General features: G+C 58.6%; 46 protein-coding genes and 5 tRNA genes. 35 read left to right on the top strand and 16 right to left on the bottom strand.

Annotation, left to right across the window (positions count from 1 at the left end):
* Positions 1–66 precede the first annotated feature (66 nt).
* Positions 67–143: transfer RNA gene (locus JHD62_RS06245), tRNA-Pro, on the top strand.
* 60 nt (positions 144–203) lie between these two features.
* Positions 204–279, top strand: a tRNA-Thr gene (locus JHD62_RS06240).
* Positions 280–573: 294 nt separating this feature from the next.
* Here the strand turns inward: JHD62_RS06240 and JHD62_RS06235 are convergent.
* The 5 genes from JHD62_RS06235 to JHD62_RS06215 all read right to left on the bottom strand — a co-directional run bounded on the left by JHD62_RS06235 (position 574) and on the right by JHD62_RS06215 (position 7,559).
* The gene (locus tag JHD62_RS06235) at positions 574–798 is read right to left on the bottom strand and encodes a hypothetical protein (protein WP_199102195.1); all 225 of its coding nucleotides are present in this window, start codon (positions 796–798) and stop codon (positions 574–576) included.
* Positions 799–1,064: 266 nt separating this feature from the next.
* Positions 1,065–4,130: an efflux RND transporter permease subunit gene (locus tag JHD62_RS06230; protein WP_199102194.1), complete on the bottom strand. Its 3,066-nt coding sequence runs from the start codon at positions 4,128–4,130 to the stop codon at positions 1,065–1,067.
* 9 nt (positions 4,131–4,139) lie between these two features.
* Positions 4,140–5,267: an efflux RND transporter periplasmic adaptor subunit gene (locus tag JHD62_RS06225; RefSeq protein ID WP_199102193.1), complete on the bottom strand. Its 1,128-nt coding sequence runs from the start codon at positions 5,265–5,267 to the stop codon at positions 4,140–4,142.
* Between the two features lie 49 nt (positions 5,268–5,316).
* On the bottom strand, positions 5,317–6,861 hold the full coding sequence (locus JHD62_RS06220) for an efflux transporter outer membrane subunit (RefSeq protein ID WP_199102192.1): 1,545 nt from the start codon (positions 6,859–6,861) through the stop codon (positions 5,317–5,319).
* Positions 6,862–6,920: 59 nt separating this feature from the next.
* Entirely contained in the window at positions 6,921–7,559 is a 639-nt protein-coding gene (locus tag JHD62_RS06215) for a TetR/AcrR family transcriptional regulator (protein WP_199102191.1), read from the bottom strand.
* A gap of 531 nt (positions 7,560–8,090) precedes the next feature.
* Between JHD62_RS06215 and JHD62_RS06210 the strand changes: the two genes are divergently transcribed.
* Positions 8,091–9,560 (top strand): acetyl-CoA hydrolase/transferase family protein, encoded by a 1,470-nt coding sequence (locus JHD62_RS06210; protein WP_199102217.1) that lies wholly within the window; start codon positions 8,091–8,093, stop codon positions 9,558–9,560.
* 222 nt (positions 9,561–9,782) lie between these two features.
* Here the strand turns inward: JHD62_RS06210 and JHD62_RS06205 are convergent, their stop codons facing one another.
* Together JHD62_RS06205 and iolG are read right to left on the bottom strand one after the other, a co-directional pair.
* The gene (locus JHD62_RS06205; RefSeq protein WP_199102190.1) at positions 9,783–10,799 is read right to left on the bottom strand and encodes a Gfo/Idh/MocA family oxidoreductase; all 1,017 of its coding nucleotides are present in this window, start codon (positions 10,797–10,799) and stop codon (positions 9,783–9,785) included.
* A gap of 63 nt (positions 10,800–10,862) precedes the next feature.
* Positions 10,863–11,849, bottom strand: a complete 987-nt coding sequence (iolG, locus tag JHD62_RS06200; protein ID WP_199102189.1) for an inositol 2-dehydrogenase — start codon at positions 11,847–11,849, stop codon at positions 10,863–10,865.
* Between the two features lie 563 nt (positions 11,850–12,412).
* On the opposite strand from iolG, the gene JHD62_RS06195 reads away from it, so the two are divergent.
* Complete coding sequence (locus tag JHD62_RS06195) at positions 12,413–12,583, top strand: hypothetical protein (protein WP_199102188.1); 171 nt, start codon at positions 12,413–12,415, stop codon at positions 12,581–12,583.
* A 398-nt stretch (positions 12,584–12,981) separates the two neighbouring features.
* On the opposite strand, the gene JHD62_RS06190 is transcribed toward JHD62_RS06195, so the two are convergent.
* Genes JHD62_RS06190 through JHD62_RS06180 form a run of 3 tightly spaced genes read right to left on the bottom strand, consistent with a single transcriptional unit; the run spans position 12,982 to position 15,849 of the window.
* Entirely contained in the window at positions 12,982–13,989 is a 1,008-nt protein-coding gene (locus JHD62_RS06190; protein WP_199102187.1) for a Gfo/Idh/MocA family protein, read from the bottom strand.
* Positions 13,990–14,026: 37 nt separating this feature from the next.
* A complete protein-coding gene (locus tag JHD62_RS06185; protein ID WP_199102186.1) occupies positions 14,027–14,851 on the bottom strand; it encodes a TIM barrel protein in 825 nt (274 codons plus the stop codon).
* Between the two features lie 26 nt (positions 14,852–14,877).
* Positions 14,878–15,849 carry a sugar phosphate isomerase/epimerase family protein gene (locus JHD62_RS06180; protein WP_233160683.1) on the bottom strand — a complete coding sequence of 324 codons (972 nt, stop codon included), beginning with the start codon at positions 15,847–15,849 and terminating at the stop codon, positions 14,878–14,880.
* A gap of 148 nt (positions 15,850–15,997) precedes the next feature.
* Between JHD62_RS06180 and JHD62_RS06175 the strand changes: the two genes are divergently transcribed.
* From JHD62_RS06175 to JHD62_RS06145, 7 genes are all read left to right on the top strand, one after another.
* Entirely contained in the window at positions 15,998–17,053 is a 1,056-nt protein-coding gene (locus JHD62_RS06175) for a LacI family DNA-binding transcriptional regulator (protein WP_199102185.1), read from the top strand.
* 170 nt (positions 17,054–17,223) lie between these two features.
* A complete protein-coding gene (gene iolD / locus JHD62_RS06170) occupies positions 17,224–19,080 on the top strand; it encodes a 3D-(3,5/4)-trihydroxycyclohexane-1,2-dione acylhydrolase (decyclizing) (RefSeq protein ID WP_370541038.1) in 1,857 nt (618 codons plus the stop codon).
* A gap of 37 nt (positions 19,081–19,117) precedes the next feature.
* On the top strand, positions 19,118–20,029 hold the full coding sequence (gene iolE, locus JHD62_RS06165; protein WP_199102183.1) for a myo-inosose-2 dehydratase: 912 nt from the start codon (positions 19,118–19,120) through the stop codon (positions 20,027–20,029).
* Positions 20,030–20,395: 366 nt separating this feature from the next.
* Positions 20,396–21,334: a sugar ABC transporter substrate-binding protein gene (locus JHD62_RS06160; RefSeq protein ID WP_199102182.1), complete on the top strand. Its 939-nt coding sequence runs from the start codon at positions 20,396–20,398 to the stop codon at positions 21,332–21,334.
* A 58-nt stretch (positions 21,335–21,392) separates the two neighbouring features.
* Complete coding sequence (locus JHD62_RS06155; RefSeq protein ID WP_199102181.1) at positions 21,393–22,940, top strand: sugar ABC transporter ATP-binding protein; 1,548 nt, start codon at positions 21,393–21,395, stop codon at positions 22,938–22,940.
* Between the two features lie 47 nt (positions 22,941–22,987).
* On the top strand, positions 22,988–24,013 hold the full coding sequence (locus tag JHD62_RS06150; protein ID WP_199102180.1) for an ABC transporter permease: 1,026 nt from the start codon (positions 22,988–22,990) through the stop codon (positions 24,011–24,013).
* Positions 24,014–24,190: 177 nt separating this feature from the next.
* Entirely contained in the window at positions 24,191–25,108 is a 918-nt protein-coding gene (locus JHD62_RS06145) for a DMT family transporter (protein WP_199102179.1), read from the top strand.
* Here the strand turns inward: JHD62_RS06145 and JHD62_RS06140 are convergent.
* Complete coding sequence (locus JHD62_RS06140) at positions 25,038–25,904, bottom strand: MurR/RpiR family transcriptional regulator (RefSeq protein WP_045846020.1); 867 nt, start codon at positions 25,902–25,904, stop codon at positions 25,038–25,040. The genes JHD62_RS06145 and JHD62_RS06140 overlap by 71 nt on opposite strands.
* Positions 25,905–26,139: 235 nt before the next feature.
* On the opposite strand from JHD62_RS06140, the gene iolC reads away from it, so the two are divergent.
* The 4 genes from iolC (at position 26,140) to JHD62_RS06120 (ending at position 31,417) form a co-directional block, all read left to right on the top strand.
* A complete protein-coding gene (gene iolC / locus JHD62_RS06135) occupies positions 26,140–28,077 on the top strand; it encodes a 5-dehydro-2-deoxygluconokinase (protein WP_199102178.1) in 1,938 nt (645 codons plus the stop codon).
* An 18-nt stretch (positions 28,078–28,095) separates the two neighbouring features.
* The gene (iolE, locus tag JHD62_RS06130; RefSeq protein WP_199102177.1) at positions 28,096–29,013 is read left to right on the top strand and encodes a myo-inosose-2 dehydratase; all 918 of its coding nucleotides are present in this window, start codon (positions 28,096–28,098) and stop codon (positions 29,011–29,013) included.
* Complete coding sequence (iolB, locus tag JHD62_RS06125; protein WP_199102176.1) at positions 29,010–29,807, top strand: 5-deoxy-glucuronate isomerase; 798 nt, start codon at positions 29,010–29,012, stop codon at positions 29,805–29,807. Before iolE (JHD62_RS06130) ends, iolB begins: the two co-directional genes overlap by 4 nt.
* A 116-nt stretch (positions 29,808–29,923) precedes the next feature.
* Entirely contained in the window at positions 29,924–31,417 is a 1,494-nt protein-coding gene (locus tag JHD62_RS06120) for a CoA-acylating methylmalonate-semialdehyde dehydrogenase (protein WP_199102175.1), read from the top strand.
* Between the two features lie 161 nt (positions 31,418–31,578).
* On the opposite strand, the gene JHD62_RS06115 is transcribed toward JHD62_RS06120, so the two are convergent.
* A complete protein-coding gene (locus tag JHD62_RS06115) occupies positions 31,579–32,427 on the bottom strand; it encodes an SPOR domain-containing protein (RefSeq protein WP_199102174.1) in 849 nt (282 codons plus the stop codon).
* Between the two features lie 139 nt (positions 32,428–32,566).
* On the opposite strand from JHD62_RS06115, the gene ndk reads away from it, so the two are divergent.
* The 17 genes from ndk to JHD62_RS06030 all read left to right on the top strand — a co-directional run bounded on the left by ndk (position 32,567) and on the right by JHD62_RS06030 (position 49,621).
* Positions 32,567–32,992 (top strand): nucleoside-diphosphate kinase, encoded by a 426-nt coding sequence (ndk, locus tag JHD62_RS06110; protein ID WP_045846015.1) that lies wholly within the window; start codon positions 32,567–32,569, stop codon positions 32,990–32,992.
* A 68-nt stretch (positions 32,993–33,060) separates the two neighbouring features.
* Positions 33,061–34,155: a 23S rRNA (adenine(2503)-C(2))-methyltransferase RlmN gene (rlmN, locus tag JHD62_RS06105; protein WP_131355213.1), complete on the top strand. Its 1,095-nt coding sequence runs from the start codon at positions 33,061–33,063 to the stop codon at positions 34,153–34,155.
* Entirely contained in the window at positions 34,152–34,895 is a 744-nt protein-coding gene (gene pilW, locus JHD62_RS06100; protein ID WP_233160680.1) for a type IV pilus biogenesis/stability protein PilW, read from the top strand. The genes rlmN and pilW overlap by 4 nt, the downstream gene beginning before the upstream one ends.
* A 2-nt stretch (positions 34,896–34,897) precedes the next feature.
* On the top strand, positions 34,898–35,827 hold the full coding sequence (locus JHD62_RS06095) for a RodZ domain-containing protein (RefSeq protein WP_199102173.1): 930 nt from the start codon (positions 34,898–34,900) through the stop codon (positions 35,825–35,827).
* 14 nt (positions 35,828–35,841) lie between these two features.
* A complete protein-coding gene (gene ispG / locus JHD62_RS06090; RefSeq protein WP_199102172.1) occupies positions 35,842–37,125 on the top strand; it encodes a flavodoxin-dependent (E)-4-hydroxy-3-methylbut-2-enyl-diphosphate synthase in 1,284 nt (427 codons plus the stop codon).
* A 53-nt stretch (positions 37,126–37,178) separates the two neighbouring features.
* On the top strand, positions 37,179–38,450 hold the full coding sequence (hisS, locus tag JHD62_RS06085) for a histidine--tRNA ligase (protein WP_199102171.1): 1,272 nt from the start codon (positions 37,179–37,181) through the stop codon (positions 38,448–38,450).
* Positions 38,451–38,467: 17 nt separating this feature from the next.
* The gene (locus tag JHD62_RS06080) at positions 38,468–39,097 is read left to right on the top strand and encodes a tetratricopeptide repeat protein (RefSeq protein ID WP_045844757.1); all 630 of its coding nucleotides are present in this window, start codon (positions 38,468–38,470) and stop codon (positions 39,095–39,097) included.
* Between the two features lie 3 nt (positions 39,098–39,100).
* Positions 39,101–40,240: an outer membrane protein assembly factor BamB gene (gene bamB / locus JHD62_RS06075; RefSeq protein WP_199102170.1), complete on the top strand. Its 1,140-nt coding sequence runs from the start codon at positions 39,101–39,103 to the stop codon at positions 40,238–40,240.
* Positions 40,241–40,248: 8 nt separating this feature from the next.
* A complete protein-coding gene (der, locus tag JHD62_RS06070) occupies positions 40,249–41,661 on the top strand; it encodes a ribosome biogenesis GTPase Der (protein WP_045844759.1) in 1,413 nt (470 codons plus the stop codon).
* Positions 41,662–41,750: 89 nt separating this feature from the next.
* Positions 41,751–42,008, top strand: coding sequence for an RNA chaperone Hfq (gene hfq, locus JHD62_RS06065; protein ID WP_045844760.1), 258 nt, complete (start codon positions 41,751–41,753; stop codon positions 42,006–42,008).
* Positions 42,009–42,147: 139 nt separating this feature from the next.
* Complete coding sequence (gene hflX / locus JHD62_RS06060; RefSeq protein ID WP_045844771.1) at positions 42,148–43,278, top strand: GTPase HflX; 1,131 nt, start codon at positions 42,148–42,150, stop codon at positions 43,276–43,278.
* Positions 43,247–44,473 (top strand): FtsH protease activity modulator HflK, encoded by a 1,227-nt coding sequence (gene hflK / locus JHD62_RS06055; protein WP_233160676.1) that lies wholly within the window; start codon positions 43,247–43,249, stop codon positions 44,471–44,473. The genes hflX and hflK overlap by 32 nt, the downstream gene beginning before the upstream one ends.
* Before the next feature lie 13 nt (positions 44,474–44,486).
* Positions 44,487–45,353 carry a protease modulator HflC gene (gene hflC, locus JHD62_RS06050; RefSeq protein WP_370541037.1) on the top strand — a complete coding sequence of 289 codons (867 nt, stop codon included), beginning with the start codon at positions 44,487–44,489 and terminating at the stop codon, positions 45,351–45,353.
* 111 nt (positions 45,354–45,464) lie between these two features.
* A complete protein-coding gene (locus JHD62_RS06045) occupies positions 45,465–46,616 on the top strand; it encodes an ATP phosphoribosyltransferase regulatory subunit (protein WP_045844763.1) in 1,152 nt (383 codons plus the stop codon).
* A 32-nt stretch (positions 46,617–46,648) separates the two neighbouring features.
* Complete coding sequence (locus JHD62_RS06040) at positions 46,649–47,944, top strand: adenylosuccinate synthase (protein ID WP_199102168.1); 1,296 nt, start codon at positions 46,649–46,651, stop codon at positions 47,942–47,944.
* Between the two features lie 139 nt (positions 47,945–48,083).
* Positions 48,084–49,133 carry an oxidoreductase gene (locus JHD62_RS06035; protein WP_199102167.1) on the top strand — a complete coding sequence of 350 codons (1,050 nt, stop codon included), beginning with the start codon at positions 48,084–48,086 and terminating at the stop codon, positions 49,131–49,133.
* The gene (locus tag JHD62_RS06030; RefSeq protein WP_199102166.1) at positions 49,130–49,621 is read left to right on the top strand and encodes a heme-degrading domain-containing protein; all 492 of its coding nucleotides are present in this window, start codon (positions 49,130–49,132) and stop codon (positions 49,619–49,621) included. The genes JHD62_RS06035 and JHD62_RS06030 overlap by 4 nt, the downstream gene beginning before the upstream one ends.
* A gap of 12 nt (positions 49,622–49,633) precedes the next feature.
* Here the strand turns inward: JHD62_RS06030 and JHD62_RS06025 are convergent, their stop codons facing one another.
* Complete coding sequence (locus tag JHD62_RS06025) at positions 49,634–50,791, bottom strand: cytochrome-c peroxidase (protein WP_370541036.1); 1,158 nt, start codon at positions 50,789–50,791, stop codon at positions 49,634–49,636.
* Between the two features lie 298 nt (positions 50,792–51,089).
* Here JHD62_RS06025 and acpA point away from each other — a divergent pair, with 298 nt between their 5' ends.
* Both acpA and JHD62_RS06015 read left to right on the top strand, forming a co-directional pair.
* Positions 51,090–52,706: an acid phosphatase gene (gene acpA / locus JHD62_RS06020; RefSeq protein ID WP_233160674.1), complete on the top strand. Its 1,617-nt coding sequence runs from the start codon at positions 51,090–51,092 to the stop codon at positions 52,704–52,706.
* A gap of 146 nt (positions 52,707–52,852) precedes the next feature.
* Complete coding sequence (locus tag JHD62_RS06015) at positions 52,853–54,271, top strand: DHA2 family efflux MFS transporter permease subunit (protein WP_233160672.1); 1,419 nt, start codon at positions 52,853–52,855, stop codon at positions 54,269–54,271.
* Positions 54,272–54,326: 55 nt separating this feature from the next.
* Here JHD62_RS06015 and JHD62_RS06010 read toward each other — a convergent pair.
* The 3 genes from JHD62_RS06010 to JHD62_RS06000 all read right to left on the bottom strand — a co-directional run bounded on the left by JHD62_RS06010 (position 54,327) and on the right by JHD62_RS06000 (position 54,691).
* Positions 54,327–54,413: transfer RNA gene (locus JHD62_RS06010), tRNA-Leu, on the bottom strand.
* 53 nt (positions 54,414–54,466) lie between these two features.
* Positions 54,467–54,553, bottom strand: a tRNA-Leu gene (locus JHD62_RS06005).
* 51 nt (positions 54,554–54,604) lie between these two features.
* A tRNA-Leu gene (locus JHD62_RS06000) sits at positions 54,605–54,691 on the bottom strand.
* Positions 54,692–54,767: 76 nt separating this feature from the next.
* On the opposite strand from JHD62_RS06000, the gene rnr reads away from it, so the two are divergent.
* Positions 54,768–57,383, top strand: coding sequence for a ribonuclease R (rnr, locus tag JHD62_RS05995; protein ID WP_199102164.1), 2,616 nt, complete (start codon positions 54,768–54,770; stop codon positions 57,381–57,383).
* The last annotated feature ends 288 nt before the right edge of the window (positions 57,384–57,671 follow it).

Here is a 57,671-nt window from a genome sequence, read left to right as displayed (position 1 = left end):
ATGTTGCAAAAAGGCTGTAAAACAGTTAAATTGCTTCTCTCGCAGAAATAAATGCGGGACACATATCGGAGTGTAGCTTAGCCTGGTAGAGCGCTACGTTCGGGACGTAGAGGCCGGAGGTTCGAATCCTCTCACTCCGACCAGATTCGAAAAAGCCTTGAATTTCTTAACAGAGACTCAAGGCTTTTTTACCAAGTTGGTAAGCCGGTATAGCTCAGTTGGTAGAGCAGCGCATTCGTAATGCGAAGGTCTGGGGTTCGACTCCTCTTACCGGCACCATTCACATCAAGGCCTTACAGTTGAAATGCTGTAAGGCCTTTTTGTTTTTGTCTGACCGGAAATGAAGCCACCAGGGCAAGGTTGTGGGGAGCGGATATTCAATTTGACTGGTTTCTGCCGGAGGCCGATTGTTTCCATCCTTCCGGGAGTGGGGCGAGGGGGAGGGAAATGCAAAGAGCCACCGCTCTCTTGCGAGGTGGGTGGCTCCTGTTTGTCATTTTTTGTGCGTTTGCTTGCAGCTGTATTCCAGTCTGGCCAATGCGATTGGATTGCTGATTGTACAGCGTACCGGGCTTAGCCGATATCCAGTCGGCGAATGACTGTTTCCAGGATCTGCGCTTTGTCGGCCCATTGTGGGTGCAGCAGTTTTTCTGCGCGCTCGATGGCCTGGCAGGCCGGGCAGTCGACCTGGCGATCTTCGGAGCCGTTTTCCGGGCAGTTGGCACGACGGATGTGCGGGGTTTCGCCGGTGGCAACACGTAGCAGGCCTTCCATGGCGGCCTTGATTGCTTTGTCCATTTGGTTATCTCCTGTTGGGGGATGTCTTGCAAAGATGGAGTGACAGCAAGCAGAACCTGATACCCGGTGAGGCATCGTTGGTCGGCGCGCAAGATATGCACTGGACGCCATGTGCAGCATGGCCGGTTCCGTTGCTGCTGATGTCTGGATAATAGTGCATAGTTCCGGACATTCATTTTGCCTAGGTCAATAAAGCTCCACTTTCCGCGATACCGGTATGAAAAAAGCCCGCACATGGCGGGCTTTCTGGCTGTATCGACAGGGTATCAGGCGATGTCCGCTGCCGATGTGGTGGATTGGTCCTTTGCTTCCTTGTTGCCATGTTCTGACGCCAGTGCCATATACATGGCAGGCACCACGAACAAGGTGAACAAGGTGCCGATGGACAGGCCGGTAAAAATTACCAGACCCATTGCATGGCGACCAGCGGCACCGGCACCGGAGGCAATCACCAGCGGGATGACGCCAAATACCATGGCAGCGGTGGTCATCAGGATGGGACGCAGCCGGATTTCTGCCGCACCGACGATGGCGTCCAGCTTGCTGGCACCCTTGCTGCGCAGGTCGTTGGCGACTTCCACAATCAGGATGCCGTGCTTGCTGATCAGGCCCATCAGTGTTACCAGGCCCACCTCGGTGTAGATGTTGATGGAGGAGAAGCCCAGGAAGATGAAGATCATCGCACCAAACAGTGCCAGCGGTACCGAGACCAGAATCACCACCGGGTCGCGGAAGCTTTCAAACAGCGCAGCCAAGGTGAGGAATACGATGATGACAGCAAACAGCATGGTGAGGGCAAAGCCACCGGATTCCTGGCTGAACTGGCGCGAAGGGCCTGCGTAATCCACGGTATAACCGCTGGGCGCAATTTCCTTCAGTGTGTCTTCCAGGTATTTGAGCACTTCGCCTTGTGCCTGGCCGGATACACCGGACAGGGTGGCCGAATTCTGTTGCTGGAAGCGGGTGATGGATTCCGGCACAACGTCGGTTTTCAGTTTGGCGATGGTGGACAGGGCAATCACACCGGAATTGGGCGTGCGCACCTGGTAGTCCAGCAGCTGCGCCGGGTTCAGTCTGTCCTTCTGCAGCAATTGCGGGATGACCTTGTAGGATCGGCCGTCAATGGAGAAGTAGTTGACATAACCGCCGCCCATGGCTGCGCTCATGGCATTGGCGACATCTTGCTGGGTCATGCCCATGGCGGTGGCTTTGTCCCGGTCGATCACCACGGTGGTTTGCGGTGCATCGATTTTCAGGTCCACGTCGGCAAAGTAGAACTTGCCAGAGCTTTGTGCCTTGTTCAGCAGCTGCTGTGCCACTTCATTCAGGTTTTCAAACGGTTCGGTGGTCTTGATGACAAACTGGACCGGCAAGCCGGATGAGCCTGGCAGTGGTGGGAACTGGAAGGCCGCTACCCGTGCACCGGCAATCTTGTTCCAGCGGTTTTGCAGATCCTGCTGGATCTCCTTGGCACTGCGCGTCCGGTCCTCCCACGGCTTGAGCAGAATACCGCCAATACCGGCATTGACAGTCGGCGTGCCGGTAATCTGGAACATCTGCTCGTATTCCGGCGTGGCTTTGCTGATGGTAAACATTTGCTGTGCATAAGTCTGCATCTGGTCTGCCGTGGCGGTGGGCGAGCCAACAATCTGGCCCAGCACGATGCCTTGGTCTTCTTCCGGTGCCAGTTCGGACTGTGACATCTTGGTCATCACGCCCAGCAGCGCCAGCATGATGACGGCCATCACCACCAGTACCTGCCAGGTTTCCAGCAGGCTGTGCAGCAGGCGACGGTAGCCGTTCTGTACCTTTTCGAAGGTGTGGTCGATGGCTTTGACCAGGCGGCCTTCATCCTGCTCGGGCCGGAAGAAGCGCGAGCACATCATGGGTGACAGGGTGAGGGCCACCACGCCGGACACCGTAACGGCAGAGGCCAGGGTAAAGGCGAACTCGGTAAACAGCGCGCCCGTCAGGCCTCCCTGGAAGCCGATGGGCACATACACCGCCACCAGCACCACGGTCATGGCCAGAATGGGGCTGCCCAGCTCGCGTGCCGCGATGATGGACGCTTCAAATGGCGTCTTGCCTTCCTTCATGTGCCGGTCGACGTTTTCCACCACGATGATGGCGTCGTCCACCACCAGGCCAATGGCCAGCACCAGTGCCAGCAGGGTTAGCAGGTTGATGGAATAGCCCAGCAGCAACATCATGAAGAAGGTGCCGATCAGTGACAGCGGCATGGCAATCACCGGCACCAGCACTGCGCGGAAGCTGCCGAGGAACAGGAAGATCACCACGGTCACGATGACCAGGGCTTCGAGCAGGGTCTTCACCACTTCATGAATGGAGGTGTTGATGAAGTCGGTGGAGTCATACACGATTTGGCCGGTGAGGCCGGAGGGCAGTTGCTTCTGGATGGCCGGGAAGGCTTCACGTACGGTCTTGGCAACATCCAGGATGTTGGCTTCCGGTGCCACCTTGATGCCGATGAACACCGAGCGTTCGCCACTGAACGCCACGTTGAAATCGTAGTTTTCCGAGCCCAGGGTAACGGTGGCAATGTCCTCCAGCCGCACAATGGCATCGCCACTTTGCTTGACTGCCAGCTTCTTGAACTCTTCCACGCTGTGCAGATCAGTCGCCGCAGTCAGCGGAATGCTGACCATCTGCCCCTTGCTCTTGCCTACGGCAGCCAGCACGTTGTTACTGGCCAGTGCATTGCTCACGTCGGTGGCAGTCACGCCGTGGGCAGCCATCTTGTTGGCATCCAGCCAGGCTCGCAGGGCGAACTGGCGCGCACCCAGCAATTCGGCTGTCTGTACCCCCGGAATGGCGTCCAGTTTGGGCTTGACCACCCGGTTCAGAAAGTCCGTTACCGAGTTGTTGGCCAGCGTCTTGCTGTAAAAGCCAAGATACATGGCGTCCGTGGTCTGGCCTGTCTGTACGGTGAGAACCGGCTGCTGTGCCTGAGAGGGCAGCTGGTTTTTCACCGAATTGACCTGGGTGTTGATTTCGGTCAGCGCCCGGTTGGCATCGTAGTTCAGCCGCAGGTTGGCGGTGATGGTGGACACCCCGCTATTGCTGGTGGAGGACATGTAGTCAATGCCCTGTGCCTGGGCAATGGCCCCTTCCAGCGGCTGGGTGATGAAGCCGGCAATGGTTTTGGCATCCGCACCGTAATAGGTGGTCGAGATGGTGACTACGGCATTCTGGGTTTGCGGGTACTGATTGACCGGCAGGCCAAACAGCGAGCGCAAGCCCAGCACCACCAGCAGTAAGCTGATGGTGGTGGCCAGCACCGGTCTCCGGATGAAGATATCGGTAAAGTTCATGGCGGGCCCTTACTGTTCCTGCGGAGTCGGATTGGGGTTGTTGGCCGGCTGTACGCTGTTGTTGATGGCCACGGCAATACCGTTTTTCAGCTTGACCTGGCCGGAAGTGACAACCTGATCCCCTTCCTTCACGCCGCTGAGAATGGCCACCTGATCGCCACGGGTCGGGCCGGTCTGTACGAATACCTGCTTGGCCACCAGATTGCCTGCCGCTGCCGATGCATCCTTGCCGGCCGGCACCACCACGAATACGGTGGAGCCGTAGGCGTTATAGGTAATCGCTGTCTGTGGCAGGGTGAGGTAGGGCTGTTGCTTGCCGGTGTCCAGGCTGGCATTGGCAAACATGCCTGGCAGCAGTTTGCGGCCCGGGTTGGCAATCAAGGCTTGTACCTGCACGTTGCGGGTGTTGGGGTCGACCTTGGGGTTGATGGCATTCACGCTGCCGACAAACTGTTTGTCAGCGGTGCCGTCGGTCTGAACCACCACTTTCTGGCCGGTGTGAACGGCAGAAAGCTGGCTTTGCGGCAGGTTGAAGTCGATATGGATAGGGTCGATCTGTTGCAGGGTGACAATCTTGTCACCGGCATTCAGGTACTGGCCCGGATTGACGCTGGTGATGCCCACCCGTCCGGCAAACGGAGCGCGGATGGTTTTCTTGGCCACCACGGCTGCCTGCTGTGCCACTTGCGCCTTTTTGCTTTTCAGGTCGGCAGCATCGTTGTCCACCTGAGACTGGGCGACACCCTGCACGGCCAGTTGCGCCTGGTCCCGCTTCAGCGTGATGGCGGCCAGTTCGGCTGCCGCTTCCAGTGCATGCAACTGGGCCACGTCGGCATCGGCGTTCAGCTGTACCAGCACATCACCGGCCTTGACGTCCTGGCCCGACTGGAACAGTACGCTGCGCACCTGGCCTGCCACTTCGCTGCTGATATCCACACCATGTTGGGCGCTGAGCGTGCCGACGGATTTGAGTTGCGGTTGCCATTGGCTGGTGTGCGCGGTGATGGTGCTGACAACCTGCGGCGTCGGCTTGGGTGCGGCAGCCATCAGGCTGCGGATATGCATGAAGAAGCCCAGCCCCAGCACCACTACCAGCAGCACTATGCCTCCCAGCATGATGAACATTCGCTTGGTCATATTGCTTTCCTTTTATCTCTCTAGATTGCGTGTTGTTTGTGTGCCGGGTTCAGGGACGGGCCTGAGCTGACTGCTCTGCATTGCCATCGTTGCCATTGCGGTTCCACCAGCCGCCGCCAAGTGCCAGGAATAGCGCAGCGGAATCGGCATGCCGGCTGGCGCTGGCGCTGATCAGGCTGATGCGGGCCTGCTGCCAGGTGCGCTGGGCATCCAGCAGTGCCAGCTGGCTGACTGCACCCAGCCGGAAGCGCTTTTCCGTCAGCTGCAGGGTTTCGCGTGCACGGGCTTCGGCTTCGGTCTGGGCTTGCAGGGTGCTGGCATCGGCGCTGACGGCCCGCAGGCTGTCGGCCACGTTCTGGAAGCCCTTGAGCACGGTATCCCGATACTGGGCCTGGGCCTGTTCGAATGCGGCATCTGCAGCACGTTTCTTGGCGCGCAATGAACCACCGTCAAACAGGGACTGGGTGACACCGGCGCCGATGCTCCACAGGCTCAGCCCGGTGGTGGCCGGGCCAACAAACAAGCGCTCGCGGGTAAAGCTGCCGGTCAGGTTGATTTGCGGATACTGGTTGGCCGTGGCCACACCAACTGCCGCGCCTGCCTGTTGCAGCAAGGCCTCGCTGGCACGGATGTCCGGACGCTGGCGTACCAGTTCGGATGGCAGGGAGACGGGTAATTCGGCGGGTAGTTGCAGGCTGTCCAGGGTGAATTCCGGCAGGCCCTGTTCTGACGGGAATTTGCCGACATAGACCGCCAACTGGTGGCGGGTGAGGTCCAGTGCCTTTTCCAGTGGAGAGAGCTGTGCACGGGTTTGTGCCACCAGTGTGGCTTGCGACAGCACGCTGCTGCGGGCCACGCCACCCAGTGCTGCCTGTTTTTCCACAATGCGCAGTTGTTGTTCGCTGGCGGCGAGCATCTCCTGCGTCGCTTGCAGCTGGTCGCGTTGCGAAGCTTCCTGAATGGCGGTGGTCACCACGTTGAAGATCAGGGTCTGGTAAGTGGCTTCCAGCTGGTAGCGCTGATAGTCGGTAGCCGCCATCAGTCCCAGCAATTGCTGGCGATTGGCACCGAACAAGTCCAGCGAATAAGACACGTTCAAACCGGCAGTCAGTACGTTGTAGGTGGATGGCGTGCTGCCTGATAACAACTGGTTTTGCCGGCTGCCACCCAGCTGGCCACTGACCGAGGGATATTGCAGCGAACCAGCTGCCGCATTGTAGTTTTCCTCAGCCTGCTTCAGCGCTGCGCGTGCAGCGCTCAGGCTGGGGTTGTTCTGCAAGGCCTCGCGCACCAGTTTGTCCAGTGCCGGAGAGCGGAACAGCTGCCACCATTCGGCAGGCAGCTGCTGGCCATAGGCCAGGTGCTGGGAAATACCGCTATTGCCGATGCCGGTTGGGCTGGCTGCCGTTTGCTGGTCTGCCAGCTTGCTGCCGTAGTTTTGCATCTGGCTGTCCACCATCTGCGGTGCCCGTGCGGGCGGTGTCAGCGTGCAGCCGGCAAGGCCAATGCCCAGCAACAGGGGCAGCAAGGCGCGTTGCGCGATCAGTGTCCGGCCGGGTGCTTGTCGGCCGGGAGAGGGGGTGGGATGCATCATGATGCTCCTGTTACATTTCATGCCGGTCCCTTGCAAAAGGGTGTTGGCATTGTCCTGCCTTATGGGCGAGTTGATTCCTGGGATTTTTCTGATCTTTGTGTCGGATGTGACGCAAGGACCAGCCGGTCAAAGGCCAGCAAAAAGCGATGCCGGGCTTCGGCATGATCTTCCGGGGTGCAACTGTTCAGGTTGCGTAGCGCGATGCCGGCGATGGTGCTGTGGAACAGCGCCAGCTCATCGGTACTGCAGGTGATGCCGTATTGCTGGAATGCTTCTTTCTTGTTGTTCAACATGCGGCGGTCAAAATCGCTGATCCACTGCTTGAGCCGCGGGTCGGTTTCTGCTGCCACGGTAACCGCCACCATCAGGCGGGCAATGCGGGTGTCACATATGTTGTTGCACATCCGCAGCCGGAAATCCTCCAGGCTGTCCAAGGCGGCAGGTTCGCTGCAGTCCTGAGCATTGATCACCAATTGACAGCCGTGTTCCACCACCACGGTTAACAAATCGTTGCGGGTGGGAAAGTAATAAGTCAGATGGCTTTGCCGCAGCCCGGCCTGGCGCGCAACCTTGCTTTGGCTGAATCCCATGATACCGTCATGAAGCAGGACTTCCAAGGCGGCTTCAATCAGCCGCGTGCGCGGGTCCTTGTCGGTATCGGCGGGGACGGACTTTCTGGATGCTTGGGATGCTGACATGGTATTTGGTTGAATTACCAAAACCAGTAGAAGCTAACAATGTTTAACCCTTAAATCCAGTCTTTGCGGACGAATTAACTGGCCTGGCGGTCAAATATGGATATTTGATGCAAATTTGATACAGAACAAGAAGGATGCGTGTGGGCTGTTGCCGCAATGTTTGCCGGTTTGGCACTACAGGGAGGATGGGGAAGATGAATATTCCAAATAGATTCAATTTGATGAAAATAAATTCATTTGGCATTTTTGTTGGGCGAAAAATCAAAGGCTACCCTATATCAGCTTTGGTCAAACAGGTTTTGATTCATGTCATGTTTTGCCTGATTAGTTCTCCGCAATCCGGTCGAAGCTGCTTAAGTAGCAGGCTTGGCTAGCTGACGTGAACGTAAGACAAAGTTGGCAGCCAGTAACAAGCCGGCACTTCAGAACGGCACGACGCTCGATAAAACACCAGGCCGCAACAGGCCGGAAATTGCAAGGGAACAACAAGTGGAACAACGCATTCACCATGCTGGTCTGGCAGGGAAAATCATGTCGGCTGAGGAGGCCGCCACACACATCCAGCCGGGCATGACCGTGGGCATGAGCGGGTTTACCGGCTCGGGCTACCCCAAGGCAGTGCCGCTGGCGCTGGCTGGCCGTATTGAAGCTGCGCAGGGACGCGGCGAGAAGTTCGCCTTGCGTGTGCTCACCGGGGCCTCCACCGCGCCGGAGCTGGATGGCGCGCTGGCCAAGGCCGGTGGCATTGATTTTCGCCTGCCTTACCAGTCAGACCCGGAGCTGCGCGCGCGCATCAACCGTGGCGAAATCGACTATATGGATGTGCATCTGGGCCAGGTGGCGCAATACACCTGGTTCGGCTTTCTGGGCAAGATCGACCTCGCGGTGGTTGAAGTGGCGGGCATCCTGCCGGATGGCCGGCTGATTCCATCCACCTCCATCGGTAATAACAAGACCTGGCTGGACCTGGCCGACAAGGTGATTCTGGAAGTCAACAGCACCCAGCCGCTGGGGCTGGATGGCATGCATGACATCTATTACGGCACGGCACTGCCGCCCAATCGCCAGCCGATTCCGCTGACCCAGGCGGGCGACCGCATCGGTGACCCTTATTTGCGCGTAGACCCGGCCAAGGTGGTGGCGGTGGTGGAAACCCATGCACCAGACCGGCTGGGTCGTTTCACCCCGCCGGATGAAACCAGCCAGCGCATTGCCGGGCATCTGGTGGAATTCCTCAAGCACGAAATCAGGATGGGCCGTTTGCCGGAAAACCTGCTGCCCTTGCAGTCCGGCGTGGGCAATATCGCCAATGCGGTGTTGGGCGGCCTGCGTGATGGCGGCTTCAGCAATCTGACAGCGTTTACCGAGGTGATTCAGGACGGCATGCTGGATTTGATCCGCACCGACACCATCCGCATGGCTTCGGCCACCGCCTTGTCGCTCAGCCCGGAAGGGGTGCAGGAGTTTGCCCGCAATATCGACCACTACCGTGAACGCATCGTGCTGCGGCCGCAGGAAATCTCCAACCATGCCGAACTGGTTCGCCGCCTGGGCTGTATCGGCATCAATGGCATGGTGGAGGCCGACCTGTACGGCAACGTCAACTCCACCCATGTAGCCGGCACGTCCATCATCAACGGCATTGGCGGCTCGGGTGACTTTGCCCGTAACGGCTTCCTGTCCTGTTTTGTCACTCCCAGCACCGCCAAAAACGGCGCGATTTCCTGCATCGTGCCCATGGTCAGTCATGTCGACCACACCGAGCACGACGTCTGCATCATCGTTACCGAGCAGGGCCTGGCCGACTTGCGTGGCCTGTCGCCCAAACAGCGCGCGCGCACGGTGATTGCCAATTGCGCTTACCCGGACTACCGCCCACTGCTGCAGGATTACTTCGACCGCGCCTGCCGCGACAGCAAGGGCAAGCACACCCCGCATCTGCTGGGTGAGGCATTGTCCTGGCATGAGCGGCTGGTGGAGCAGGGCAGCATGCGTCCCTGAGTCCTGCTGGACTGATGTAAACAAAAAGCCCTTGCTGTGAAGCAAGGGCTCAGGCTGCTGACAAAGTTATGTGGTGCGATTGCCTTGGACCCGGCCAAGTGATTGATTCCGCAGCCTGTCCATCTATTCCCGATCCCACTCCCTTCCCTTGAAAGAGAGCCTCGCTTTCCTTTCAGAAAGCGAGAGGGGGCGATAATCTGCCGCCCTTAAGCGCGTGCCGGTTTACAGCTCCACTACCTGTTTGCTGCGCAGTGCCTGGGTAATGGCCAGGCCAATGCGGGTGGCTTCGGTGGCATCGGCCAGGCTCAGTGCCAGCGGCTGATCGTACAGCACGGCATCGACAAAATGCTGGGCTTCGCTGACAAAGGCTTCGGCAAAGCGCTGGTAAAAATCCTGCACGCATTCATTGCGCACGCCATGGGCATCGCTGATGTCCACCCGGTTGGCGCGCGGGTTGGCGCCCACGGTCAGCCGTCCGGCGGTGGCAAAAATTTCGGTCAGGGTTTCATGACCATGTGCCTGGGTGCGCGAGGCATAGAAGCAAGCCAGTTTGCCATCGGCAAATTCCAGCATGGCCACGCCATTGTCCACATCGCCACAATCGGCCAGTGCCGGGTGCAAGGCATTGGTGCCGGTAGCCCAGACGCGTAGCGGTTTGGGCGAACCCAGCAGCCAGCGCGCCAGGTCGATATCGTGAATGCTGCAATCCATGAAAATGCCGCCGCTGCTGGGGGCAAACTTCACAAAAAAGCCGTTTTCATCGTTCAGGTCACAAGTTTGCGAGCGCAGCAGATAGGGCTGGCCCACCAGGCCTTGTTGCAGTTTTTCCGCTGCATCCTGATAGCTGGCATCAAAGCGGCGTACAAAACCCACCATGGCTTTCAGCTGCGGATAATCGGCAGCCACTGCTTCTACTTTCTGGCAATCCTCCACATTCAAGGCCAGCGGTTTCTCACAAAACACATGCTTGCCGGCACGCAGGCAGGCGATGATCTGCTCGGCATGCAGTGCGGTGGGGGTGACCAGGAAAACGGCCTCGACATCAGGCTCGGCCAGCATGGCCTCCAGCGTATGGTGGCGGTGTACGCCCGGCAGGTGCTCTGCCGCCCAGCCCAGTTCTTCATCCACCGGTGAGCATGCAGCCACCAGCCGGGCACCACGAATGCGGTCGCGCAGATTGAGCGCATGACGCCGGCCCAGCCGGCCCAGGCCGACAATGCCGATATTCAGTTCAGACATGACTTCTCCCTGCCCACCGGCATGGCTGGCGGCGGGCTTGCATGGTTGTCGTGACGGGAAGGCTTACAGGCTGATCAGGCGGTTTTCCTGCCAGGAGCGGCTGGCGGCATCGGCCAGTTCCAAGGCCTTGACGCCATCTTCCACCGTGGTGCGCGGGGTGACGCCGCGCTGTACCACCTCAAAGAAGTGCGCCATTTCCAGTGCGTAAGCAGCGCGGTAGCGTTCCAGGAAAAAGTGTTCCGGCAGATCGGTGCTGACTTGCTGGCCACCATAGGCAGTCACTTCGGTAGGGCGGTGATTACCGGCCTGTAACATGCCCAGGCTGCCCAGCACTTCAAAGCGTTGGTCATAGCCATAGGCGGCACGGCGGCTGGTGTTGATCTGGCACAGGCGGCCGGAGCGGGTACGAATGGTGACCGCAGTGGTGTCGGCGTCCCCTGCTTCGCCAATGGCCGGGTCGGTCAGCACGCTGGCCGTGGCCTGCACACTGACGGCTTCGTCAGCCAGAATCCAGCGGCAGATGTCGAAGTCGTGAATCAGCATGTCCTTGAAAATGCCGCCGGAGCGTTTGATGTAGTCCACCGGCGGCGCACCCGGGTCGCGGCTGGTTACCACCAGCACTTCCGGCTGGCCGATTTCCCCGGCTTCAATGCGTGCTTTCACTGCGGCAAAAGTAGGGTCGTAGCGGCGCTGGAAGCCTATCAGGCAGGCCACGCCTGCTTCTTTCACCGCAGCGGCGCACTGGCGCGCGCGTTCCAGCGTCAGGTCCACCGGCTTTTCGCAGAAGATGGCCTTGCCACGGGCGGCCGCACGCAGGATGAGGTCGGCATGGGTATCGGTACTGGAGGCAATCACCACCGCGCCGACTTCCGGGTCGGCCAGCGCACTGTCGATATCGCTCACGCTGGCACCGTACTGGGCCGCCAGCTGCTGTGCTGAAGGCTGATGGGTATCGACGACATACTTCAGGCGTGCGCCAGGCTGGGCGGCCAGGTTGGCGGCGTGGATCTTGCCGATACGGCCGGCACCGAACAGGGCTACTGCGGTCATTGCTGTCTCCTCATGTGTGTTGTTGGCCAACCGTGCTGCGGGCTGGTGTGCTTGCAGGGTAGTATATGTTGGAAAATAATTTCTGAAAATATTTTTATTGGAAATTTATTTCCCCGTTGTGGCAGATCTGCCTGTCACCCTGTTGAGCGCTGTCCCGTCAGATTCCTCTGTGCCCCCCTCGACCGACAGACCGTCCGCCAGGCAGACGCTTGCACCACACCAGAGACCAAGCATTTTGCTTTGCCGATAGTTCCTGCATGTGTGGGTGGGAGGATTGTCTTGCAAGTAAAAGTCAATGGATGCGGGCAGTTATTTTGGCAGAAATAAATGATATTGGCAGATTAATTCATTGTGATACATTCCATTGAAATATTCACTGGGATTGCAAATGAAATTTGATTGCCCTTATTGTCAATTTCAGTTTTTGGATGATTTTGAACTGCTAGCGCCTGATTACCTGCATCGTATTTGCTGCGAGCAATGCGAGCAAAGTTTTTGGATGATATTGACTGAGTGTTGTTGCGGTGAGTTGGCAGTGTCAACGATCAGAATGGAAAATGCTGATGGATATGATGAGTAGCTTGAATAATAAATTGTTCGATTTTTCTGAAATTGCCGATTCACATGATTTGATAAGAAAGATGCGAGCCGATTTAAATGCTTTTTCTGTTGATGGTTTTGTTTTTAAATTGGTGAGTAATTTTTTCGGTGATAATCCAGTTTTCGATAGTTGAAGGTGATTTCCAGTTTTCTTCATACTCGTGGAGTCATGATTGTTTGATGCAGACGATTTTATTGTATGGTAATTCGTTACATCACGATCATCATAAAAGTAAAAATAAGAATTTTACAGATCTTTGTTTGTGCTCGCGTAGTTTAATAACGCCTTATTCGTATTTGTATCTTTTCTTTTTTGCATTTTTTCCCCGTTTTTTTGATCGAATCATGAGGGGTGCGTTGAGTAATTATCATAAATCTCCAACAGGTTTGGATGGTAGCAGCCATTACTTTTGTTGAGCATGCTTATTTGTCCAACTTGGGTTGTTTGGATTCTTGGGTACGCGATGCAAAAAACCACAGCAGCCATAGGCCGCTGTGGCAAGTCCGAGGAAGCATGCTGCAGAAGCAGGGTTCAGTAGAAGCCGGGGCGTTCCGGCATGTTGATGTCCACCACTGCGCCATTCTGTTGTGCCAGCACGCAGGCATCGGCAGCCACGGCAGCGGCATAGCCATCCCAGGCTGAGGGGCCGGTGAGAGAACCGGCCTGTACACCGTCGATGAAGGCTTGCAGCTCCACGTCGTAAGCGGCGATGAAGCGCTGTTTCCAGTCGGTGAGGATTGCGGTGGAGTAACTTGCCGCGCTGCGCAGCGGCACGCTGGATGGCTCCGGCAGGCTGGCAATGCCGGTCTCGCCGACAATCTGGCACTGGATGTCATAGCCATACTGGCAGTTGACGAAGATTTCCACATCGATGCGCACGCCGCTGACGGTTTCCAGCAACACGATCTGCGGGTCGGCCAGATGGGGCAGGGCGTGGCTGCTCTTGCGTGGAAAGACCACCTGGGCCGAGACATAGTCTTCATCCAGCAACCAGCGCAACACGTCCAGTTCGTGAATCAGCGTATCGGTAATGGCCATCGGCGTGGTGTAGCTCTCTCCCACCGAGGGATTGCGATGAGCGCAGTGCAGCATCAGCGGTGCGCCGATGCGTCCCTCGTTCAGTACCTGTTTGAGCGCACGGTAACCAGCGTCATAGGGCCGCATGAACCCAACTTGCACCAGCCGTTTGCCATGTGCCAGTTCGGCATTAACGATGCGCATGCAGCCCTCGGCAGTGACGGCCAGCGGTTTTTCGCAGAACACCGGCTTGCCGGCGGCAATGGCATCCAGCACGAATTCTTCATGGCTGGGGCCCCATGAGGTCACCAGCACGGCCTCCACTGCCGGGTCGCGAATCAGTGCCTGGCCGCTGTCATGCACGCTGGCAGCCAGTTGGTATTGCTTTACCGTGGCCTCGGCTTGCAGTGGGTTGATGTCGTTGACGGCCACCACGCGGGCGCCGGACAGGGTCTGGCTGATGCGGCGGATGTGGTCCTGACCGATGGCTCCGGTGCCGATGACGCCAATGGCTAAACTCATGTTTGTCTCCTTGATCTTGTTTATCGTGAGATGGGTTTTAAACGGCGAGTTGCTGGCGGATGTAATCCATGCTGTCACGCAGCAGGGTTTCGCTGTCTGGCGCTTCCATGATGTCGCTGGCAAAGGGTTCGAACGACACCACCCCCTGATAGCCGCGCGCCAGCAGTTCTTTCAGCTGCGGAATATTGCCCAGCCGGTCGGCACTGCCCACCAGTACGCGGTGACCATCGCGCATTTCATTGCTGGCCAATGTCGTGGATTCCACGCCGGAGATGTGCACCAGCCCAGTCAGCTCCGGAAAGAAAATGTCTTCGCCAGCCAGGTGGTGGTGGAAGGTGTCGTGCACCAGGCGGAAATGACGCTCACCAGCGGCAGCGTAAATGGCGGTGACGGCGGCTGATTTGTGGCGTAGTGCACATTCCTCGAAGCCCAGTGGTTCCACCAAGCCGGTGATGCCGTGGTCGTCCAGAATCGGTTTGAGTTGTTTGAGCGCACGGATAAGGTCTTGCTGGCGCTGGCTGGCACTGCGGGCATCGTCCCGGCTGTTGAGCGGGCACATCACCAGCGCCTCTGCACCACAGTCACGGGCGTAGGCGGCCAGTTGCACGGCACGCTGTTGCAGGTCAGCGTCAAAAACATCAAACGGGTAGAGCGCATTGATGGTGCGGATGGTGACCCCGGCTTCGGCTGCGGCAGCGCGTAGCTGGGTGGCCGGGGTGCCATTGCTGATTTCCACGCCATTCAGATCGTTGCGGATTTCGATATCGCTCACACCCAGTCGGCGGCACATTGCCAGATAGTCGGGAAAGGACAGGCGCGGTGCGCTGATACGGTTGATGGCAAAGCGGATGCTGTGGTTCATGATGGGCTTTCTGCGGGTGAGGGGACTTACTGTGATTGCCAGTGGCGATAGTGCTTATCCAGATAGCGCTGCATCTCGCTCAGCATGAAGCGCGACGAGGCGTCGGCGCGTTCCTCCCAGGCAAACACGCAGGAGGACAGCACACCGTCGAAACCGATGTCGGCCAGGGTGGCAAAAAACACATCCCAGTCGATTTCGCCCTGGCCGATATCCAGATGCTGATGCACCCGTACATTGGCACCCGGCGGGTTGACGATATAGCGCAGGCCGGATGAGGCCTTGTGGTTGAAGGTGTCGGCCACACGTACATGGGCCAGTACCGGCGCGGCGCCGCGCAGCATGGCGGCCATTTCGTCGCCGTAGTAGAAGGTGTGTGGCGCGATATAGGACAGCTTCACGTTGGCTGAGCCAATTACCTGCACGATGTCCAGCGCGGGCTGGAAGGTTTCCACCCAGTCTTCAGGATGTGGCTCGATCGACAGCTGCAGGCCTTCGCGCTCGAAGATCGGCACCAGCTCGTCCATAGAACGCCAGAAAGCGGCTTCGCATTGCTCCGGAGTGTTGATGCCGGCACCCAGCCCGACGGAACGCTCTGGCGATCCACCACGACCAAATTCGGAAATCATGGTGTCGCATTCCAGTTCCACCGCAATTTCGATGGCCTTTTTCCAGTATTTCATCGCCGCCTGACGTTCATCTTCAAACGGGCTGGACCAGCGGTACATCGGTTGCAGCGTGGCCAGGCTGACGCCATGTTCGCGCATGGCCTGCTTGAAACCGGCCAGCCGTTCGCCATTGGCACGCGGCATGGCCCACCATTGCAGCAGGTCGGCGCGTGGGGATAGCTCGATATGGCGGTAGCCCAGCTCTGCCGTCTTGCGGCATAGCTCCGGCAGGCTGAGGTGCCGGTGCATGTACGGGTCCAGCGCAATCTTCATGTCGTCCTCCATTTCTTGTGGTGTTGGCTGATAACCATATTGCAGTGCACCTAATGCCAAACGGCTATGTCCTTGTGGTAAAAGGGCTGCAGCGTGGTTGCGCTGGAGGCAATCTAGGGGAAGTAAGGCAGGGTTTCAGTTGCTGATTTGACGATAAATCGTCAAGGTGAGTGGCTGATGCACTCCCTTCACCCGCAGGAGCACGTTGATGAGCAGCCCGCCACGTCGCAAGAAAACTGCCCGCTTTGTTGAAATTGCCGCCCAGGCCGGGGTGAGCGTGGCCACGGTGGACCGCGTGTTGAACGAGCGTGGTAGCGTATCGGCCCAGTCCCGCGCCAAGGTGGTAGCGGCTGCGCGTGAGCTGGCGGTGCCACGGCTGTTACCGGATACCCGCCACGGGCTGATTCATCTGGACATCCTGTTGCCGTACAACCAATCCCCCTTCTTCCGGCGGCTGCGGCAGGCCTTGCAAGCGGCACTGCCCATGCTGGACCGCCGGGTAGTAGTGCACCAGCAGACGCTAGGGGAAAAGGATGAAGCCGGCATGGTGCGCGCCTTGCGTCCCCGGCCTTACCCACGGCAGGGGCTGATTGTGGCGGCACCGGATACCCCGGCCGTGCAGCAGGCCTTGCAAGCGGCCATCCAGCGCGGCGAGCAGGTGGCGCTGGTGGTGAGTAATGTGGCCGGTCTGCCGCAGGCTCGCTATGTGGGCATAGACAACCATGCTGCCGGGCGGACTGCCGGCTGGCTGCTGGGCCGTCTGTGTCCGCAAGCGGGCAGGGTGCTGTTGCTGTCCAGTCGGCCGGACTACCGTGGCCATCTGGAGCGTGCCAGCGGTTGTGCCGAGGTGCTGGCACAACGCTTTCCCCATTTGCAGTGTGATCAGGTGGCCACCGCCACCCATGACGATGCCGACCGTTGCTATGCCGCGGTCAGTCATGCTTTCAAGCAGGGTCGGCCGATTGCCGGTATTTACAACAGCGGGGCCGGTTCACCCGGCATCGAAGCGGCGTTGCGCCGCTATGCCATCCACGACAAGGTGTGCTGGGTAACGCACGAGCTGTCGGACGACCACCGGCAGTATCTGCAGCAGGGCTTGCTGGACGTGGTGATTGATCAGGACCCGGATGGCCAGGCCATCAAGGCCCTGCAACATGTACTGGCAGCACTGGGGGTATTGCCGCAGGGAGGCGAAATCGGGGCGGCTGAATTCCGCCTTTATCTGGCAGAGAACATGTCGGCTTCGCCCTATCTGTCTCCCTAGCAAGCATGGTTTGGGTTGCGGAAATTGTTTTTCAAAATAAAATTAAAATGAAAAATAATTTGCAAATATACGGAAATCTTATATCGTAGTGGCAAGCTGTTCCTTACTCTCGATCACGTCATGCTGGCACCGCCCGGTCAGCTGCCGTCATCGCCCCCTGGAGAATGGATGTGAAAACCGTACGTCTCACCGTGGCCCAGGCGCTGGTGCGCTATCTGGCCGCGCAGTTTGTCACCATGCCGGATGGCAGCCGGGAGCGGCTGTTTGGCGGTGTGTGGGCCATTTTCGGCCACGGCAATGTGGCCGGCCTGGGCGAAGCCTTGCAGGCAGCGCAGGATGTGCTGCCCACCTTGCGCGCCCACAACGAACAGGGCATGGCCTTGGCTGCCACCGCTTATGCCAAGGCACATTTTCGCCGCCGCATGATGGCTATCAGCACTTCTATCGGCCCCGGTTGTACCAATCTGGTCACCGCTGCGGCGGTGGCCCATGTCAACCGCCTGCCCATGCTGTTGCTGCCGGGCGATGTGTTCATCTCGCGCGCGCCGGACCCGGTATTGCAGCAAGTGGAAGATTTTCAGGATGGCGGCGTCTCGGCGGTGGATTGCCTGCGCCCGGTTTCCCGCTATTTCGACCGCATCGTGGTGCCATCCCAGTTGCTGACCGCCCTGCCACGTGCCATTGCCACTCTCACCGACCCGGCGCAGTGCGGCCCGGTGACACTGGCCCTGCCGCAGGATGTGCAGGCGCAGGCCTTTGACTGGCCGGAAGCTTTCTTTGCCGAGCGTGATATCCACTTCCGTCAGCCACCGGCAGAACCTGCCGAGCTGGCGGCTCTGGCCAGCTTGCTGCGCCAGGCCAAGCGCCCGCTCATCGTCTGTGGTGGCGGGGTGCTGTACAGCGTTGGCGGTGTGGAGGCACTGAAAGATTTTGTCGAACGGCATGGCATTCCGGTTGGCGAGAGTCAGGCGGGCAAGGGCGCGTTGAGCTGGGATCACCCGCTGCTGGCCGGTTCCATCGGCGTCACCGGTTCCCCGGCGGCCAACGAGCTGGCCGCGCAAGCCGACCTGGTGCTGGCGGTGGGCAGCCGTTTGCAGGACTTCACCACCGGCTCGCATGCGCTGTATGCCCAGGCCACCTTGTTGTCCATCAATGTGAATGGTTTTGATGCCATCAAATGGGGGGGCCACAGCCTGCAATGTGATGCCGCCGTCGGGCTGGCCGCGCTGAGTGCAGCGCTGGAAGGCTGGCAGGCCGATGCCGACTGGACCGCGCACAGCCAGCGACTGTGCAATGGCTGGCGCCGTCAGGTGGACGAGATTGTGCGCAGCCCGCGTGCCAGCCTGCCCACTTATGCCGAGGCCATCGGTGCGGTACAGGCCTCGGCGGCGGATTCCTCCGAACGCGACATCGTGGTGTGCGCTGCCGGTACACTGCCGGCCGAGCTGCACAAGTTGTGGCGCACCAGTACGCCCGGTGGTTATCACATGGAGTACGGCTTTTCCTGCATGGGTTACGAAGTGGCCGGTGGCCTGGGCGTGAAAATGGCCCGGCCAGAGCGCGAAGTCATCGTGATGGTGGGCGATGGCAGCTATTTGATGCTGAATAACGAGCTGGCCACCTCGGTGATGCTGGGTCACAAGATCATCGTGGTGCTGCTGGACAATGCCGGTTACGCCTGCATCAACCGCTTGCAGCAGGCCTGCGGCGGTGTGCCTTTCAACAATATGCTGGTCGACTGTCTGCATGGCGAGCATGGCATTCCACAGGTCGATTTTGCCCAGAATGCCCGCTCCCTGGGTGCCGAGGCCGAAACCGTCGGCTCGGTGGCCGAACTGCTGGCCGCCATGGTGCGCGCCCGGGCATCCAGCCGCAGTTATCTGATCCAGCTGCGCATCGATGGCCCGCAATGCACCCCCGAAGGCGGCAGCTGGTGGGAGGTGGGCATTCCGGAAGTATCGGAACGCGAGCAGGTACGTGCTGCCCGTGTCGACTACGAACAAGCCCGCTTGCGTCAGCGGCTGTAGCGCAGCCATTACACATACATATATAAGGAGTGAGACAGTGCAGCAATTTGATGTGCGCATCGGCATCAACCCCATTTCCTGGAGTAATGACGACCTGCCGCAGCTGGGCGGGCATATTCCGCTGGAAACCTGCCTGCAAGAGGGCGCGGAAATCGGCTATGCCGGCTTCGAGCTGGGCAACAAGTTTCCCAAAGACCCGCAGGCCCTGCGCGACAAGATGGCCGAATACGGCGTGGCGGTGGTGTCCGGCTGGCACTCCGGCCATCTGGCCGAGGGGTCGGTAGAGGATGAAATCGTGGCAGCCACTGCCCATGTGGACAAGCTGGTGTTCAACGGCTGCCAGGTGCTGGTGTATGGCGAAGTCGCGGACTCGGTGCAGGGACAGCAGCAGACACCGTTATCTCAACGGCCACGCTTTGCCAGCCAGCAGCAATGGCGGGATTACGCCGCGCGGCTGGATGCCTTTGGCAGCTGGCTGAAGGGCAAGGGCATCACCCTGGCGTATCACCATCACATGGGTGCGTATTGCGAAACCAGTGCCGACCTGGACTTGCTGATGTCACTCACCGGGCCGGATGTCGGCCTGCTGTTTGATACCGGCCACATCACTTTTGCCGGGGGTGACGCCTATGTCGAGCTGCTCAAGCATGTGGACCGGGTGGTGCATGTGCATTGCAAGGATGTGCGACGAACAGTGATGCAACAGGCCAGGGCGGAAAACTGGAGCTTTCTGGACGCCGTGCTCAAGGGCGTGTTTACCGTACCGGGCGACGGCATGATCGACTTCGCCCCCATTCTGGCCACGCTGCAACGGCATGGCTACCGGGGCTGGCTGGTGGTGGAGGCCGAGCAGGACCCGGCGCTGGCACCCAGCTATGAATACGCCAAGAAGGGTTACGACTATCTGGCCGCCTTGTGTGCCAGCCTGCGCCAGCCGGTTGTTGCCTGAAAACGCTTGTTGCCAGTGCAACTGGTCGCCGAGTCAGTAGCCATGCCATGTCGGCATGGCTTTTTCATTTTTCCGCCCTTCTTGTTGCATTTGTGCCCGGTTAAAACCCGTTAAATCAAGGAGATGGCCATGCTGTGCATGGTGCTGTGGCAGGACCCTGGCCAGCATGGGCAACTGCTTCATCTGGCAAGATATAGAAAAACATTTCTAAGTGCAGTGCAGCATGAAATTTTATTTGCAATATTGATTCGGCTCACTTATCTTAGCTGCACGACAACACGATATGCGCTTCGCATTGCACTGCAACATGAGCGGTCGGCGGCATGTCGGGATCGAACCCACACCATAAGGACAGGAGACGCATCAATGAAACGCATCACCAAGCTTGCTGGTTCCGCAGTGTTCTTTTCCCTCACCATGCTGGCCATGCCGGCATCCGCCGCCAAACTGGGCGTGACCATGTCCGCCTTTGACGACAACTTCCTCACCGTGCTGCGCAACAACATGAAAACCTATGCCGGCAGTCAGAAGGGTGTGGACATCCAGTTTGAAGATGCGCAGAACGACGTTGGCCGCCAGCTCAGCCAGGTACAAAACTTCATTGCCCAGAAAGTGGACGCCATCATCGTCAACGTGGTGGATACCGATGCCACACCGAAAATCACCAAACTGGCGCAAAGCGCCGGCATTCCGCTGGTGTACGTAAACCGCATGCCGGCCGACAAGACCCTGCCTGCCAAGGTGGCCTTTGTCGGCTCCAACGAGGCCGAATCGGGCACCGTGCAGATGAAAGAGGTGTGCCGCCTGATGAAGGGCAAGGGCAATATCGTGGTCATGATGGGCGACCTGGCCAACCAGGCCGCACGTCAGCGTACCAAGGACGTGGAAGATGTCATTGCCAAGGCCCCGTGTAACGGCATCAGGATTGTAGAAAAACAGACCGCCAAATGGTCGCGCACCGATGGCCGCGACCTGATGATGAACTGGCTGAGCGCCGGCCTGCAGTTTGACGCCGTGGTGTCCAATAACGACGAAATGGCACTGGGTGCCATTCAGGCACTCAAGTCTGCCAAGCGTCTGGACAAAACCATCGTGGCTGGCGTGGATGCCACCCAGGATGCGCTGACTGCCATGAAGAACGGCGAGCTGAAAGTCACCGTGTTCCAGAATGCCGCCGGTCAGGGCAAGGGCGCGGTGGACACTGCGCTCAAGCTGTCGCGTGGCGAGAAGCTGCCGTCCATGATCTGGGTACCGTTCGAACTGGTCACCCCGGCCAACCTGAAGAACTACCAGTCGCGCAACTAAAGCTGAAGCGGGCGGCCGCCGCAGTGCGCCGCCCGGTACTCAAGGAGGAGAGCAAGCCATGTTGAGCCTGGCCCCGGAAAAACCGAAGGCAGCCGCACTGTCCCGCCCGCCCGTGGAGCGCGAAACGCTGCTGATTGAAGTGGAAGGCGTACGCAAGGCTTTCCCCGGTGTGGTGGCGCTGGATGATGTGTCCTTCCGCCTGCGCGCCGGAACCGTGCATGCGCTGATGGGCGAAAACGGTGCTGGCAAGTCCACGCTGATGAAAATCCTGGCCGGGGTGTATATCCCGGACAAGGGCGTGTACCGCCTGCACGGCCGTGAAATTGCGCTGACTTCGCCGCTGGATGCCCTGGAAAACGGCATCGCCATGATTCATCAGGAACTGAACCTGATGCCCTTCATGAGCATTGCCGAAAACATCTGGATCCGCCGCGAGCCGCTGAACCGCTTCGGCCTGATCGACCACGCCAGGATGTACCAGATGACCCGCGAGCTGTTTGCCCAACTGTCCATCGAGCTGGACCCCGAGGCCAAGGTGGCCAGCCTGAGCATTTCCAGCCGCCAGATGGTCGAGATTGCCCGTGCGGTGTCGTACAACTCCGACGTGCTGATCATGGACGAACCCACGTCTGCACTGACCGAGCACGAAGTCGCCCATCTGTTCCGTATCGTGCGCATGCTGCGCGAGCAGGGCAAGGGCATCATCTACATCACGCACAAGATGAACGAGCTGTTCGAGATTGCCGACGAGGTGTCGGTATTCCGTGATGGCCATTTCATCGGCTGCAAGCGGGTGGAACAGCTGACTCATGATGAAGTGATCCGCATGATGGTGGGGCGCGAAATCACCGAGATGTTCCCCAAGACCATCGTGCCGATTGGCGAGGTGGCGCTGGAAGTGGAAAACCTCACCCTGGATGGCGTGTTCCGTGATGTGACATTTAGTGTCCGCCAGGGGGAAATCCTGGGTGTGGCGGGGCTGATCGGCTCCGGCCGCAGCAATGTGGCGGAAACCCTGTTTGGCGTCAGCCCGGCCAGTAGCGGCCAGATCCGCATCAATGGCCAGGCAGTGACGGTGGACTCCCCGCGCACCGCCATGCAGCACGGCATGGCCTTTCTCACCGAAGACCGCAAGGACACCGGCTGTTTTCTCAACCTGAGCATTCAGGAAAACATGCAGATATCGGTGCTGGGTGGTGACAACCTCAAGGCCGGTTTTGTCCGCCAGCAGGCGCTGGACGCCATGTGCGCAGCCATGTCCGGCACGCTACGGGTGAAAACGCCGAATCTGGACGAGCGCATCGAAAACCTGTCCGGTGGCAACCAGCAAAAAGTGCTGATTGGCCGCTGGCTGCTGACCAACCCGAAAATACTGATTCTGGACGAACCCACCCGCGGCATCGACGTGGGGGCCAAGGCCGAAATCCACAAGCTGATCTGCAAGCTGGCCGGGCAGGGCGTGGCCGTCATCATGATTTCGTCCGAGCTGCCCGAGGTACTGGGCATGAGCGACCGCATCATGGTGATGCACGAGGGCAGGGTGACCGGCATTGTCGACCGTGCCGACGCCACCCAGGTCAGCATCATGACACTGGCTGCCGGCTGACACTGCCGCAAGCCAGGCAAAGCACAATAACAGCAGGAGAAGACGAGATGGCAATCAGCAATACGCAGCCGCTGGACAAGGCAGCAAAATCCGGCGCATTTGGCTTCAGGATTCCCGCCGAAGCACGCATTTTCATGGTGCTGCTGGGCGTGGCCCTGATATTCGAACTGTTGGGCTGGGTCTTCGTTGGCCAAAGCTTCATCGCCAACAAGGAAAGACTGATCGTGATGGTGCTGCAGGTGTCGGTGATCGGCATCATCGCGGTAGGCGTTACCCAGATCATCATCATGGGTGGTATCGACCTCTCATCCGGTTCGGTGGTGGCACTCACCGCCATGGTGTCGGCCAGCCTGGCGCAAACCTCCGACTTTGCCCGTGCGGTGTTCCCTTCGCTTACCGACCTGCCGGTGATTGCACCGCTGGCAGCCGGTTTGCTGGTGGGGCTGGTGTGCGGGCTGATCAACGGTGCGGTGATTGCCCGCACAGCCATTCCGCCCTTCATCGCCACACTGGGCATGATGGTCACCGCACGCGGCCTGGCCAAGTGGTACACCAAGGGTGAGCCCATCAGCATGCTGTCCGATAACTATGCGGCTATCGGTGCCGGGATCAACCCCATCATCATCTTCCTGCTGACGGCACTGGTGTTCCACATCGTGCTCAGCTACACCCGTTACGGTAAATACACTTATGCCATTGGTGCCAACCGTGCTGCCGCCCGCGTGGCCGGCATCAATGTCAACCGTCACCTGATTCTGGTGTATACCGTGGCAGGTTTGCTGTCCGGCCTGGCCGGGGTGGTGACGTCGGCGCGGGCGGTGTCCGGTCAGGCTGGCATGGGCATGATGTACGAGCTGGATGCCATTGCTGCCGCAGTGATTGGTGGCACCTCGCTTAATGGCGGTCTGGGCAAGATTACCGGCACGGTGATTGGTGCGCTGATTCTCGGCACCATGACCTCCGGCTTCACCTTCCTGCGTATCGACGCCTATTACCAGGAAATCGTCAAAGGCATCATCATCGTGGTGGCCGTGGTGGCAGACCAATACCGCCAGCGTAATCGCCGCAGCTGATAGCCCGGCATCACACAGCGGGTGTGGCAACAGTTAAACTGTCGCAGGAGTCACACCCGGCTGTCTGAATGCGGCATGACAATGCGGCAGGAATCTCTCAGCAGGGTGTTGATCGGGAAGGTGCGCCTTCCCGTTTTTTCATTGTTGCGGAAACGTGTTGTGCGCCCGAATCCAGTTGTGAGAGTAGATCAAGCTGTACGTCCCGGACTGGCAGAAGCCACGCTGGTGCTGGTGACCCTGATTGCCGGTTTTGGCTGGCTGTGTTCCAAGGAAGTCTTGCGCGGCATGCCGCCCTTGTTGTTTCTGGGAGTGCGCTTTGGCAGTGCCGGTGTGGTGCTGGCCTTGCTGGCGCGTTGGCGTTCCCAGCCATTGCCTTGGCGTTTGCCTGCCAGCAGCTGGTGGAGTGCGCTGATGCTGGCCTTGGCCATGGTGCTGTGGATGCTGGCCTTGCAGCAAAGCAACAACCTGGGCGTGGGTGCCTTCATCGGCAGCCTGGGAGTTGTGCTGGCACCAGTGCTGGCGCGGCTGATGTTTGGCACCGTGCTGCTGGCGCAAACCTTGTGGGCCATGCCGCTGGCTGCGCTGGGTGTGGCGGCTATGGCCTTGCATGGTGGCTGGCAGCTGGGCGCGGCCGACAGCCTGTTTCTGGCATCCGCGGTGGCGATGTCGGTATTTCTCAATCTGAATGGCAGGGCAGGGGCGAAGGCTCCGGCATTGAGCCTGACCGCCTTGCAGCTGCTGCTGGCCGGAGTGGCCGGTTTGGTCGGCAGTGTACTGGTGGAACACTGGCCATCCCGGCTAAGCGGCGGGGTGATGGCCTGGCTGCTGGTAAGCATCCTGCTGGCCACCTGTGGCCGCTTCTTCCTGCAAGGCTGGGCACAGGCGCGGGTGCCAATGCAGCGTTCCGCTTTCATCCTGCTGCTGGAGCCGGTATGGACCGCCATCCTGGCCTGGTGGTGGTTTGGCAGCAGCATGAGCGCCAGTCAGCTGACCGGCGCAGGGCTGATCATGTCGTCCTTGCTGGTCAGTCGTCGTAAGCCCCGGCGTCGCGGGTCTCTTCAATCACCAGTTCCAGCCGGTAAGACAGGGCAATGAACAAGGCCTGACACAGGCTGATGGTGCTGGTGAGCGAGCGGAAGGAAAACGCTGTGCCCTCTTTTACCGTCAGCACCGCATCGGCATTGCGTGCCAGCGGGCTTAACTGGCTGTCGGTAATCACCAGCTGCTTTGCCTTGTTTTGTCCGGCCACGCGTGCGCAGTAGCGGGTTTCCTTGCCATAAGGCTGGAAGCTGATGGCAATCATCAGATCGTTTTCACGGATGCTGCGGATCTGGTCGTGGTACATGCCGCCCAGGCCGGATACCAGATGCACCCGCTTGGCCGTGTGTTGCAAGGCATAGCTGATATAGCTGGCAATCGGAAACATGCGCCGCACCGCCACCACATAGATATTGTCTGCCTTCACCAGCAATTCCACCGCCTTGTCGATGGCCGCCGGGTCCAGCGCTTGCGACAACTCGTCCAGCCCCTGCTGGCAGGCAGCAATGAAGTTCTGCGTCACCTGGGTGTTGCTCAGCGGCGTGTCCTGCGTGGCAATCACGCTGCGGATGCGCTTCTGGTAATTGTTGACATTGCCACCTGCCGGGGCAAAGGCATCGCGGAACACCGTCTGCATGTCGGAAAAGCCGCTGAAGCCAAAGCGCTGGGCAAAACGCACGATGGCGGAAGGTTGCACCTCGCAGGCCTGGGCAATGTCGGTAATGCGCTCCAGCACCAGCGTCTGGCGGTGTTCTTCTACGTATTTGGCAATGACTTTCAGCTGCTTGCTCAGGTCTTCGTATTCCTCGGCAATGCGTTGCATCAGCTGATCGGCGCTTATTTCCTTGGTCATGGCAGGAATGTTCGGCAATGTGGATGGCGTCATTTTAGAGTGAAACCGGCGCACTACAAAAACATTTTTCGGAAAATAATTTCTATTAGAAAATAAATACGAAAAAAAAGTTGCATTCATCAGGCCGGCGATTTATGCTGGACTTCACCGATATGGCTGACGGCGCACTTCCCCGGGCGGGTGGAGGCGGGCCGCAGCGGCGGACAGTCACTCAACGAGACAAAGAATGCACATCATGCAAAACACCACCCATTTTGCTGCCGACCGACCGCTGGACCTGATCTGCCTGGGCAGACTGGCCATCGACTTGTATGCCCGCCAACTGGGAGCCCGGCTGGAAGACGCCAGCAGCTTTGCCCGCTATCTGGGCGGCTCCTCTGCCAACATCGCTTTCGGTACTGCCCGCCTCGGCCTGAAGTCCGCCATGCTGTCACGCGTGGGCGACGAACACATGGGCCGCTACCTGCTGGACACCCTGACAGCGGAAGGCTGTGATGTCAGCCAGGTGAAGGTGGACCCGGAGCGGCTTACCGCGCTGGTGCTGTTGGGCATCAAGGACCGCGATACCTTCCCCCTGCTGTTTTACCGCGAGAACTGTGCCGACATGGCGCTGGAAGAAGCGGATATCAATGAAGACTTCATTGCCTCCAGCAAGGCGCTGCTGATTACCGGCACCCACTTTTCCACTGCCAAGGTAAATGCCGCCAGCCGCAAGGCGCTGGTGCTGGCACGAAAGCATGATGTGCGCACCGTGCTGGATATCGACTACCGCCCGGTGCTGTGGGGCATTACCGGCCGTGGCAATGGCGAAGAGCGCTATATCGCCAGCGACGGGGTGACCGCGCATTTGCAATCGGTACTGCCGCTGTTCGACCTGATTGTCGGTACCGAAGAAGAAATCAATATCGCCGGGGGCTCGGACGATTTGCTCACCAGCCTGGCCACCGTGCGTCAGCTGGCTCCGCAGGCCACGCTGGTGGTGAAGCGTGGCCCGCTGGGCTGCGCGGTGATTCCGGGTGCCATCCCGGCGCGCATCGAGAATGCGTTCTCGGTCAAGGGCGCGCAGGTGGAAGTGATGAATGTACTGGGCGCAGGTGATGCCTTTCTGTCCGGCTTCCTGTCCGGCTGGCTGCATGGCCGTGACTATGGCTGGTGCTGCACCCGCGCCAATGCCTGCGGCGCACTGGTGGTGTCGCGTCATGGCTGCTCGCCGGCCATGCCCACCCCGGCCGAACTGGATTATTTCCTCGGTCTGGAACAGACACCGCTGCGACCGGGTGACGATGCCACGCTCAGCCGCTTGCACCGGGTCAGTATCAAGCGCAAGCAGTGGGATGATTTGTGCGTGTTTGCCTTCGATCACCGCAACCAGTTTTTCGAGCTGGCACGGCAAAGCGGGGCGGACGAGGCGCGCATTTCCGTGCTCAAGCGCCTGTTGGTGGAAGCCGTGGCCCAAACCGAAAGCGCGCTGCAACTGCAAGGCCATATCGGCATTCTGGTGGATGACCGCTACGGCGAGGACGCCATGTACGCCGCCACCGGTCGCGGCTGGTGGATAGGCCGCCCGGTGGAACTGCCCGGCTCCAACCCGCTGGAATTCGACCGTGGCCGCACCGCCACCGCCCGGCTGGAAAGCTGGCCGCAGGAACACATCATCAAATGTCTGGTGCAATACCACCCGGACGACACGCTGGAAAACCGGCTGGAGCAGGAAGCCCAGGTGCGTGCTATCTACGAAGCCGCTCAACTGAGCGGACATGAACTACTGCTGGAAGTGATTCCGTCGAAAAAGCTGCCGCAACAACCGGACACCGTACTGCGCGCGCTAAAGCGTTTTTATAACCTGGGCATCTATCCGGAGTGGTGGAAGCTGGAATCCATGTCGGTCGCGCAATGGCAGGCGGTGGACGCGCTGCTGGCCGAGCGTGACCCCTATTGCCGTGGCGTGGTGCTGCTGGGCCTGCATGCTTCGCTGGATGTACTGCGTCAGGGTTTTGCCGATGCGGCTGCCAGCAGCAGCTGCCGTGGTTTCATGGTGGGACGCACGCTGTTCCACGAACCGTCACAACGCTGGCTGGCCGGCGAACTGGACGACGCCGGGCTGATTGCAGCCGCCCGTGGCAATTTTGAAACCCTGATCGACATCTGGCGCAGCCGTCGCCAGCCGCGCTGAGCACCCGGGAGAACAATAATGAGCAAGCCATTCAAGGTAAAAATCGGCATCAACCCCATTTCATGGTGCAATGACGACCTGCCCTCGCTGGGTGGGGAGGTGACGCTGGACACCATTTTGCGCGAAGGTGCGCGCATCGGTTATCAGGGCTTCGAGCTGGGCAACAAGTTTCCGCGTGACCCGGCCGTCTTGGCTGCCGTGCTGCAGCCCTACGGTGTGGAGTGTGTGTCCGGCTGGCATTCCGGATATCTGGCGGAAAGCAGCGTGGAAGAGGAAATCCGCCGCGTGGAGCCGCATCTGCAACTGCTGGTGCAAAACGGCTGCAAGGTGATGGTGTATGGCGAGGTGGCCAGTGCCATTCAGGGCCAGCCCCAGCCCTTGTACAAGCGCCCGCGTTTCACCAGTCAACAGCAATGGCTGGCCTATGGCGCGCGGCTGAATGAATTTGCCCGCCATCTGCAATCACGCGGCATCACCCTGGCTTATCACCACCATATGGGGGCCTATGTCGAAACCGCGCAGGACATCGACCAGCTGATGGCGGTGACCGGCCCGGAAGTCGGCCTGCTGTTTGATACCGGCCACATCACCTTTGCCGGTGGCGATGCGCTGGCAGTGCTGAACAAACATATTGCCCGGGTGGTGCATGTGCATTGCAAGGATGTGCGCCCGCAAGTGGTGAAGCAGGCGTGGAACGGCAACTGGAGCTTTTTGCAGGCGGTGATCAATGGTGCGTTTACCGTGCCGGGCGATGGCTGCATCGACTTTGCCGCCATTTTGCATGCTCTGGCGGTTCACGGTTATCAGGGCTGGCTGGTGGTGGAGGCCGAGCAGGACCCGGTCGTCGCGCCCAGCTATGAATACGCCGACAAGGGCTACCGTACCCTGTCGTCGTTGGTGGCGGCCATCAATCGGCAGGAAAGGAATGTGGCATGAGCTTGTTGGTCAAGGCAGGCAAGGGGCGCGAAATTGCCGACATCACCCCGCAAAGTGCCGGTTGGCAGCATGTGGGTTTCCGCGCGGTGCGGCTGGATGTGGGTGAACAGGAAAGCTGGCAGCACGCGGGGCGCGAATGCTGTCTGGTGGTGCTGACCGGCAAGGTGGCGGTGCAGGCAGGTAGTCTGTACTGGGACAGCCTGGGCGAGCGCAGCAGCGTGTTCGACGACCAAGCCCCGTGGGCAGTGTATGTCCCGGCCGGCGAGCCGCTTACCATCACCGCACTGACCCCGGCCGAAGTGGCCTTGTGCTCGGCACCCGGCCAGCCGGGCCGCGAGGTGTGGCTGATTGCACCTGCCAGCATGCAGCGCAGTGTGCGCGGCAAAGGGGCCAACACCCGCTATGTGACGGACATCCTGCCGCAGACCGAGCCGGCCGACGGCCTCTTGGTGGTGGAGGTGATCACCCCGTCCGGCCATTCTTCCAGCTACCCGCCGCACAAGCACGATCTGGACAATCTGCCAGCGGAAAGCGCACTGGAAGAAACCTATTACCACCGCATCGACCCGCCGCAGGGCTTTGCCTTTCAGCGGGTCTACACCGACGACCGCAGCCTGGACGAATCCCACGCCGTGGAAAACCACGACGTGATGATGGTGCCGCGCGGCTACCACCCGGTGTGCGTGCCCTATGGCTACCAGTCCTATTACCTCAACGTGATGGCCGGGCCCAAACGCCAGTGGTCCTTCCACAACGACCCGCAGCACGAATGGCTGTTGCAACTGCCTGATTGATGCCGTGGTGCCGGGCTGTCCTGGCCCGGCGCTGGTCGTCACATTCCCGCTCATTATCCATTTGATGCCCACCGCTCAAGGGCAGGCCCCCGGCTTGCCCGCAGCAAGGAGAAACCATGTTGCAGATTCCGCATTTCATCAATGGCCAGCGTACCGCTGGTGTGGCACAGCGTTACAGTGCCGTGTTCAACCCGGCATTGGGACGTCCGCAGGCCGAAGTGGCCCTGGCCGAGCCGCAGGATGTGGCCGCCGCCGTGGCAGCCGCTCACGCAGCGTTTCCGGCCTGGGCGGCACTGTCCCCGCTCAAGCGCTCGCGCATCCTATTCCGCTTCAAGAGCATTCTGGAAGAACGCCAGCGCGAACTGGCGGCGGTGATTTCCAGCGAACATGGCAAGGTGGAGTCCGACGCGCAGGGCGAAGTGCAGCGCGGGCTGGAAGTGGTGGAGTTTGCCTGCGGCATTCCGCAGTTGCTCAAGGGCGAATACACCGAGCAGGTGGCCACCGGCGTGGATGCCTGGACCATGCGCCAGCCGCTGGGCGTGGTGGCCGGCATCACGCCGTTCAATTTCCCGGCCATGGTGCCAATGTGGATGTTCCCGGTGGCACTGGCCTGCGGTAACACCTTCATCCTCAAGCCTTCCGAGCGCGACCCGTCCGCCCCCTTGCTGATTGCCGAATGGCTGCAGGAAGCCGGGCTGCCCGATGGCGTGTTCAATGTGCTGCAAGGCGACAAACTGGCGGTGGACGGCCTGCTTACCCATCCGGATGTGGCTGCAGTCAGCTTTGTCGGCTCCACCCCGATTGCCCGCTACATCTATGAAACCGGTGCCGAGCATGGCAAGCGGGTGCAGGCGCTAGGCGGGGCCAAGAACCACATGGTGGTACTGCCGGATGCCGACCTGGACATGACCATAGAAGCGCTGATGGGCGCGGCCTATGGTTCGGCCGGCGAGCGTTGCATGGCCATCTCCGTGGCAGTGGCCGTGGGCGATGTGGCTGACACACTGGTGGCGCGGCTGGCCGAGCGTACCCGTCAGCTGCGCATCAATGTCGGTACCGACCCCAAGGCCGAAATGGGCCCGCTGGTAACGCGCCAGCATCTGGACAAGGTAAGTGGCTATATCGCACAGGGCGTGGCCGAAGGAGCGAAACTGGTGGTGGATGGCCGTGGCCTGGTGGTGCCAGGCTGCGAGGAAGGCTTCTTCATCGGCGGCACGCTGTTCGATCACGTCACCCCGGAGATGACCATCTATCAGGAAGAAATCTTCGGCCCGGTGCTGGCCGTGGTGCGGGTGGACAGTCTGGAGGCGGCAGTAAAGCTGATCAACCAGCACGCCTATGGCAATGGCACGGCCATCTTTACCCGTAATGGCGGTGCCGCGCGTGAGTTTGCCCATCGCATCCAGGTGGGCATGGTGGGCATCAATGTGCCGATTCCGGTGCCGATGGCCTTCCACAGCTTTGGCGGCTGGAAAGCGTCCTTGTTTGGCGACCATCATATGCACGGCCCGGAAGGCGTGCGTTTTTATACCCGCATGAAGGCCATCACCAGCCGCTGGCCGGCAGGGCAGGTGCAGAGTGCAGAATTTGCCATGCCAACCCTGGGTTGAGCAGCAGCAAGAGGGGCCGGGCTTATCGCCTGGCTTCTCTTGCTCCGGACATGGTTTGCATCCTCTGATCGACCTTCAGGCAGTCTTGGCTGCCCTTTTTGATTCGAGCAAACAAAAGGCCCGCCTTGTTGAAGGGCGGGCCGGTGTGCAGTCTGGTGCAATTACTGTCCGGCGGGCGCCAGCAGCGGGGTATAGCCCAGACTGCGCAGCTTGGCCATGGCCTCGTCGGCTTCGGCGCGGTTCTTGAACGGCCCCAGCTGTACGCGGGTTTCGGTATGCGCCTCGATACCCTTGGCCTTGAGTTCTTTCACCAGCTTTTCAGCATTGCCCATGCTGGAGAACAAGCCCAGCTGCAACTTGTAACCCAGCGAACTGCCTTCCGGCTTGGCCTTGGAAAGTGGCGTGCTCTGGGGCAGGGCGGTGGTTTCTGCACTATTTACCGTCACCGGTGACACGGTGCTGGCAGATGGTGCGGGTTTGCTGGCAGCGACATGTGGTGCAGCGGTGTTTGCTGCTGGTGCCGCTGCCGGGGCTGGCGTGCTGGTGGTGACGGTGCTTGTAGTGCCGGTGCCTGCTTTGATGACAGGCTTGCTGGCAGGCTGGTGTGCCGCTGGTGGTGCCACCGGTTTGGCACTGGCCACTGCCGGAGTCTTGCTCACATCCGGGGCCTGTGGTGTGGCTGCTATCGGTGCCGCTGGCGAAGGCGAAGTTCCGGCATCGGTCTCGGGCGCACTGGCTTCCACCGCCGGAGCGCTGGCGACTTGCTGCTCCGGTGCGCTGGCTTCCACCAACGGGGCGGAAGCAGCGTTGACGATCTTGCCCGAGCTGCTGACCGGCGCGGCTGCCGTCATGTCGACCTTGGGCTTCTTCATGCCATCGAGCACCGGAATGGCGGCCAGTGCCACCGCAACCAGGCCGCCAGCAATCGCCAGGCGTTTTTTCAGCTTGCTGTTGAGGTCTTGTTCGTCCGGCGCATGGCCGTGGTCCTGCCCGTGGTTTTGTTCAGTCATGGCCTTGAATTTTTATGCAGCAGAGGCTTGAAAAGGCTGGTAAAATATCGGGTTCCTCAGAATTGCGTAACCCGAGTGGATAAACTAAAGCCTAGTTTAGCCACTTGTTCTGTTATTTGGGAGTATTTGGGAGATTTTTATGGCAATTGAACGTACCCTGTCCATCGTTAAGCCGGATGCCGTCGCCAAGAACGTGATTGGCAAGATCTACGACCGTTTCGAATCCGCCGGTCTGAAAGTTGTTGCAGCCAAGCTGAAGCAACTGTCCCGCGCTGAAGCCGAAGGCTTCTACGCTGTGCACAAAGAACGTCCTTTCTTCAAGGACCTGGTTGACTTCATGGTTTCCGGCCCGGTGATGATCCAGGCGCTGGAAGGCGAAAACGCCATCGCCAAGAACCGCGAACTGATGGGCGCCACCGACCCGAAAAAGGCTGACGCCGGCACCATCCGCGCCGACTTCGCCGAATCGATCGACGCTAACGCCGTACACGGCTCCGACAGCGCTGAAAACGCTGCCATCGAAGTGGCTTACTTCTTTGCCGCTTCCGAGATCTACTCCCGTTAATCTCGTTTTGCCGTAATGGATGTATCTGGCGGCAGCCCTGTGGCTGCCGCTGTTTTACCGAGGACTGCATGAAAACCAACCTGCTCGACTTCAATCTGGACCAGCTGACCGAACACTTTGCCGCCATGGGTGAGAAACCCTTCCGCGCCAAGCAGGTGATGCGCTGGATGCACCAGATGGGCGAAGACGATTTCGACGCGATGACCGACCTGGCCAAGAGCCTGCGTGCCAAGCTGCACGAGCGGGCCGAGGTGCGCGTACCGTCGCTGATGACCGGGCAGGCGTCCAGTGATGGTACCCGCAAGTGGCTGCTTGACGTCGGCACCGGCAACGGTGTGGAAACCGTGTTCATTCCGGAAGACGACCGCGGCACCTTGTGCGTGTCATCCCAGGTGGGTTGCGCGCTGGAGTGCACGTTCTGCTCCACCGGCCGCCAGGGTTTCAACCGCAATCTCTCCACCGCCGAAATCATCGGCCAGCTGTGGTGGGCCAACAAGGCCATGGGGATTACCCCGAAGAATGAACGGGTGGTATCCAATGTCGTGATGATGGGCATGGGCGAGCCGCTGGCCAACTTCGACAATGTGGTCAGCGCGCTGCAGATCATGCTGGACGACCACGGCTACGGCCTCAGCCGCCGTCGGGTGACGCTGTCCACCTCAGGCCTGGTGCCGCAGATGGACCGCTTGCGTGAAGCCTGTCCGGTGGCGCTGGCAGTCAGCCTGCACGCACCCAACGATGCCATTCGTGATGAAATCGTCCCCATCAACAAAAAGTATCCGCTCAAGGAACTGATGGCCGCCTGCCAGCGCTATCTGGAAAAGGCCCCGCGCGATTTCATCACCTTTGAATACGTGATGCTGGACGGCATCAACGACCGGCCGGAACATGCGCGGCAGTTGCTGGAACTGGTGCGGGACGTACCGTGCAAGTTCAACCTGATTCCGTTCAATCCCTTCCCCAATTCCGGCTATGACCGCTCCAGCAATAATGCAATCCGGATTTTCCGGGAAATGTTGCAGGAGCAGGGCTACGTGGTTACCGTAAGGAAAACCCGCGGCGACGATATCGATGCAGCATGCGGGCAACTGGCGGGGCAGGTGATGGACAAGACCCGTCGTCAGGTCAAATGGATGCAGATCGCACAGGAGAATGAAAAATGATCAAGTGGCGAGTGTGGATGGCAGCAAGCCTGTTGGCGTATGCCTGTGTCGCATTCGCCGCTCCGGCCAACCGGAAACTGGCGGAAATCCGCAGCCAGCTGGCCGTTGAATATGCATCGATGGGCAATCTGCCCGTGGCGCTGGAATCTGCCAATGAAGCCGTCGAAGCCGATAACGGCTTTGCTGGTGCCTATCTGACACGCGCCTACATTTTCAATCTCATGCATCTGGATGCCGATGCCGAGAAGAACTTTCTGAAGGCTTTGCAGGTCGATCCATCCAGTCCGGAGGCCAATAACAACTACGGCCAGTTCCTGTGCGATCACGACCATCCGCGCACAGCGATGGACTACCTGGCAAAGGCTATTGCCAACCCCTTGTACCAGACACCGCAGGCCGCCTACCTCAATATGGGCCGCTGCAGTGTCAAGCTGGGGGAGACCACCCAGGCCAACGATTACCTGCTGACCGCACTGCGACTGGCTCCGGACTATCCGCCGGCGCTACGTGAGCTGGCGGCCTTGCATCTGGAGCTGGGCAATGCCAAGCTGGCATCCTTTTATTTTTCCCGCCTGCTGAAAATTGTCGGGAATACCCCGCCCGGTGCCGATGTGCTGTGGCTGGGGGTGCAAATTGCCAGAAAAGGGGGAGACCGGGCGCATGAGGCGGAATATTCGGCCCTGCTGAAAAACAAATACCCGGACTCCAAAGAAACTCAAATGCTGTTGAGCGGAAGCTGAAGATGGAACAGGAAGCAAATGGTCAGCTCTCAGGGCTTGGCGTCGGCGCGGTGCTCAAGGCGGCCCGTGAACGTGCCGGCCTGAGTCTGGGCGAAGTGGCAGACCGGCTCAAGCTGTCCATCCGGCAACTGGAAGCCATCGAACACGATGATTTCCAGCAACTGCCGGGTAGCACTTTTGTACGTGGTTTTGTCAGGAACTATGCCCGTTTTCTGCATGTGGATCCGGAACCCCTGATGCAGCAACTTGAGCAGCATTTTCCATCTGCGGTCAACGACGTGGTCAACCTGGTCAAGCATGAGGCTCCGGGTGATGCCGTGGCGCATGCGCCACAGGCAAACGCACTGGACAACATGCAGTCCGCAGGTGGCAAAGCCGGCAAATGGCTGATCATCGCCCTGGTGCTGGCAGTACTGGCTGTTGCTGCAGTCTGGTTACTGTCCCGACCCGCCAGCAAGGCAGAGGACAGCAAGCAAAGCTTGCAACTCATGTTGACGGAACAGGCAGCTTCGGCGGCTACTTCAGCCTCGGCACCCTTGCCGCAGACCGAAGCAGCATCCGCCCCGCAAGCTGCACCGGCAGAGACTACGCAAGCGGCAGCATCGGCCCCTGCAGTAGTGGCCCAGCCAGCGCCGGTGGCCAGCAAGCCACAGGCCAGCATCCCGAGTGCAGCGGATGCGGCACCGGCAGCCGCTACCGGCAAGATCAGCCTCAGTGCCAAACAGCCAGCGTGGATCTCGGTCATCGATGCCACCGGCAAGAAGCTGCAATTTGGTACGCTGGAAGCAGGTGGCAGCAAGGAGTTGAGCGGTACGCCGCCGTTCCAGCTGAAAATTGGCAATGCGGCCCAGGTCGAACTCAGTTTTAACGGCCAGCCGGTTGCGCTGGCCGACAAGATTCGTGGCACTACTGCCAAAATTGAACTCAAGTAAATGCGGATTGTTGCATGAATAGCGTGAATATCGCGCGACGCCCCACCCGTCAGGTACGTGTGGGGCATGTCATGGTGGGGTCGGATGCACCGGTTGTGGTGCAGTCCATGACCAATACCGACACGGCAGATGCCATCGCCACCGTAGAACAGGTTTATCAGTTATCCCAGGCCGGCTCCGAGCTGGTGCGCATCACGGTCAACTCGCCGGAAGCTGCCGCGCGCGTGGCGGAAATCCGCCAGCGGCTGGATGACATGGGATGTAATGTCCCGCTGGTGGGCGATTTCCATTTCAATGGCGAACGCCTGCTCAAGGAATATCCCGATTGTGCCCGCGCCCTGGCCAAATACCGTATCAATCCCGGCAATGTCGGCAAGGGTGCCAAGGGGGACGACAAGTTCGCCTACATGATCCGCACCGCGGCCGAGCTGGGCAAGCCGGTACGCATCGGCGTGAACTGGGGCAGCCTGGATCAGGCCCTGCTGGCACGCATGCTGGATGCCAATAACAGCAAGCCGCAACCCTTGCCGCTGGAACTGGTGATGCGCGAAGCGCTGATCGTGTCGGCGCTGGAATCCGCCGACAAGGCGATGGAGCTTGGCTTGCCGGCTGACAACATCCTGCTGTCGTGCAAGGTCAGCAATGTGCAGGACCTGATCACCGTTTACCGTGATCTGGGCAGCCGCTGCGACTTTCCGCTGCACTTGGGCCTGACCGAAGCCGGCATGGGCAGCAAGGGCATCGTGGCTTCCTCCGCGGCGCTGGCCATCCTGCTGCAGGAAGGCATTGGCGACACCATCCGTATTTCGCTGACGCCGCAGCCCGGCGAAGCACGTACCCGTGAAGTGGTGGTGGCGCAGGAACTGCTGCAAACCATGGGACTGCGCAGCTTCACCCCGCTGGTGACTGCTTGTCCGGGTTGTGGCCGCACCACCAGCACCTTCTTCCAGGAACTGGCCGACCAGATCCAGACATACCTGCGCGAGCAGATGCCGGTATGGCGTTTGCAATATCCGGGTGTGGAGGACATGAAGGTAGCGGTGATGGGCTGTGTGGTGAATGGCCCGGGCGAAAGCAAGCTCGCGGACATCGGCATTTCGCTGCCCGGTACCGGTGAAGTGCCAGTGGCACCAGTTTATGTGGATGGCCAGAAGGACGTCACCCTGAAAGGCGACAATATCGCGGCAGAATTCATGGCACTGGTGAACAACTATGTTCACAGCCGTTTTGGTGAAGGTGGCAGCAAGCGCCGGGAAACACCGGCTGCGCGCACCATTCCCATCCTGCCGCAGCGCTGAGCGCTGGCAGCCAGGACTGGCAAGATCAACCGAATAGCAAGAAAAAACATCAAATGGCGCAAAAATTGCAGGCAATCAAGGGCATGAATGATGTACTGCCCGCCGAGTCGTACCAATGGGAATACTTTGAAGGCGTATTGCGCAAGCTGCTGGCCGACTATGGCTATCAGAACATCCGTACACCGATTGTGGAAACCACCCCGCTGTTTGTCCGGGCCATTGGCGAAGTGACCGATGTGGTCGAAAAGGAGATGTACACCTTTGTCGACAGCCTCAACGGTGACAGCCTGACCCTGCGTCCGGAAGGCACCGCAGGCACCTTGCGTGCCGTGGTGGAGCATACCCTGCTGTACAACACCACGCAGAAGCTGTGGTACATGGGCCCGATGTTCCGCCACGAAAAACCGCAAAAAGGCCGTTACCGCCAGTTCCACCAGATGGGCATCGAGGCGCTGGGCTTTGCTGGCCCGGATATCGACGCCGAAATCATCGCGATGACCGCCGACCTGTGGCAACGCCTGGGCCTGAGCCAGTATGTCCGTCTGGAAATCAACTCGCTGGGCAATGCCGAAGAGCGTGCTGCGCACCGTAAGGCGCTGATCAGCTATCTGGAAGGCTTTGTCGACATTCTGGATGAAGACGGCAAACGCCGTTTGTATACCAACCCGCTGCGCGTGCTGGACACCAAGAACCCGGCATTGCAGGACATGGCCAATAACGCGCCGCGCCTGTCCGACTATCTGGGTGAAGCCTCGCGTGCCCATTACGAAGGCTGGAAGGCCATGATTGGCGCGCTGGGCATCGACTTTGTCGAAAACCCGCGTCTGGTCCGTGGCCTCGATTACTACAATCAGTCCGTGTTCGAGTGGGTCACCACCGAACTGGGCGCCCAAGGCACGGTATGTGCCGGTGGCCGTTACGATGGCCTGATTGAACAACTGGGTGGCAAGCCTGCACCGGGCATCGGTTTTGGCATGGGCCTGGAGCGTGTGCTGCTGCTGTTGCAGGACAAGGGTTTGTTGCCGGCTGCACGCAGCGTGGATGTATACATCGTGCAGCAGGGCGATGGTGCAGCCATGTATGCGATGAAACTGGCACAGCAGTTGCGCCATGCCGGCCTGTCCGTCATCCAGCACCTGGGTGAAGGCAGCTTCAAGTCGCAAATGAAAAAGGCCGATGGCAGCGGTGCCGAATTTGCCGTCATCATCGGAGAAAACGAAATGGCGGCAGGTCAGGCCGTGGTCAAGCCCATGCGTGCCGAAGCAGCACAGCAAACCGTGGTGCTGGACCAGGTAGCCGCGACCATTGCCGCGATCAAGGCTTGATATAAGGGGGGTGCGCAATGGCGTACGACTTGCAGGAACAGGAACAGATCGACTCCATGAAGGCCTTCTGGCAACAATGGGGCAAACTGATTGGTGGCGCGGTGCTGGCCATCAGCGTGGCCTATCTGGGCTACAAGGGCTATGGCTACTATCAGGCAGCACAGGCCAGCAAGGCTGCCGTGGTGTTTGCCGATGTCGAGCAGGCAGCCCAGACGCAGGACCTTGCCAAGGTAAAATCGGCTGCCGCGCAATTGCAGGCAGACTATGCCGGCACCGCTTACGCTGCTGATGCTGCCTTGCTTGCCGCCAAGGTCGCCTTTGAAAAGAACGATCCGGCCACGGCGCAGGCCCAGCTGGGCTGGGTGGTGCAAAACGTGAAGGACGAATCCATGGTTGCCGTGGCGCACCTGCGTCTGGCCACCATCCAGCTCGACCAGAAGCATTACGATGCAGCCCTGGCCGAGCTGGGTCAGGCTCATCCTTCAGCCTTTGATGCCCTGTTCCTTGATTTGCGCGGCGATGTGCAGACTGCCAAGGGCGACAAGGCTGCCGCTCGTGACGCCTACAAGGCTGCGCTTGCCAAGCTGGTAGGCGATTCGCCCAACCGCCAGTTCATTCAGACCAAACTTGACGCACTGGGAGCCTAATTGATGCGCCGCCAACTGCTGGTTACCGCTGTACTCTCCTCCTTCTTGCTGGCTGGTTGTGCCAGCTGGTTTGAAGGTTCTGTCGCTGCCAAGCCCACACCGCTGGCGGATATCAAGCCCATCCAGGCGCTGAAAGTGAAGTGGACGCTGTCACAAGCTGCATCCGATGGCACATTCACACCGGTTTATGCCAACGGTAATGTGGTTTCTGCCGATGCCGATGGTCATATCCGTGTGGTGGATGCCCTGACCGGTCGCCAAACGGCTGACATCGCGCTCAAGCGCGGTCTTTCCGCAGGTGTGGCTGTAGCGGGTGATACTGTCATCGTCGGCACGCTGGACGGCAAACTGCTGGCCGCCGACCGTAACAGCGGCAAGGTACTGTGGGAGCAGTCGCTCACCAGCGTCATTCTGGAAGCACCGCAGGTGGCTGGCAGCATGGTGGTGGTGCGCAGCAATGACGGACGTCTGACCGGTTTCAGCCTGAGTGACGGCAAGCAGCAATGGTCGGTATCCCACACGCAGCCGCAGCTGCTGGTTCGCAATACCGGCTCCATGCAGGCCGTTGGTAACGAAGCGGTCATGGTAGGCCTGCCTGGCGGCAAGCTGGACATCATCAGCCCCGCCAACGGCAATACCCTGTGGGAAGGCGTAGTGGCCAACCCGCGTGGTGCCACCGAGCTGGAACGCATTACCGACATCACCAGTCGTCCGGTTTACGAAAACGGCCAGGTATGTGCCGTGGCCTATCAGGGAAAAGTGGCCTGCTTTGATGCCAAGGGCGGTAACCTGATGTGGTCGCGCGAGTTGTCCTCCAGCCGTGGTGTCGCGCTGGATGCCAGCAAACTGTATGTCACTGCGGAAAACGGTTCGGTCTGGGCCTATGACCGAACCACCGGCCGCAACCTGTGGAAAACGGATGCCCTGAAATTCCGTAATGTATCTGGCCCCGCCATGCTCGGACGTTTTGTTCTGGTGATCGATGGCGAAGGCTATGGCCACCTGCTGTCCAATGAAAATGGCAGCCTGGTGGGCCGTGTGAAACTAGGTAGCGAAGGCATTGTCGCCCAGCCCCTGTCCCTGGGCTCTTCTGCCCTGGTACAAGCGGCAAGTGGCCGCCTGTCGCTGCTGTCCATTGAGTAAATGTTGTAATGAAACCTACCGTAGCGCTGGTCGGCCGTCCCAATGTGGGCAAGTCGACCCTTTTTAACCGGCTCACCCGTAGCCGTGACGCACTGGTCGCAGACCAGCCTGGCCTGACTCGCGACCGCCATTACGGTCACGGTCGCGTCGGGGGCAAACCGTATCTGGTGGTGGATACCGGCGGTTTCGAACCCGTGGTCGACGAAGGCATCCTGTTCGAGATGGCCAAGCAAACCCTGCAGGCGGTGGACGAAGCCGATGCGGTGGTGTTTCTGGTGGATGGCCGTACCGGCATCACTCCGCAGGACAAGATCATCGCCAACCGGCTGCGCCAGATCGACCGACCGGTTTTCCTGGTGGTCAACAAGGCCGAAGGCATCAGCCATGCCATTGCCGGGGCGGAATTCCACGAACTGGCACTGGGTCAACCGCTGGTCATTTCCGCTGCACACGGTGACGGCGTGCGCGAACTGATGGACATGGTGCTGGAAGACTTCCCGGAAGAAGTGGAAGAAGAAGACCGCTATCACCCGAAGTTTGCCGTCATCGGCCGCCCGAATGTGGGCAAGTCCACGCTGGTGAATGCCATTCTGGGTGAAGAGCGTGTCATCGCCTTCGACCAGGCCGGGACAACGCGTGACAGCATCTATATTGATTTCGAGCGCGAAGGCCATACCTACACCATTATCGACACCGCAGGTGTGCGACGTCGTGGCAAGGTGAACGAAGCGATTGAAAAGTTCTCCGTCATCAAGACCATGAAGGCCATTGAAGACGCGAACGTCGCGGTACTGGTGCTGGATGCGCAGCTGGACATTTCCGAACAGGATGCCACCATTGCTGGTTTTGCACTGGAAGCAGGCCGGGCGCTGGTGGTGGCAGTCAACAAATGGGACAACCTGGATTTCGAGCAAAAGGAAACCATCAAGCGGGATATCGCCCGCAAGATCAGCTTCCTCGATTTTGCCAAGTTCCATTACATCTCGGCCATCGAAGGCCGTGGTGTGGCCGATCTGTTCAAGTCCATCGACGAAGCCTATCAGGCCGCCATGGTCAAACTGGCCACGCCCAAGCTCACTCGTGTACTGAATGTTGCAGTTGAACGTCAGGCTCCGCCGCGTTCGGGCCTGATGCGTCCCAAGATGCGTTATGCTCACCAGGGCGGCATGAATCCGCCCATCATCGTCATTCACGGCAATGCACTGGATGCGATTCCGGCAAGTTATACGCGTTATCTGGAACATACCTTCCGCAAGGTGTTCAAACTGCAGGGTACGCCATTGCGGGTACAGTACAAAACCTCGGAAAACCCCTTCGATACCGAAGAATCCAAGGAAAAGTCCAGAGCCAAGCCCAAGCCGATGTCCAAGATGCGTGGGCGCGAGAAGGAAGTGCGCTGGGGCAAGAGTGGTAAAAAATAGTAGGCTGGGTTTTTTTCTGCTAAAAATAAGCATGCCAGCCGGGTTTTAAAGATTACTTAATACAACAATCAACGATTCGGAGAAAACGAATGAGCTCTAAAGGGCAAATGTTACAAGACCCGTTCCTGAACATCCTGCGTAAGGAACACGTGCCGGTTTCCATCTATCTGGTTAACGGTATCAAGCTGCAGGGTCAGGTCGAGTCTTTTGACCAATACGTCGTGCTGTTGAAGAACACGGTAACCCAGATGGTATACAAGCACGCCATCTCCACCGTGGTACCGGCCCGTCCGGTTAATATCCCGCACGAACATCCGGGTCAGAAGCAGGATCAGCAAGACGCCTGATCGGGCCGAGCGCTGAATCCTCCACGGGCCGCCAGACTGTGTCATCCAGACACGGTTTGTCGGCCTTTTTTCATGCCAGGTTCGGCTGCAGCCATGCTCAGCAGTTGCAGCGCAACCCTTTATAACGGTTTTGAATACTGTGTTTGATCGTCCCGATATTGGAGACCAGGCTGTGCTGGTCTGTCTGGATTTTGGTGATCCGGATCATCAGGAAAATGTTGCCGAATGTGCCGAGCTGGTTCGCTCTGCCAATGTCACTGTCACCGGCATCATCCAGGGCAAACGCCAGCGTCCGGATGCCGCCTTGTTTGCCGGCAAGGGAAAAGTGGAAGAGGTTGGGGTGATGGTGAGGGCCACGGGTGCGAATGTGGTGATTTTCAATCACCAGCTATCGCCAGCGCAGGAGCGCAATCTGGAACGCGCGCTGCAATGCCGTGTGATCGACCGTACCAGCCTGATCCTGGACATCTTTGCCCAGCGCGCCCGTAGCCATGAAGGCAAGCTGCAAGTCGAACTGGCGCAACTGTCGCATATCGCTACCCGTCTGGTGCGTGGCTGGACCCACCTTGAACGCCAGAAAGGCGGTATTGGTCTGCGTGGACCGGGTGAAAGCCAGCTGGAAACCGACCGCCGCTTGCTGGGCAACCGGGTCAAGGCACTGAAAGAACGCCTGGCCCAGGTACAGAAGCAGCGCAATACCCAGCGCCGTGGTCGTCAGCGCACCGGCATTGCCTCGGTCTCCATTGTCGGTTACACCAACGCAGGCAAGTCCACCTTGTTCAATGCGCTGACCAAGGCACGTGCCTATGCGGCAGACCAGTTGTTTGCCACACTGGACACCACCAGCCGCAAGCTGTTTCTCAATACCGAAACATCCATCATTGTTTCGGATACCGTCGGTTTCATCCGGGATTTGCCACATACCCTGGTTGCCGCATTCCGCGCCACACTGGAAGAAACCATCCAGGCCGACCTGTTGTTGCATGTGGTCGATTCTTCCAACCCCTTGCGAGATGTTCAGATCGAAGAAGTCAACAAGGTGCTGGCTGAAATCGGCGCCGAGTCCGTGCCGCAGCTGATTGTGTGGAACAAGACCGATTTGCGCCAGCTGCCAGCTGACATCGAACGGGACGAGCATGGTGAAATCCAGGCCGTGCGTCTGTCCGCTCTCACCGGGGAAGGGCTGGAACTCTTGCGTGAAGCACTTGCCGAACGCTTGCAGTCACCTGATAACCAACATGAAGAACAAGACGAATATGTCGCAGAATGATCCAAACCGGGGACGTCAGGGCAGTGACGGACCGCCGGATCTAGACGAAGTATTCCGCCAGCTCAATCAGAAACTGGCACGTTTGCTTGGTGCCCGTCCTCCGGCAGGAGGGCAGCCAGGCCCGGAACCCAAGGCTGCATTCAAGGGCGGCGCCGTCGCTGTGGTCGGTGTCCTGGCTGCGTTATGGCTGGGTAGTGGGTTTTATGTCGTGGATGCCAAGGAGCAGGGGGTGGTGTTACGCATGGGCAGTTTCAGCCGCGTCACCGATCCGGGTTTGCAATGGCACCTGCCTTACCCGTTTGAGAAAGCTGAAATCGTCAACCTGACCGAACTGCGCAGCGTGGAAGTCGGGTATCGCAGCAATGCCAAGAACAAGGTGCCGGAAGAGTCGCTGATGCTGACGGCAGACCAGAACATCATCGACGTGCAACTCTCGGTCCAGTACGACGTGAAGGACTCCAAGGCCTTCCTGTTCAACAATGCCTCTGCCGACCGTAATGCCAACGATATCGTCAAGCAGGCTACGGAAACGGCCATCCGCGAAGTTGTCGGCCGCAACAAGGTGGACTTTGTCCTGAATGAAGGTCGTGCCCAGATTGCCGCAGACGCACAAAAAGTGATCCAGGACATTCTGGATCGTTACGGCCTGGGGGTGCGTATTGCCAAGGTCAACATCAATGCCGTGCAGCCACCCGAGCAGGTTCTGGCCGCATTTGATGATGCCGTGAAGGCAGGTCAGGACAAGGACAAGCTACGCAACGAAGGTTTGGCCTACGCCAATGATGTAGTGCCCAAAGCCAAGGGCATGGCTGCCAGACTGGAACAGGAGGCGGAAGCCTACCAGCAGAAAGTGGTAGCTGAGGCAGAAGGCGATGCCTCCCGATTCAAGCAAGTGTTGTCGGAATACAACAAGGCTCCCAAGGTCATGCGTGACCGCCTGTATCTGGACATGATGCAGCAGGTAATGAGTGCCAGCAGCAAGGTCATTGTGGATCAGAAGGGCGGCAATAGCCTGCTCTACCTGCCGCTGGACAAACTGATGCAAGCGACTGCGCCAACTGCACCCGCTGCGGCCAGTGCAGCTTCGGCACCAGCAGCAGTGCAGCCAGCGACGCCGGTAGCACCTGCCGTACGTGGTAACAAGAATGGTCGCGATTTCGGTCGCAGCCGTGACATTCTCGGCGGGGAGCGCTGACATGCAGAAACTCATGCCAACCTTGCTCGCGGTACTTGCCGCCCTGTTCATCGCCAGCCTGTCGCTGTTCACTGTCGACCAGCGCCAGTACGCCATGGTCTTCCAGTTTGGTGAGGTGAACCGCATCATCACTACCCCGGGCATCCATTTCAAGATACCGCTGTTGCAGAATGTGCGTTATTTCGACCGCCGTGTGCTGACCATCGATGCCGAAGCCCCAGAGCTGTTCAACACCCGCGAGAAGAAGAACGTGCTGGTGGATAGCTATGTAAAATGGCGCATTGTCGATGTCGAACAGTTCTACAAGAGCGTTGGTTCGGAAGCCGCAGCGGTCGCCCGCCTGAAGCAAACCATCAATGATGGCTTGCGCGCCGAGTTTGGCCAGAAGACGGTTGCCGACGTGATTTCCGGCAAGCGGGACGAGGTGATGGACACGGTTCGCAAGCGCGCAGACGCAGATGCGCGTAAAATAGGCGTGGAAATTCTCGATGTACGCTTAAAACGAGTCGATTTTCCGGATAAAATAAGCAACTCTGTTTATGACCGCATGCAGTCAGAACGTCGTACCGTCGCCAGCCAGTTGCGCAGCGAAGGTGCTGCCGATGCTGAACGCATCCGAGCCGAAGCAGAAAAGCAACGCGATGTCATCCTTGCCGAGGCCTATAACAAGGCGCAGCAACTGAAAGGCGCTGGCGATGCCCGGGCCGCAGCGATTTATGCTGAAGCCTATAGCCGCAGTCCGGAGTTCTACGCCTTCTGGCGCAGCATGGATGCCTACAAGGAATCGTTCAAGAACAAGAGCGATGTCATGGTGCTGGACCCGAACAGCGAGTTCTTCAAGTACTTCAAGAACCCGCAGGCTGCCAGCAAGGGCAAGTAAGCGTTGTCTTGATTCTACAATCAGTTTTCATGACTGGCCGGACACCCCGGCCAGTTTGCCGTAAACAGGGCGGGGTGATGAATCCCGCCTTTTATTTGTCGAAAACGGAATATGCGTAACTGGCTGTTACCCGAATACATTGCGGACATTCTGCCCGCCACTGCCCGCCAGGTGGAGTCTGCCAAGGCGGCGATGCTGGAACAATTCCGCTGTGCAGGCTATGAACTGGTCCTGCCGCCGCTGATCGAATATGTCGATTCGCTGATCGCCGAAGGGGATACCGCGCTGGATCTGAAAACCTTCAAGCTGGACGACCAACTTTCCGGTCATCAGCTTGGGTTGCGTGCCGACATCACCCCGCAGGTGGCGCGTATTGACGCTCATTTGCTGGGCCATCGCACTGGTGTGACGCGCTTGTGCTATGCCGGCAGCGTGGTGCATACCCGTCCCAACGGTTTGATGAGCTCGCGCCAGCCCATGCAGGTTGGTGCCGAGCTTTATGGATATGCCGGTATCGAGGCGGACATCGAAATCATCGAACTGATGTTGTCCACGCTGGAACAGGTCAAGGTGCCGCAACTGCGTCTGGACGTCGGCCATACCGCCATTTTCCGTGGTCTGGCCAATGCCGCAGGCTTGTCGCCGCAGGCAACCCGCGAGCTGTTTGCCGTCCTGCAAAACAAGGATGCAGCCAGTATTGCCGAACAGGTTGCCGGTCTGGCCGAACCGTATCGCTCTGCCTTCCTGGCTCTGCCGGAGCTATACGGCCCGGCCAGCGTGCTGGAAAAGGCGCGTACCCGTCTGCCTTCATTGCCGGAAGTGGAACTGGCACTGATGCAGCTGACTGCCATTGCCCGTGCCTTTGAAGGCCGTGTTGCCATCAGCTTCGATCTGTCCGAGCTGCGCGGCACGCACTACCATACCGGTTTGATTTTTGCCGCCTATGCCCCGGGCTGGGCGGTGGAGCTGGCCCGTGGTGGCCGCTACGACAATGTCGGTCGTCGTTTTGGCCGCGCTCGTCCTGCAACAGGTTTCAGTCTGGATCTGCGTGATCTGATCCAGATCCTGCCGGAACGCGGCAGTGCCATGGGCATCCGCGTTTCCAATCGCCATCTGCCAGCGGCTCAGGCAGAAGTCGAGCGCCTGCGCGCCGGCGGCGAAGTCGTGATCATTGATTATCTGGGGGAATCAGCCGAGGCCATCGGCTGCAACCGTGAACTGGTTCCGGCCGCTGACGGCTGGCAGATCGTCCCCTTTAACTGATTTTTAGTTTGACTGAAGAAGAGGTTTTTCCAATGTCCAAGAATGTTGTCGTGATCGGTACCCAATGGGGTGATGAAGGCAAGGGCAAGATCGTTGACTGGCTGACCGACCACGCACGTGCTGTGGTACGTTTCCAGGGTGGTCACAATGCGGGCCACACCCTGGTGGTGAATGGCAAGAAAACCGTGCTGCGTCTGATTCCGTCCGGCATTCTGCGTGAAGGCGTGGAATGTTTCATCGGTAATGGCGTGGTGCTGTCGCCTGAGGCTCTGCTGAAGGAAATCGACGAACTGGAAGCTGCTGGCGTGAATGCCTCGGCCCGTCTGAAGATTGCCGAAGGCTGTCCGCTGATCCTGCCTTACCACGTGGCGCTGGATCAGGCGCGCGAAGCCGCGCTGGGTGCAGGCAAGATCGGTACCACCGGTCGCGGTATCGGCCCTTGCTACGAAGACAAGGTTGCCCGTCGTGCACTGAAGGTGATCGACCTGTTCAACCCGGAACGTTTTGCCTCCAAGCTGAAGGAAAACGTTGAGTACTACAACTTCCTGTTGACCAATCTGCTGAAGGCAGCACCGGTAAGTTATGAAGCTATCCTGGCTGACACCATGAAGCTGGCCGAGCGCATCAAGCCGATGGTGTCTGACGTGTCGCGTACCCTGTACGACATGGACAAGGCCGGTATTCCCATCCTGTTTGAAGGTGCCCAAGGCACCCTGCTGGACATCGACCACGGTACCTACCCCTTCGTCACCTCGTCCAACTGCGTGGCTGGTGCCGCAGCACCGGGCGCAGGCGTGCCGCCGCAGATGCTCAGCTACGTGCTGGGTATCGTGAAGGGCTACTGCACCCGCGTGGGTTCCGGCCCCTTCCCGAGCGAACAGGAAAACGAAATTGGCGCATTCCTGGCCAAGCGTGGTAACGAGTTCGGTTCGGTTACCGGTCGTCCGCGTCGTTGTGGCTGGTTCGATGCCGCCGCGCTGAAGCGTTCCATCCAGATCAACGGTGTGTCCGGTCTGTGCGTGATGAAGCTGGACGTGATGGACGGCCTGGAAGAAATCCAGCTGTGCACCGGCTACATGCTCGATGGCAAGAAGATTGACATTCTGCCCTTCGGTTCCGATGCGGTAACCAAGTGCGAACCAGTCTACGAAACCATGCCGGGCTGGACGGATTCCACCGTTGGTGTGAAGCGCTGGGAAGACCTGCCGGCTAACGCCCAGGCTTACCTGAAGCGCATCGAAGAAGTATGTGGTGCGCCGATCGATATCGTTTCCACCGGTCCTGACCGTGAAGAAACCATCGTACTGCGTCATCCTTACGGGCTGTAATCCTGGCCTGATCCAAAAAAGCCCACCTCATACGGTGGGTTTTTTTTATGCATCAGTGCTGGCATGATAGCGCTAACACCCTGGATGCAGTCTCTCTCCTGCGCGTGATTCACCTGCCTTGCCTCCCCCTGGAAATAACATGAGCACACCTTTGAATGCTGTATTGCTTGGCTATGGTTATGCCGGTAAAACCTTCCATGCTCCCTTGATTGCCGCCTGCCAGGACCTGCGCCTGTACGGGATTGTCAGCAGCAAGCCTGGACAGTTGCAGGCTGACTGGCCTGATGCACGGTGCTGGCCCTCGCTTGAACAGGCTTTGCAAGATGCAGCAGTCGATCTGATTGTGATTGCCACCCCTAATGACTTGCATTTCGAACAGGCACGTGCTGCATTGCTGGCTGGCAAGCATGTCGTCGTCGACAAGCCGTTTACCGTCACGCTTGGCGAGGCAAGACAGCTGGATGAGCTGGCAAAGCAGCAGGGTGTGTTGTTATCCGTTTTCCATAATCGTCGCTGGGATGCAGATTTTTTGACCCTGCGCCAGTTGCTGGAAAGTGGCCGCTTGGGGCAGATCAGCCAGTTTGCCTCGCACTTTGACCGCTACCGTCCTGAAGTACGACAGCGCTGGCGCGAGCAGGGCGGGGCCGGTAGCGGTTTGTGGTACGACCTGGGTCCGCACCTGCTGGATCAAGCCTTGTTGTTGTTCGGGCGTCCTCTGGGCGTGACCGCCTTTCTTGCCACGCAGCGTCAGGGTGCCAAGGCAACGGATTATTTCCATGTGCAATTGCGCTATCCTGCAACGCACGTGGTATTGCATGGCTCATGCCTGGTGAGTGGTGGTAACCCGCGCTATGCGGTGCATGGTGATCTGGCCAGCTACGTCAAATACGGACTGGATACGCAGGAGTCGGACTTGAAGCAGGGCAAGGCTGTGGGCGCAGAAGGATGGGGCAATGACCCTCTGCCCGGGCAGCTGATCGTGGCTGAAGGTGATGTGAGCCATTGCTCGCAATGGGCTAATCAGGTTGGTGACTATCGTTGTTACTACCAGCGTGTTGCTGCAGCCATCCGTGGGCAGGACAGTAATCCCGTGACTGCCGCCGAAGCCACCAATGTGATGGAGTGGCTGGAGCGCGCCGTGCGTAGCGCTGCGTCGGGGCGTGAAATCTCAGCGGAGGAGGTGCTGTGAGTATCGAGCAGGATTTGCAGATCATTGCGCAGCAGGAAGCCCTGCTGCAATTCAAGCAATTCGATGCGGATACCGCGTGGCTGGTGGGTTGTCGTCTGCGGGAGGAGGCAATACGGCGTAGTGCCGCACTGGCGATTGTGCTTACTCTCAACCAGACCCGGCGCTTTCAGTGCCTGATGCCGGGTGCCACAGCCAATAACGAGGACTGGGCCAGGCGCAAGCATAATGTGGTGCAGAAGTTCGAGCGCAGCTCACTGGCCATCGGACTGGATTGCCAGCGCCAGCAAACCACCCTGCAGGAGAAGAACGGACTGCTACTGGCAGATTACGCTACCCATGGCGGCGGGTTTCCGCTGCTGCTGGAAGGCGGCGTGTGTGTCGGCTCGGTCGTGGTGTCCGGTTTGCCACAACGCGAGGACCACCAACTGGTGGTGGATGTACTGGCTGCCATGCTGAGCCGGGAGGATGTACCCCGGCTGGATGCGTAAGCGCAGCGGCCCCTATGGCCCGCTGCGTGCCGGGCGGGCATCTGCATCCGTCAGTGTGCCGAGAAAAGCCAGCAAGTCGTTGATTTCTTCTGCGTTAAGCGCTGGCGATGCGCCCTTTTTTCCACCAAAGGGGGCATCGCGGTTGATGTTGCCATGATAAACCGTCGGCAAATCATCAAACATGACCACCTGGCCATTGCTGGCGACGGGGTACCATTTTTCCGGCTGGGTATCACGGCTGGCATAGAATTCCACCGCCTTGCGCAAATCATGGAATACCCCGTTGTGGAAAAACACCTTGCGTGTGGCCACATTGCGCAAGGACGGGGTCCGAAATAGCCCGCAGTATTCTGCTTTCTGCATATCCTGGCGCACTGGTCCACATAGACCCATATCGTGGAATGCCGTATTCCGATTTATTTCCAGTTGTCGATTGCGTGGTAAACCCAGCGCAATCAGGCCAAAGTCGCTGAATGCCGGAAAAGCCCCATCGGCCTGGCGTTCACTCAAATGGCAGGCAGCACAGTTGCCCTTGTCCGGATTGTTGAATACTTGCAAGCCGCGCATCTCCTGACGGCTCAGATCAGCCTTTCCCCGCAGCCAATCATCATATTTGCTGCTATACGGGTAAAAATCTGCCGGATTTTGCTGGAATACCTCCAGTGCCAGCACCAGTTTGTCGAAGGCTTGTGCCGGGTACTGGAAAATATCCTTGCCGAAAACTGCCATGAAGGCGTTGGCACTTGTACTGCCTTGTAGCTGCTTCACCACCTGGTCTGCGCTGACATTGGCCATTTCATTGCTTGCCAGCAATGGAATGGACGCCTGTTCGTGCAAGCTGGCCGCGCGGCCATCCCAGGTAAAGCCCCCGGTTGGTCCTGCATCCTCACTGTCATTGCCATCGTTGTCGCGGAAGTGCTCGCTAAAAGGCGGTACGGTCTGTAAATAGCGCAAGGACGGCACGGCACGGTTACCCATTTGCTTGCCATCCAGCCCGCCAAGCTGTGCCGACTTGCCATCCGGAGGGCCGTAAGCATGATCCGGGCTGTGACAACTGGCACAGGATTGCTTGCCATTGGCCGATAGCGCCGTTTCAAGGAATAGCTGGCGTCCCAGCTGGGTCAGCTGATGGTTGTCCGGTATTGAACTGACTGCATAAATACCGGCCACCGGGCTGACTTGCGCTTGTCTGCCTGCCTGTGAGCATGCGCAAAGACTGCCGAGCAGCACAATGCCGCTTAGCCAACCAGAAATGCGTAACAGGGGAGTGGAGTGGTACATGGTGCTTGATCGACGACAGGATTGTTGCAACATAGCGTAGTTTCATCACGGCCTGATGACGTTAATCCTCTGTACTAGGGTCAGTAACTGCCGCCTTGCACCGTCAATTATTTTCAGTTTCTAATCCATCATCATGCTGCAACACGCCGCAGCGACAATCGCTGGTATTCAGCATACGGAGACAGACATGAAAATTTCCAGGCCCTTGTTGGCACCGATGGCGCTGACCCTTGCTCTGGCGGGTTGTAACAGCATGCCTGTAGCGGCACCGACAACTGCCGGCTCGCTTGATGCCATCCAGAACGTAGTGGTCATTTTTGCCGAAAACCGTGCTTTTGATAATTTGTACGGGCTGTTTCCAGGTGCAAACGGCATACCCGGGGTGAACCCCTCTTCACGTGGTATGTACATACCGCAGAAGGATTTTGATGGTTCCGTGCTCCCCGTATTACCGCCGACCTGGGGGGGGCTGACGGTAGCCGGGCAGCGTGTCACCTTGTCCCAGGCACAAACCATGGGCTGGCCCAACCGGCCGTTCCAGCTGGATGATCCCAAAGGAGTGCAGGGCAGCGGCACCGTGATTGCGCAGGATGTCACGACACGAGATCTGGTTCACCGTTTTTATAACAACCAGATGCAGATCAATGGTGGTGCCAACGACAAGTTTGCCGCTTATTCCGATGCTGGTGGTCTGAGCATGGGGTATTACGATGGCAGCAAGATGGCCTTGTGGAAACTGGCGCGCCAGTACACGCTGGCCGACAACTTTTTCATGGGTGCCTTTGGTGGTTCCTTCCTCAATCACCAGTACCTGATTTGCGCCTGTGCTCCGCAATATCCGCATGCAGATGCAGCTGACTCGCCGGCTCGCGATTCCATCTCGGCCATCGACACCGATGCACAGGGACGCTTCTTGCGTCTGACGCCTGCTGCCAGTGCCAAGCCATCGGTTCTGGAGGGCAAACCAAGCTACAAGAATGACGGCAACCTGACGCCAAAAGACCAGCAGGGCATGTTCTATGCAGTGAACACCATGCAGCCGTTATATCAGCCCAGTGGCAATGCCCCGGCTGCCAATGGAGCAAGTCAGTATGCCGATACTGCCAAGGCAACCACCTTGCCTGCCCAGAACGGTCCGACCATCGGGGATCGGCTGAGCGCCAAAGGTGTGAGCTGGGCCTGGTATGCCGGTGGCTGGAATGCTGCACTTGCCGCGCGCAGCAATATCTACAATGGCAGTACGCCAAACTTCCAGCCTCATCATCAGCCCTTCAACTATTACGCCGACTTTGATCCGCTTACCCGGCAGGCTAATCGTCAGGCACACCTAAAGGATTTTGATGCAGAGTTCCTCCAGGCTGCACAAGCCGGGAAGCTGCCAGCAGTTTCATTCTATAAACCGCAAGGGAATGTCAATCAGCATGCAGGTTATGCCAGCGTGGCAGATGGCGACGAGCACATTGCCCAGGTCATTGCCCGTCTGCAGCAGAGCCCGCAATGGAAGAACATGCTGATTGTGGTGACTTACGATGAAAACGGTGGCATCTACGACCATGCACCAGTTCCGCAAGGTGACCGCTGGGGGCCGGGTAGCCGAATTCCTGCCATCATCATTTCCCCCTATGCCCGCAAAGGCTTTGTCGATCACACGCAATACGATACCGGCTCCATCCTGCGCTTCCTGACGCGCCGTTTTGAGTTGCAACCTTTGCCTGGCGTACTGGAGCGTGATGCCGGTTTGCGCGCTCATGGGTCAGCCCCTATGGGTGACCTCAGTAACGCCTTGCAGTTGCCAGCGCAGTAACGCCCCGGAGGTGTCATCACAAACAAGGCAGCCATGCGCTGCCTTGTTTTATTCAGTCATCCGCAACACTTGTTTGTAAGATCCTTGCGGTGGGTTTGGGTCAAGCTGTTAGACTGAATTCAGATTTTCTACCGCTTTGACACGACATGCAGTTTCTTCTTGCCCGCGGCATGCTGACGCCGCTCATCATTGCGACCGCATTATTCATGGAGAACATGGATGCCACGGTTATTTCCACCTCCTTGCCCGCCATTGCACAGGATTTGTTGGTTGATCCGGTGGCGCTCAAGCTGGCGCTGACCTCCTATCTGGTCAGCCTTGCCGTCTTTATCCCCGTCAGCGGCTGGATGGCGGACCGTTTCGGCGCACGTCGCATTTTCCGCTCGGCCATCCTGGTTTTCATGGCGGGTTCCATTCTTTGCGGCTTCAGTGGCTCGCTGGAGTCATTTGTCCTGGCACGCTTCGTACAAGGTATGGGCGGAGCGATGATGGTGCCAGTGGGACGACTGGTCATCTTGCGCACAACGCGCAAGGATGAATTGGTCCGGGCGTTGAGTTACCTCACCATTCCTGCCTTGCTGGGCCCTGTTATCGGGCCACCATTGGGTGGGTTTATCACCACGTATTTCCATTGGCGCTGGATATTCTTCATCAATATTCCCATTGGTCTGCTAGGCATGGTGCTCGCCGGCCGTTTCATCGAGAATCTGCGGGATGAAAATGTACCGGCACTGGACAAGACCGGCTTCTTCTTGAGCGGAGTGGGCTTGTCCATGCTGATGCTGGGGCTGGCTACCGAGGGCAAGCATATGCTGTCTGCCAACCTTTCTTTGGCAGTCAGTGTGGCTGGGGGAGTAATGTTGCTGGCTTACTTGCTGCATTACCGCCGGGTTGACGAGCCCTTGCTGGATTTGTCCTTGCTGCGCTTGCCAACTTTTCATGCCAGTGTCTTGGGGGGCTTTCTCATTCGCATGGGGATAGGTGCTACACCTTTCCTGTTGCCCTTGATGTTGCAGCTTGGTTTTGGCTACACGCCTTTTCAATCGGGCTTGCTGACTTGCTCCACCGCAGTTGGCGCCATTTTCATGAAAACCATTGTATCCCGCGTGCTCGAACGCTTTGGCTTCAGGCAAGTACTGACCTGGAATGCCGTACTGGTCGCCTTGTCCATGGCGGTGTACGGGCTGTTTCGTCCCGAAACACCGCACTGGGTGATGCTGCTGGTGTTCGTACTCGGTGGTTTTCTGCGCTCTTTGCAATTTACCAGTCTGAACGCCATTGCCTTTGCCGATGTGTCACAGGCTCGCATGAGCCATGCAACCAGTCTGTCCAGCGTGGCGCAGCAATTGGCAGCTGGGTTTGGTGTGACTTTTGCAGCCATCATTTTGCAGACGACTGCGGGATTGCAAGGACATGGGACTTTGCAAAGCAGCGATTTCGCCTGGTCTTTTCTGGCGATGGGCATGCTGACCTTGCTTTCGGTCGCATTTTTCTGGCGGCTGGATCGTAATGCTGGTGCTGCACTGGCAGTACGCGGGGAGGGTAGCAAAAAGCAAGCACAATGAAATTATCTGCGCAGAAATGAAAAAAGCCGTTGATCGGAGATCAACGGCTTTTTATTGGTGCCCAAGAGAAGACTCGAACTTCCACACCCTTGCGGGCGCTAGGACCTGAACCTAGTGCGTCTACCAATTCCGCCACCTGGGCAAAGCAAATTGTCGTACTGCAAACCAGCAGTAAATGCTGATTCTAAAAATTGTTGGTGCCCAAGAGAAGACTCGAACTTCCACACCCTTGCGGGCGCTAGGACCTGAACCTAGTGCGTCTACCAATTCCGCCACCTGGGCAAACCAAATTTTCTGCTACAAGCTGAACAAGCACTCTACAATACAGTTTGTTGGTGCCCAAGAGAAGACTCGAACTTCCACACCCTTGCGGGCGCTAGGACCTGAACCTAGTGCGTCTACCAATTCCGCCACCTGGGCACTGCTTTGCTGTATCATTCAGTTGCTGTCTTGCTGCAACGAGATGCGAATTATAAACAAGTTTCTGAGGGTGTCAATGGCCCAATCTGCAAAAAAACAAAAAAACATTCCCCTGCGTTTGCAGGATCCCTTCTTGGAACGAGAAAAACTCAAATATTCCAATCCCTTACCCAGCCGGGAGTTCGTTCTGCAACTTCTGGAAAATAACGGTGTGCCAATGTTTCCGGAAGAACTGGCCGCCATGTTGTCTATCAAGAATACCGAATTGGGCTTCTTTGAGCGCCGCCTGCTGGCCATGGAACGTGAAGGTCAGCTGATCATCAATCGCAAAGGTGCAATTTGTGCCGCTCAAAAGCTGGACCTGATCAAGTGCAAGGTTTCCGGTCACCGTGACGGTTTTGGTTTTGCTCTGCCGGATGAAGGTGAAGGCAGTGGGGTGGATATCTTCCTGCCCGAGCGTGAAATGAAAAAAGTCATGCATGGCGACCGCGTACTGGTCCGTCCTTCCGGCGTTGATCGTCGTGGCCGGCAGGAAGGAAAAATTGTCGAGGTGCTGGATCATGCATTCAGCAAATTGGTAGGGCGCATTCATCAGGAACGTGGGGTATGGATCGTCACGCCAGAAGATCGTCGTATCCGGCATGAAATCCTCATCGAGCCAGGCAGTGAGAAGGATGCCAAGCATGGCCAGGTGGTGATGGTGGAAATCCTGCAATATCCGGATGCCTACCGACAGCCGGTAGCCAAGGTTGTGGAAGTGCTGGGCAATTATGCTGATCCGGGCATGGAAATTGAAATTGCGCTGCGTAAACATGCCTTGCCGCATGAGTTTCCGGCAGAAGTATTGGCCCAGGCCAAGTCCACACCCAAGAAAGTGCGCAAAAAAGACTTGTCCAAGGATCGTGTCGACTTGCGCCATCTGCCATTGGTGACCATTGATGGTGAAACCGCGCGCGACTTCGATGATGCTGTCTATGCGGAAAAGCAAGGCAAGGGTTTCCGACTGATTGTGGCTATTGCTGATGTCAGTCATTACGTTCAACCGGGTGATGCCCTGGATAAGGAAGCACTGGAGCGAGGAACGTCCGTTTATTTCCCGCGCCGTGTCATTCCCATGCTGCCCGAAGCACTGTCAAACGGCATCTGTTCCTTGAATCCCGATGTCGAGCGGCTGTGCATGGTTTGTGACATGCAAATCAATGGCAAGGGCGAGGTCAAGCGTTACCAGTTCTACCCGGCCGTAATGCTGTCCAAGGCTCGGCTGACTTATACCCAGGTATGGGACTGGATCCAGCATGGGACCGATAATCCGCTGTTGCCGAATATCCAGACGCTTTACAGTCTGTTCAAGGTATTGCTGGCTGCGCGGGCCAAGCGTGGTGCAATCGAGTTTGACTCGATTGAGACCCAGATGATCTTCAACGAGCAGGGCAAGATAGACAAGATCGTTCCGGTGGTCCGCAATGATGCGCACCGCTTGATTGAAGAGTGCATGCTGGCGGCCAATGTTTGTGCGGCGGACTTCTTGCTCAAGAGCAAGCAAAAATGCCTGTATCGCGTACATGAAGGCCCCACGCCGGAAAAACTGGAGAACCTGCGAAACTACTTGCAGTTGGTTGGGCTTACTCTTGCGGGTAACGACAAGCCGACAGCCAAGGATTATGCCAAGCTGGCTGAGCAGATTCACGGCCGCCCCGATGCGCCTGTCTTGCAAACCATGTTGCTGCGCTCCATGCAGCAGGCCGTCTATACGCCAGACAATAATGGCCACTTTGGTCTGGCTTATGATGCCTACACGCATTTCACCTCACCGATCCGCCGTTACCCGGATTTGCTGGTTCACCGTTCCATCAAGGCGGTATTGCAGGGCAGCAAATACAAACCCGGCAAGTGGGCCCAGCTGGGTATGCATTGCTCCATGACAGAGCGGCGGGCGGATGATGCCAGTCGTGATGTCGAGTCTTGGCTCAAGACTTACTATATGCAGGACAAGGTAGGCGAGGTATTCGAAGGCAAGATCAGTGCCGTCACCAGTTTTGGCGTGTTTGTGTTGCTGGATGATGTTTATGTGGAAGGCCTGGTGCATATCTCCGAACTGGGTAAGGATTACTTCCACTTCCGCAAGGATATTCAGGCAATCGTTGGTGAAAAGAGCGGGATGTCTTATCGCCTCGGCGATACGCTGACGGTAAAGGTGGTGAGCGCCAATCTGGAAAATGCCCAGGTTGATTTTGCATTGGTGCGCGATACTACGCAGCCTGGATTGGCTTCTCCCGCAGGTAAGCGCGAGAAGACACAGCATGCAAGCCATACTGCTACATCCTCCCGCAAGCAGACCAATCATGGTGGGCGTAGTCGGAATCAGCATGGCAAACATGCTGCCAGCCGACAAGATAATGTCGCTGCTGTTCCGCAAGCGGCATCGGCAGCATCCGGCAGGGCAAGGAATCAGCATAAACCGGCAGCGGTGCCAACGCCGGTGGATCCTCGGCCGCCTGTGAAAAGTGAGCCAGCGAAGTCGACAGCCGCACGACGCAAGCCTGCGGGAAGTTCCGTAGCTGCGCAGTCTGCGGGGGATGCCGTTGTACCTGCTCCGCGTTCGCGCCGTAAGCCGGCTGCAAGTTCTGAGGCAGCGGTACCATCTGCACCGCGCGGCCGTAGCCGAAATACCAAGAAGCCGGACAGTCAGTAAGCTGTCATGAGGACAGCCCTCTTCTGGTATCGGAAATGGCTGACTCATCAAAAAGCCCGGCCCAGCCGGGCTTTTTGATGCCTGTGTCGGCGGGGAAACCAGCTTTTTGCGCCAGTTTCCCTCGTGGGTCAGCGTCAGGAAGGACGCCAGTGCATCGCCGACTGTGCACCCGCAGCAAAACAGTCATGAAACCCGAATTTCATAAAGTATTACCGTTCAGTGACTTAGCGCGCAGCGGGGCGGAATTTTGGCAAATCCTGCAGATTTCTTCGCACAAAGTGTTGACGA

It is taken from the genome of Aquitalea sp. ASV11 (assembly GCF_016429185.1).
GTDB lineage: Bacteria > Pseudomonadota > Gammaproteobacteria > Burkholderiales > Chromobacteriaceae > Aquitalea > Aquitalea pelogenes.
The sequence above is the reverse complement of the archived record's forward strand: the minus strand, read 5'-3'. Positions and strand labels throughout refer to the sequence as shown.

What these genes read in the sequence shown, in the direction of transcription:
- ndk (WP_045846015.1), top strand. Translation starts at nt 32,567, where the DNA reads ATGGCAATTGAACGTACCCTGTCCATCGTTAAGCCGGATGCCGTCGCC.
- JHD62_RS06120 (WP_199102175.1), top strand. Translation starts at nt 29,924, where the DNA reads ATGTTGCAGATTCCGCATTTCATCAATGGCCAGCGTACCGCTGGTGTG.
- JHD62_RS06155 (WP_199102181.1), top strand. Translation starts at nt 21,393, where the DNA reads ATGTTGAGCCTGGCCCCGGAAAAACCGAAGGCAGCCGCACTGTCCCGC.
- JHD62_RS06225 (WP_199102193.1), bottom strand. Translation starts at nt 5,267, where the DNA reads ATGACCAAGCGAATGTTCATCATGCTGGGAGGCATAGTGCTGCTGGTA.
- JHD62_RS06035 (WP_199102167.1), top strand. Translation starts at nt 48,084, where the DNA reads ATGAGCACACCTTTGAATGCTGTATTGCTTGGCTATGGTTATGCCGGT.
- JHD62_RS06215 (WP_199102191.1), bottom strand. Translation starts at nt 7,559, where the DNA reads ATGTCAGCATCCCAAGCATCCAGAAAGTCCGTCCCCGCCGATACCGAC.
- ispG (WP_199102172.1), top strand. Translation starts at nt 35,842, where the DNA reads ATGAATAGCGTGAATATCGCGCGACGCCCCACCCGTCAGGTACGTGTG.
- JHD62_RS06220 (WP_199102192.1), bottom strand. Translation starts at nt 6,861, where the DNA reads ATGATGCATCCCACCCCCTCTCCCGGCCGACAAGCACCCGGCCGGACA.
- iolE (WP_199102177.1), top strand. Translation starts at nt 28,096, where the DNA reads ATGAGCAAGCCATTCAAGGTAAAAATCGGCATCAACCCCATTTCATGG.
- JHD62_RS06045 (WP_045844763.1), top strand. Translation starts at nt 45,465, where the DNA reads ATGCGTAACTGGCTGTTACCCGAATACATTGCGGACATTCTGCCCGCC.
- bamB (WP_199102170.1), top strand. Translation starts at nt 39,101, where the DNA reads ATGCGCCGCCAACTGCTGGTTACCGCTGTACTCTCCTCCTTCTTGCTG.
- JHD62_RS06185 (WP_199102186.1), bottom strand. Translation starts at nt 14,851, where the DNA reads ATGAACCACAGCATCCGCTTTGCCATCAACCGTATCAGCGCACCGCGC.
- rnr (WP_199102164.1), top strand. Translation starts at nt 54,768, where the DNA reads ATGGCCCAATCTGCAAAAAAACAAAAAAACATTCCCCTGCGTTTGCAG.
- hfq (WP_045844760.1), top strand. Translation starts at nt 41,751, where the DNA reads ATGAGCTCTAAAGGGCAAATGTTACAAGACCCGTTCCTGAACATCCTG.
- JHD62_RS06115 (WP_199102174.1), bottom strand. Translation starts at nt 32,427, where the DNA reads ATGACTGAACAAAACCACGGGCAGGACCACGGCCATGCGCCGGACGAA.
- der (WP_045844759.1), top strand. Translation starts at nt 40,249, where the DNA reads ATGAAACCTACCGTAGCGCTGGTCGGCCGTCCCAATGTGGGCAAGTCG.
- JHD62_RS06140 (WP_045846020.1), bottom strand. Translation starts at nt 25,904, where the DNA reads ATGACCAAGGAAATAAGCGCCGATCAGCTGATGCAACGCATTGCCGAG.
- JHD62_RS06080 (WP_045844757.1), top strand. Translation starts at nt 38,468, where the DNA reads ATGGCGTACGACTTGCAGGAACAGGAACAGATCGACTCCATGAAGGCC.
- acpA (WP_233160674.1), top strand. Translation starts at nt 51,090, where the DNA reads ATGAAAATTTCCAGGCCCTTGTTGGCACCGATGGCGCTGACCCTTGCT.
- JHD62_RS06230 (WP_199102194.1), bottom strand. Translation starts at nt 4,130, where the DNA reads ATGAACTTTACCGATATCTTCATCCGGAGACCGGTGCTGGCCACCACC.
- hflK (WP_233160676.1), top strand. Translation starts at nt 43,247, where the DNA reads ATGAAGAACAAGACGAATATGTCGCAGAATGATCCAAACCGGGGACGT.
- JHD62_RS06210 (WP_199102217.1), top strand. Translation starts at nt 8,091, where the DNA reads ATGTCGGCTGAGGAGGCCGCCACACACATCCAGCCGGGCATGACCGTG.
- JHD62_RS06040 (WP_199102168.1), top strand. Translation starts at nt 46,649, where the DNA reads ATGTCCAAGAATGTTGTCGTGATCGGTACCCAATGGGGTGATGAAGGC.
- JHD62_RS06015 (WP_233160672.1), top strand. Translation starts at nt 52,853, where the DNA reads ATGCAGTTTCTTCTTGCCCGCGGCATGCTGACGCCGCTCATCATTGCG.
- pilW (WP_233160680.1), top strand. Translation starts at nt 34,152, where the DNA reads ATGATCAAGTGGCGAGTGTGGATGGCAGCAAGCCTGTTGGCGTATGCC.
- iolB (WP_199102176.1), top strand. Translation starts at nt 29,010, where the DNA reads ATGAGCTTGTTGGTCAAGGCAGGCAAGGGGCGCGAAATTGCCGACATC.
- JHD62_RS06190 (WP_199102187.1), bottom strand. Translation starts at nt 13,989, where the DNA reads ATGAGTTTAGCCATTGGCGTCATCGGCACCGGAGCCATCGGTCAGGAC.
- iolG (WP_199102189.1), bottom strand. Translation starts at nt 11,849, where the DNA reads ATGACCGCAGTAGCCCTGTTCGGTGCCGGCCGTATCGGCAAGATCCAC.
- iolC (WP_199102178.1), top strand. Translation starts at nt 26,140, where the DNA reads ATGCAAAACACCACCCATTTTGCTGCCGACCGACCGCTGGACCTGATC.
- rlmN (WP_131355213.1), top strand. Translation starts at nt 33,061, where the DNA reads ATGAAAACCAACCTGCTCGACTTCAATCTGGACCAGCTGACCGAACAC.
- JHD62_RS06160 (WP_199102182.1), top strand. Translation starts at nt 20,396, where the DNA reads ATGAAACGCATCACCAAGCTTGCTGGTTCCGCAGTGTTCTTTTCCCTC.
- JHD62_RS06095 (WP_199102173.1), top strand. Translation starts at nt 34,898, where the DNA reads ATGGAACAGGAAGCAAATGGTCAGCTCTCAGGGCTTGGCGTCGGCGCG.
- hisS (WP_199102171.1), top strand. Translation starts at nt 37,179, where the DNA reads ATGGCGCAAAAATTGCAGGCAATCAAGGGCATGAATGATGTACTGCCC.
- JHD62_RS06205 (WP_199102190.1), bottom strand. Translation starts at nt 10,799, where the DNA reads ATGTCTGAACTGAATATCGGCATTGTCGGCCTGGGCCGGCTGGGCCGG.
- JHD62_RS06195 (WP_199102188.1), top strand. Translation starts at nt 12,413, where the DNA reads ATGGATATGATGAGTAGCTTGAATAATAAATTGTTCGATTTTTCTGAA.
- hflC (WP_370541037.1), top strand. Translation starts at nt 44,487, where the DNA reads ATGCCAACCTTGCTCGCGGTACTTGCCGCCCTGTTCATCGCCAGCCTG.
- JHD62_RS06235 (WP_199102195.1), bottom strand. Translation starts at nt 798, where the DNA reads ATGGACAAAGCAATCAAGGCCGCCATGGAAGGCCTGCTACGTGTTGCC.
- JHD62_RS06150 (WP_199102180.1), top strand. Translation starts at nt 22,988, where the DNA reads ATGGCAATCAGCAATACGCAGCCGCTGGACAAGGCAGCAAAATCCGGC.
- JHD62_RS06175 (WP_199102185.1), top strand. Translation starts at nt 15,998, where the DNA reads ATGAGCAGCCCGCCACGTCGCAAGAAAACTGCCCGCTTTGTTGAAATT.